The 40515-nt window shown below is 63.1% G+C and carries 38 protein-coding genes and 2 pseudogenes (1 of these 40 only partly in view); 18 read left to right on the top strand and 22 right to left on the bottom strand.

Features of this window, described 5'->3' with window-relative positions; genetic code table 11:
• The 7 genes and pseudogenes from I8N66_RS01410 to I8N66_RS01380 all read left to right on the top strand — a co-directional run.
• Positions 1–527: pseudogene (locus I8N66_RS01410) on the top strand (acyl-CoA thioesterase domain-containing protein); the annotation flags it as partial.
• A 234-nt stretch (positions 528–761) separates the two neighbouring features.
• A complete protein-coding gene (locus I8N66_RS01405) occupies positions 762–1100 on the top strand; it encodes a P-II family nitrogen regulator (RefSeq protein WP_113535326.1) in 339 nt (112 codons plus the stop codon).
• Positions 1101–1127: 27 nt separating this feature from the next.
• Positions 1128–2483 (top strand): ammonium transporter, encoded by a 1356-nt coding sequence (locus I8N66_RS01400; RefSeq protein WP_113535327.1) that lies wholly within the window; start codon positions 1128–1130, stop codon positions 2481–2483.
• A gap of 233 nt (positions 2484–2716) precedes the next feature.
• Positions 2717–5386 (top strand): DNA translocase FtsK, encoded by a 2670-nt coding sequence (locus I8N66_RS01395; RefSeq protein WP_291148782.1) that lies wholly within the window; start codon positions 2717–2719, stop codon positions 5384–5386.
• A gap of 204 nt (positions 5387–5590) precedes the next feature.
• Positions 5591–6253, top strand: a complete 663-nt coding sequence (locus tag I8N66_RS01390; protein ID WP_291148779.1) for an outer membrane lipoprotein carrier protein LolA — start codon at positions 5591–5593, stop codon at positions 6251–6253.
• Positions 6254–6419: 166 nt separating this feature from the next.
• The gene (locus tag I8N66_RS01385; RefSeq protein ID WP_291148776.1) at positions 6420–7226 is read left to right on the top strand and encodes an exodeoxyribonuclease III; all 807 of its coding nucleotides are present in this window, start codon (positions 6420–6422) and stop codon (positions 7224–7226) included.
• 232 nt (positions 7227–7458) lie between these two features.
• Positions 7459–9642 (top strand): TonB-dependent siderophore receptor, encoded by a 2184-nt coding sequence (locus I8N66_RS01380; protein ID WP_291148773.1) that lies wholly within the window; start codon positions 7459–7461, stop codon positions 9640–9642.
• A 22-nt stretch (positions 9643–9664) separates the two neighbouring features.
• Here the strand turns inward: I8N66_RS01380 and I8N66_RS01375 are convergent, their stop codons facing one another.
• Both I8N66_RS01375 and I8N66_RS01370 read right to left on the bottom strand, forming a co-directional pair.
• The gene (locus I8N66_RS01375) at positions 9665–10120 is read right to left on the bottom strand and encodes a cyclic nucleotide-binding domain-containing protein (RefSeq protein ID WP_223725847.1); all 456 of its coding nucleotides are present in this window, start codon (positions 10118–10120) and stop codon (positions 9665–9667) included.
• 93 nt (positions 10121–10213) lie between these two features.
• The gene (locus tag I8N66_RS01370; RefSeq protein ID WP_291148768.1) at positions 10214–10897 is read right to left on the bottom strand and encodes a response regulator transcription factor; all 684 of its coding nucleotides are present in this window, start codon (positions 10895–10897) and stop codon (positions 10214–10216) included.
• 143 nt (positions 10898–11040) lie between these two features.
• On the opposite strand from I8N66_RS01370, the pseudogene I8N66_RS01365 reads away from it, so the two are divergent.
• Positions 11041–11564, top strand: a pseudogene (locus I8N66_RS01365) (hypothetical protein).
• Between the two features lie 22 nt (positions 11565–11586).
• Here the strand turns inward: I8N66_RS01365 and I8N66_RS01360 are convergent.
• The 5 genes from I8N66_RS01360 to rplS all read right to left on the bottom strand — a co-directional run bounded on the left by I8N66_RS01360 (position 11587) and on the right by rplS (position 16195).
• Entirely contained in the window at positions 11587–12123 is a 537-nt protein-coding gene (locus I8N66_RS01360) for a histidine phosphatase family protein (protein ID WP_291148765.1), read from the bottom strand.
• 134 nt (positions 12124–12257) lie between these two features.
• Positions 12258–13667, bottom strand: a complete 1410-nt coding sequence (gene leuC, locus I8N66_RS01355; protein WP_291148762.1) for a 3-isopropylmalate dehydratase large subunit — start codon at positions 13665–13667, stop codon at positions 12258–12260.
• Positions 13668–13910: 243 nt separating this feature from the next.
• Positions 13911–14732 carry an amino acid ABC transporter permease gene (locus I8N66_RS01350; protein ID WP_291148760.1) on the bottom strand — a complete coding sequence of 274 codons (822 nt, stop codon included), beginning with the start codon at positions 14730–14732 and terminating at the stop codon, positions 13911–13913.
• A gap of 9 nt (positions 14733–14741) precedes the next feature.
• Positions 14742–15551, bottom strand: a complete 810-nt coding sequence (locus tag I8N66_RS01345; protein WP_113535336.1) for a transporter substrate-binding domain-containing protein — start codon at positions 15549–15551, stop codon at positions 14742–14744.
• A 125-nt stretch (positions 15552–15676) separates the two neighbouring features.
• On the bottom strand, positions 15677–16195 hold the full coding sequence (gene rplS, locus I8N66_RS01340; protein ID WP_043625625.1) for a 50S ribosomal protein L19: 519 nt from the start codon (positions 16193–16195) through the stop codon (positions 15677–15679).
• A gap of 328 nt (positions 16196–16523) precedes the next feature.
• Between rplS and I8N66_RS01335 the strand changes: the two genes are divergently transcribed.
• Entirely contained in the window at positions 16524–17270 is a 747-nt protein-coding gene (locus I8N66_RS01335; protein ID WP_291148744.1) for a sulfite exporter TauE/SafE family protein, read from the top strand.
• Here I8N66_RS01335 and trmD read toward each other — a convergent pair.
• From trmD to I8N66_RS01305, 6 genes are all read right to left on the bottom strand, one after another.
• On the bottom strand, positions 17252–17944 hold the full coding sequence (gene trmD, locus I8N66_RS01330; RefSeq protein ID WP_291148794.1) for a tRNA (guanosine(37)-N1)-methyltransferase TrmD: 693 nt from the start codon (positions 17942–17944) through the stop codon (positions 17252–17254). The two genes, I8N66_RS01335 and trmD, sit on opposite strands and share 19 nt — an antisense overlap.
• 11 nt (positions 17945–17955) lie before the next feature.
• The gene (rimM, locus tag I8N66_RS01325; protein WP_113535339.1) at positions 17956–18519 is read right to left on the bottom strand and encodes a ribosome maturation factor RimM; all 564 of its coding nucleotides are present in this window, start codon (positions 18517–18519) and stop codon (positions 17956–17958) included.
• 145 nt (positions 18520–18664) lie between these two features.
• Complete coding sequence (rpsP, locus tag I8N66_RS01320; protein WP_113535340.1) at positions 18665–19039, bottom strand: 30S ribosomal protein S16; 375 nt, start codon at positions 19037–19039, stop codon at positions 18665–18667.
• A gap of 37 nt (positions 19040–19076) precedes the next feature.
• Entirely contained in the window at positions 19077–19412 is a 336-nt protein-coding gene (locus tag I8N66_RS01315) for a chorismate mutase (RefSeq protein WP_043625611.1), read from the bottom strand.
• A 13-nt stretch (positions 19413–19425) separates the two neighbouring features.
• On the bottom strand, positions 19426–20991 hold the full coding sequence (ffh, locus tag I8N66_RS01310; RefSeq protein ID WP_291148737.1) for a signal recognition particle protein: 1566 nt from the start codon (positions 20989–20991) through the stop codon (positions 19426–19428).
• Between the two features lie 249 nt (positions 20992–21240).
• Positions 21241–21729 (bottom strand): MarR family transcriptional regulator, encoded by a 489-nt coding sequence (locus I8N66_RS01305; RefSeq protein ID WP_291148734.1) that lies wholly within the window; start codon positions 21727–21729, stop codon positions 21241–21243.
• A gap of 79 nt (positions 21730–21808) precedes the next feature.
• Between I8N66_RS01305 and I8N66_RS01300 the strand changes: the two genes are divergently transcribed.
• From I8N66_RS01300 to I8N66_RS01275, 6 genes are all read left to right on the top strand, one after another.
• Positions 21809–22822 (top strand): MBL fold metallo-hydrolase, encoded by a 1014-nt coding sequence (locus tag I8N66_RS01300; protein WP_113535344.1) that lies wholly within the window; start codon positions 21809–21811, stop codon positions 22820–22822.
• A gap of 92 nt (positions 22823–22914) precedes the next feature.
• Positions 22915–23814 carry a diaminopimelate epimerase gene (dapF, locus tag I8N66_RS01295; protein WP_162768586.1) on the top strand — a complete coding sequence of 300 codons (900 nt, stop codon included), beginning with the start codon at positions 22915–22917 and terminating at the stop codon, positions 23812–23814.
• Positions 23811–25085: a tRNA (N(6)-L-threonylcarbamoyladenosine(37)-C(2))-methylthiotransferase MtaB gene (gene mtaB, locus I8N66_RS01290; protein WP_291148731.1), complete on the top strand. Its 1275-nt coding sequence runs from the start codon at positions 23811–23813 to the stop codon at positions 25083–25085. Before dapF ends, mtaB begins: the two co-directional genes overlap by 4 nt.
• 18 nt (positions 25086–25103) lie before the next feature.
• A complete protein-coding gene (gene ftsY, locus I8N66_RS01285; protein ID WP_291148729.1) occupies positions 25104–26882 on the top strand; it encodes a signal recognition particle-docking protein FtsY in 1779 nt (592 codons plus the stop codon).
• A 108-nt stretch (positions 26883–26990) separates the two neighbouring features.
• Positions 26991–27623, top strand: a complete 633-nt coding sequence (locus I8N66_RS01280) for a septation protein A (protein ID WP_291148726.1) — start codon at positions 26991–26993, stop codon at positions 27621–27623.
• The gene (locus I8N66_RS01275; protein WP_113535349.1) at positions 27620–28213 is read left to right on the top strand and encodes a DUF2585 domain-containing protein; all 594 of its coding nucleotides are present in this window, start codon (positions 27620–27622) and stop codon (positions 28211–28213) included. The genes I8N66_RS01280 and I8N66_RS01275 overlap by 4 nt, the downstream gene beginning before the upstream one ends.
• Positions 28214–28268: 55 nt before the next feature.
• Here I8N66_RS01275 and I8N66_RS01270 read toward each other — a convergent pair whose 3' ends face one another.
• The 5 genes from I8N66_RS01270 to ccmA all read right to left on the bottom strand — a co-directional run bounded on the left by I8N66_RS01270 (position 28269) and on the right by ccmA (position 31343).
• Positions 28269–28877 carry a DsbE family thiol:disulfide interchange protein gene (locus tag I8N66_RS01270; RefSeq protein WP_113535350.1) on the bottom strand — a complete coding sequence of 203 codons (609 nt, stop codon included), beginning with the start codon at positions 28875–28877 and terminating at the stop codon, positions 28269–28271.
• Positions 28874–29050 carry a heme exporter protein CcmD gene (gene ccmD / locus I8N66_RS01265; protein ID WP_162768588.1) on the bottom strand — a complete coding sequence of 59 codons (177 nt, stop codon included), beginning with the start codon at positions 29048–29050 and terminating at the stop codon, positions 28874–28876. The genes I8N66_RS01270 and ccmD overlap by 4 nt, the downstream gene beginning before the upstream one ends.
• Entirely contained in the window at positions 29047–29817 is a 771-nt protein-coding gene (locus tag I8N66_RS01260; protein ID WP_113535351.1) for a heme ABC transporter permease, read from the bottom strand. Before I8N66_RS01260 ends, ccmD begins: the two co-directional genes overlap by 4 nt.
• 164 nt (positions 29818–29981) lie before the next feature.
• Positions 29982–30641 (bottom strand): heme exporter protein CcmB, encoded by a 660-nt coding sequence (gene ccmB, locus I8N66_RS01255; RefSeq protein WP_113535352.1) that lies wholly within the window; start codon positions 30639–30641, stop codon positions 29982–29984.
• Positions 30642–30692: 51 nt separating this feature from the next.
• Positions 30693–31343, bottom strand: coding sequence for a heme ABC exporter ATP-binding protein CcmA (ccmA, locus tag I8N66_RS01250; RefSeq protein ID WP_113535353.1), 651 nt, complete (start codon positions 31341–31343; stop codon positions 30693–30695).
• Positions 31344–31612: 269 nt separating this feature from the next.
• On the opposite strand from ccmA, the gene acnA reads away from it, so the two are divergent.
• The 3 genes from acnA (at position 31613) to I8N66_RS01235 (ending at position 36051) form a co-directional block, all read left to right on the top strand.
• A complete protein-coding gene (gene acnA, locus I8N66_RS01245) occupies positions 31613–34303 on the top strand; it encodes an aconitate hydratase AcnA (protein ID WP_113535354.1) in 2691 nt (896 codons plus the stop codon).
• Between the two features lie 255 nt (positions 34304–34558).
• A complete protein-coding gene (locus I8N66_RS01240; protein WP_291148715.1) occupies positions 34559–35332 on the top strand; it encodes a thioredoxin family protein in 774 nt (257 codons plus the stop codon).
• A 314-nt stretch (positions 35333–35646) separates the two neighbouring features.
• Positions 35647–36051, top strand: a complete 405-nt coding sequence (locus tag I8N66_RS01235) for a DUF2794 domain-containing protein (protein ID WP_291148712.1) — start codon at positions 35647–35649, stop codon at positions 36049–36051.
• Positions 36052–36174: 123 nt separating this feature from the next.
• Here the strand turns inward: I8N66_RS01235 and I8N66_RS01230 are convergent, their stop codons facing one another.
• The 4 genes from I8N66_RS01230 to I8N66_RS01215 form a co-directional block, all read right to left on the bottom strand.
• The gene (locus tag I8N66_RS01230) at positions 36175–36729 is read right to left on the bottom strand and encodes a GNAT family N-acetyltransferase (RefSeq protein WP_291148709.1); all 555 of its coding nucleotides are present in this window, start codon (positions 36727–36729) and stop codon (positions 36175–36177) included.
• Between the two features lie 122 nt (positions 36730–36851).
• A complete protein-coding gene (locus I8N66_RS01225; protein WP_113535358.1) occupies positions 36852–37589 on the bottom strand; it encodes a Bax inhibitor-1/YccA family protein in 738 nt (245 codons plus the stop codon).
• 224 nt (positions 37590–37813) lie between these two features.
• Entirely contained in the window at positions 37814–40366 is a 2553-nt protein-coding gene (locus I8N66_RS01220) for an ABC transporter permease (protein ID WP_291148704.1), read from the bottom strand.
• Positions 40363–40515: the 3' portion of an ABC transporter ATP-binding protein gene (locus I8N66_RS01215; protein WP_291148701.1), read on the bottom strand. 573 nt of this gene lie beyond the right edge of the window; only the last 153 of its 726 coding nucleotides appear in the window; its start codon lies off the right edge, out of view; the stop codon is at positions 40363–40365. The genes I8N66_RS01220 and I8N66_RS01215 overlap by 4 nt, the downstream gene beginning before the upstream one ends.

Raw genomic sequence — 40515 nt, 5'->3', positions numbered from 1 at the left:
GTTTCGACCACCAGATCGAGATGCCGAAGCTTCCGCTGCCCGAGACCTTGCCGGGCGAGCAGGAGCTGAAAGAGAAATTCCTCGTGCATGCGCCGGAAGCGATCCGCCGTTACTGGGAGCGGCCGCGTCCGATCGAGATCCGCCCCGCCTCACTGCACCATTATTTCACCCGCGATGACGGCAAACCGATCCAGGATGTCTGGGTCAAGGCGGTCGGCACCGTCCCGCAGGAACGCCACATCCAGGCAGCCATCCTTGCTTACCTGTCCGACATGACCCTGCTCGACACATCGCTCTATGCACACGGCACTTCGGTCTTCGATCGGAACCTGCAGGTCGCGAGCCTCGATCACGCCATGTGGTTCCATCGGCCCTGCAAGATGGACGACTGGTTGCTGTATACCCAGGACAGTCCGAGTGCACACGGTGCCCGCGGGATGACCAGAGGCAGCCTTTTTACGCGTTCCGGCGTACTGATCGCGTCCGTCGCCCAGGAGGGGCTGATCCGGAAAAAGGCATCTGAATAGGAAATAAGCAGAAGCTTCATTCTGCCTATTTTTTAATCTCCTAAAGTGCCGATTTTTTGATGCGCCGCAGCATTCGTGCTGCGGCTTTCTTTTTTTCTGTTTTTTTTCATCAACTTAAGACGATCGCCAGAATCTGGCACGCCCCTTGAATGTCATGGTTCGGTTGCACGGCGCTCCGGCGCTCCGCAGCAAGGAGAGACGGCCTCCGCCGGAGGCGAACAAGGATGAAACCAGATGAAAATTGTGATGGCCATTATCAAGCCGTTCAAGCTCGATGAGGTTCGCGAAGCCCTCACTGCTGTCGGCATCCAGGGCCTGACCGTGACCGAAGTCAAAGGCTACGGCCGCCAGAAGGGACATACCGAAATCTACCGCGGCACCGAATATGCCGTGAGCTTCCTGCCGAAACTGAAGGTCGAGATCGCCGTCCCCTCAGAGCTCGTCGAAAAGGCCGTGGAAGCGATCGCTGCAGCCGCCAAGACCGGCCAGATCGGCGACGGCAAGATCTTCGTCTACGCCATTGACCATGCCGTGCGCATCCGCACCGGCGAAACCGATTCAGAAGCGTTGTAAATCACGCCGTTCAGGGAGCACTACTCGATGTCATCCAGCAAACTTACCACCTCTCTTGGACGCCTCGGCGCGCTCAGCGCCGCCTTGCTTGCGCCGGCCGTAGCCTTCGCACAGGAAGCAGCGCCGGCCGCAGCCGCCGCAGCGCCGGTCCCAGACAAGGCGGATACCGCCTTCATGTTCTTCTCCACGCTTCTCGTCTTCTTCATGCTCATTCCCGGCCTCGCACTCTTCTACGGTGGCCTTGTCCGCGCCAAGAACATGCTCTCGGTGCTGATGCAGTGCACCGTGATCGGCGCGGCGATGATGATCGTCTGGGTCGTCTACGGCTACTCCTTCGCTTTCGGTGGCTCGACCAGCCCCTATTTCGGCGGCTTCGCCAAGATGTTCCTCGCCGGTGTCACCGGTGAAAGCACATCGGCCACGTTCTCGGAAGGCGTCGTCATTCCGGAATACATCTTCATGCTGTTCCAGATGACCTTCGCCGCGCTGACGCCGGCCCTGATCGTCGGTGCCTTCGCCGAGCGCATCAAGTTCTCGGCCGCGGTCCTCTTCGCGATCCTCTGGGCAACCTTCGTCTACTTCCCGATCGCTCACATGGTCTGGGACGGCAACGGCCTGCTCTTCGGCATGGGCGCGCTCGACTTTGCCGGCGGCACTGTCGTTCACATCAATGCCGGCGTCGCGGGCCTCATCGGCGCGATCATGGTCGGCAAGCGCACCGGTTACGGCCGTGACATGATGGCACCGCATTCGATGACGCTGACGCTGGTTGGTGCTGCCATGCTCTGGTTCGGCTGGTTCGGCTTCAATGCCGGCTCGAACCTCGAAGCTTCGGGCGGCGCGGTTCTCGCAACCGTCAACACCTTCCTCGCAACGGCAGCCGCCATTCTCTCCTGGTCGGTCGTCGAAACCATCACGCGTGGCAAGGCTTCGATGCTGGGTGCAGCCTCGGGCATGATCGCTGGCCTCGTCGCCATCACGCCGGCCGCCGGCATTGCCGGCCCGATGGGTGCGATCGTCATGGGCGTGCTCGTCTCGCCGCTCTGCTACTTCTTCGTCTCGGTCGTGAAGAACAAGTTCCACTATGACGACACGGCGGACGTCTTCGGCGTCCACGGCGTCGGCGGCTTCTTCGGCGCGCTTGCCACCGGCATCTTCGCCTCCTCGTCGCTTGGCGGCATCGGCTATGCCGACGGCGTCACCATGGGCGGCCAGTTCGTCACGCAGCTCACCGCCGTTGCCATCACCATCGTCTGGTGCGGCGTCGTCTCGGTGATCCTCTACAAGGTAGTGGACTCGATCGTCGGCCTGCGCGTCTCCGTCGAAGCCGAACGCGAAGGTCTCGACCTCTCGTCCCACGGCGAAGCCGCCTACCACAGCTAAGCGGTTCCCGGCGCCGCAGCTGGCGCCGCTCACAGTCCCGTCGCGATCCGTCTGATGCGGATCGCCTTTGGCCCGGATCGGAAGCTCCGGGCCTTTTTCATGCCGATCTTGCGGACACCCACCGCTATTTTAGCGGCAACTACGCATGGTTAATGTCGCATTAACCGTACTCCGCTTAGGTTGATTCCATGGCGCGCAATGTGCCTTAGAGATCGAGACGGGCAGCAGGCAATATGAGCAGAAGCAATCCGGCAACGCTTGACAGCCGTTCCAACCGGTTCGTGCTAACCACCTTCGTTTGGCGGCAGATCGCGTCGCTGGCGGGCTTTGCGCTGTTTGGCGCATTGGCGCTGGCTGTCGCGGCGCTATCGACATGGAACGTCGCCGACCCGAGCTTCTCCTACGCGACATCGGAAGCGCCGACCAACGTGCTGGGTTACCCAGGCGCGGCCTTTGCCGATATCTTCATGCAATTCTTCGGCCTTGCCAGCGTCGTCGCCCTTTTGCCGGCCGTTGCCTGGGCGCTGGTGCTCATCAGCGGCAAGCGTTTCGACAAGGTCTTCAAGCGCCTTGGCGTCTGGTTCATCGGCTCCGTGCTTGCCGGCGCGGCGCTGAGCTGCGTTCCCGCCCCCATCACCTGGCCGCTGCCCAACGGTCTCGGCGGCGTCTTCGGCGACATGATTCTCCGCTTCCCGGCGCTCTTCACCGGCGCATTCCCGACCGGCACATTCGCCACCGTGCTCGCCTGCATCTTCGCCGCGCCGGCGGCCTGGTGCCTGATCTACAGCGCCGGCCTCATCGGCGTCAGTGACGAAGAGGAAGAGGACGAGGTCGTCGAACCGACACCGAGCAAGGCGCGCACCGTTCGCGACGAACTGGACGAAGACGACAGCGAGGGCCCCTTCACCCTGCTGATGGGCTCCTTCGCCCATATGCGCTACACCATGCACGCACGCGTCCGTCGCATTTTCGGCATGAGCGGCACGCGCAGTGCACCCAAGCGCCAGTATGACGAACCCTACGACTTCAACAATGACGAGTTCGGCACGCTGAACGAGCCGGTCCGGCCGAAGCCGATGGTCGCCGGGGACCGCATCGAACCCTCGCTCGATCGCTCGGAACGCCGCATCGTCACGCCGCCGCCCATCATGGCCGATGACGAAGACGATGACCTGCCCTTCGATATCGACGAACGTCGCCCGGCCGGCATCCTGCCCGACGACGAAGACGACGATCCGGCATCCGACTGGGCGCCGCGCGCAGCACCACCGAAGCAGGGCCTGCCGAAGTCGGGCTCGCGCGTGGCAACGCCTGCTCCCCGCCCGAAGAGCGGCCAGCGGATCGAGCGTGAAGCCCAGCGCTCCTTCGTCGAGGACGACGGCGACTTCACGCTGCCGCCCATGCATTTCCTTGCCGAGCCGAAGAATGTCGGCCGCGACGCCTCGCTTTCGCCCGACGCACTCGAACAGAATGCCCGCATGCTCGAAGGCGTGCTCGAGGATTTCGGCGTCAAGGGCGAGATCATTCACGTGCGCCCCGGCCCGGTCGTCACTCTCTACGAGCTGGAACCGGCGCCCGGCATCAAATCATCCCGCGTCATCGGCCTCGCCGATGACATCGCACGCTCGATGAGCGCGATCGCCGCCCGCGTCGCCGTCGTTCCCGGCCGCAACGCTATCGGCATCGAACTGCCGAACCAGCGGCGCGAGACCGTCTACTTGCGCGAACTCATCGGCTCGCGTGATTTCGAGACCTCCAAGGCCCGTCTTGCCATGGCGCTCGGCAAGACCATCGGTGGCGAGCCCGTCGTCGCCGATCTCGCCAAGATGCCGCATCTGCTCGTCGCCGGTACCACCGGCTCGGGCAAGTCCGTCGCGATCAACACCATGATCCTGTCGCTGCTTTACCGCCTGCGTCCGGATCAGTGCCGCCTGATCATGATCGACCCGAAGATGCTCGAACTCTCCGTCTATGACGGCATCCCGCACCTGCTTTCGCCCGTCGTGACCGACCCCAAGAAGGCAGTCGTGGCTCTCAAGTGGACCGTCCGCGAGATGGAAGAGCGCTACAAGAAGATGTCGAAGATCGGCGTGCGCAACATCGACGGCTTCAACAGCCGCGTCGAGCAGGCGCTTGCCAAGGGCGAGCAGATCACCCGCACGGTGCAGACCGGCTTCGACCGCCAGACCGGCGAAGCCATGTACGAGACGGAAGAGTTCGATCTGTCGCCGATGCCCTATATCGTCGTCATCATCGACGAAATGGCCGACCTGATGATGGTTGCCGGCAAGGACATCGAAGGCGCCGTGCAGCGCCTCGCGCAGATGGCGCGCGCCGCCGGCATCCACGTCATCATGGCGACGCAGCGCCCCTCGGTCGACGTCATCACCGGCACGATCAAGGCCAACTTCCCGACCCGCATCTCGTTCCAGGTCACCTCCAAGATCGACAGCCGCACGATCCTGGGCGAACAGGGCGCCGAACAGCTGCTCGGCATGGGCGACATGCTCTACATGGCCGGTGGCGGCCGCATCCAGCGCGTCCACGGCCCCTTCGTCTCCGACACCGAGGTCGAGGAAGTCGTCGCCTATCTGAAGACGCAAGGCGTACCGCAGTATCTCGATGCCATCACCGAGGATGACGACGAGGACGGCGATGGCGGTGGTCCCGCCGGCACGTCGAACCTCTCCGACTCCGACGATCCCTATGATCAGGCAGTCGCAATCGTCCTGCGCGACGGCAAGGCTTCCACCTCCTACGTGCAGCGCCGGCTCGGGATCGGCTACAATCGTGCCGCATCGCTGATCGAGCGCATGGAGCAGGAAGGCATTATCGGCCCGGCGAACCATGCGGGAAAACGCGAGATCCTGGTCCCGACCGAAGCGGAAATCACCGGCCGGTAAAGCAGTTCCGGCAGAAGTGCCGCGCGATTCTGCGTCCGCAATCGCGCAGCTGAGAGACACGGCCATCAAGATATGGCCATGCACCCCGCTCAAGGGGCCGAACCGGTAACGGTCATGTGAGAGCACGAGCCAAAAAGCTCGAAAGAGGCGCCTTGAAGGCGCCGCACTTGCGCTCCAGATGATCCGTAAATGAAGGAGACTGAGATGACAGAGACGAAGAACGGCGAGCGCAGCCATCCGGTAGTTTCGCGCCGCCTTTTCATGTGCGGGCTTGCGGCGCTTGCCGGCATCGGCGGCACCGGTCTCGACCTCACCCAGGCCTTCGCGCAGGCGCCGAGCGCTGCCCAGAAGATCGCCGATCACTTCTCCTCGGTGAAGACGATGTCCGGCGAATTCGTACAGTTCGGCCCGCGCGGCGAACAGACCGGTGGAAAGTTCTACATCCGCCGCCCCGGCCGCATCCGCTTCAACTACGAGGCCCCCTCGCCGATGCGCGTGATTGCCGATGGCAAGTCGGTGGTCATCGGCAACATGAAGCTCAAGACCTGGGACATCTATCCGCTGTCGAAGACGCCGCTCAACCTGTTGCTCAGCGAGAAGATCGACCTGACCGGCAAGATGGTGCGCGGCGTCAAGGAAGAGTCCGACCTCATCACCATCGTGCTTGGCGACCGCTCGATCTTCGGCGATTCGACGATCACCATGATGTTCGACCCGAAGACCTATGATCTGCGCCAGTGGACGATCACCGACGCGCAGAAGAAGGATACCTCGGTCATGATCTTCAATGTCCAGACCGGCATGGCGCTGGACGACAAGGTCTTCCAGATCCCCTATGACGAGGTCCGCAACAAGAAGGGCGGCTGAGCGAGTTCTCAGGCTCTGGCATTGTGGACATAAGGCCGCCAACGGCGGCCTTTTTCATGCATTCCTTGTCCCGGCGCGCCGGACCTGCTTAAAGCTCAGGTCAACATCCATCCTCAGCCGGCCTTCCCCTCGCGAGCGTCCGGCCCAGCCGATCAGGGAATGACGTATGGCCCTTTCCGTCGCCACTTGGAACATCAACTCCGTTCGCCTGCGCATGCCGCTGGTCGAGCATCTCCTGAAGACCTGGCAGCCCGATGTCCTCTGCCTGCAGGAAACCAAGTGCCCGAACGACCAGTTCCCGTCCAAGCCGCTGAAAGCGCTTGGTTACAATCATATCGAGATGCATGGTCAGAAGGGCTATCACGGCGTGGCGACGATCTCGCGCCTGCCGCTGCATGAGCTCAGCGACCGCCGCGACTATTGCGGCGTCGGCGACGCCCGCCACCTCTCCGTCGTCTTCGAGGCCGGTGGCAAGAAGATCCGGCTGCACAATTTCTACGTCCCGGCGGGCGGCGACGAGCCGGACCGCAGCATCAACCCGAAGTTCGGCCACAAGCTCGATTTCGTCGAAGAGATGAAGCTGCTGCATGCCGAAGCCGAGGCCGGCATTTCCTCTATCCTCGTCGGCGACCTCAACATCGCGCCGCTGGAGGACGACGTCTGGTCGCACAAGCAACTTCTGAAGATCGTCAGCCATACGCCGATCGAAACAGAGGGGCTGAACACGGTCATGAACGGCGGTGGCTGGGTCGACCTGATGCGCCAACACACGCCGACCCCGACCAAGCTCTACACCTGGTGGAGCTACCGGGCGAAGGACTGGGAAGCCGCGGACCGTGGCCGCCGCCTCGACCATATCTGGTCCTCCGCCGATCTGGCGCCGGCGCTCACGAATGTCGACATCCTGCGTGAAGCCCGCGGCTGGGAACGCCCCTCCGACCACGTGCCCGTCATCGCGCATTTTGATATCTAACGCTTTTTTCTGAGCGGCGGCACGCGCCTTTGGTGCTCGCCGCTCCATCAAGAAAAACATGACTAAAAGAATCATATTTTTCTTGATGCGCATTTCCAAACGGACTATCCCTCTTGTCAGGCGGCGGGGACATCGCCTCCGGCAGCCGCCGGGCTGCCATTTTCACTGATATTCGGGTGCTCTGCCCTGGCTGTTGCCGGAGGGCTTTCGTGCGCCCGCAGGAGGGCCAGACATGCCAAAAACCCTGCCGATCGACTTCATGCGGGCATCGCGCCGCACACTCTCCGCGACCACTGTCCTGGCCGCAAGCGCTGCCGCCGCGTTCCTTTCGCCGAATGCGGCCTACGCGCAATCGGCCGAAAGCCAGAAGACGACGCGGCTGGAAAAGATCGAGGTGACGGCGGGCAAGGCAGCCGCGACGATCGCGGAGGACAACGACACGATCGTGCCGACGCGCAACGTCTCGGCACTCAAAACCGACACACCGCTGATCGAAACGCCCCGCTCCGTATCGGTCGTCACGCGCAAGGAGCTCGAAGAGCGCGGCGTGCAGGACATGATCCAGGCGACACGCTATGCCGCCGGCGTCACGACCGGCGCCTTCGGCTTCGATCCGCGCTTCGACCAGATCTACATCCGTGGCTTCGAAACGACGACGACCGGCGACTTCCGTGACGGCCTGCGCCAGCCCTACATGAACTACGGCACCTTCCCGACCGAGGTCTACGGCCTCGAGCGGATAGAGATCCTCAAGGGTCCAGTCTCCGTCATGTATGGTGCTGCCGGCGTTGGCGGCATCGTCAACCGCATCTCCAAGATGCCTGAGGAGGACACACACCGCGAGGTCGAGCTGCAATATGGCACGATCGGCCGCGCTCAGGCCGCCTTCGACATCGGCGGGCCGGCAACGGCCGAGGGCGACGTCCTCTATCGCATCGTCGGACTTCTGCGAAACGGTGAGACCAGTTACGACGTTGCCGACGACCGCTACCTGCTGCAACCCTCCTTCACCTGGAAGCCGGACGAGGGTACGTCGCTGACCGTGTACGGCCTCGGCCAGAAGGGCGAGAGCGACGCCAGCCCGCGTGTGCTCGAACATGACGGCCGGCTACTGCGCTATAGCGACCCGGACTACGACCACCAGAAGGTTGGGCAGATTCAGGCCGGGTACAAATTCGAGCACGAGTTCGACAACGGCCTGACCTTCCGACAGCACGGCCGCGTCAGCGATCTCGACCTGAAGGCCCGTTACCTGCAGTTCGGGACGGAGGTCACGCCCGGCGTATTTGACCGCTCGCCCGTTGCCATCAAGGACGACCAGCGCGCCTACCAGATCGACAATCAGCTCCAGGCGACCTTTGACACCGGCGCGGTCTCGCACACGCTCCTGACCGGCCTCGATTACACCTGGATCACCTCCGACTTCGGCCTCGGTTTCGGCGGCGTCGACCCGGCCTATCGCTTCGATCTCAACAATCCCACCTTCGGCGTCGGCGGCCCGACGCCAGCGCTTACCAGCTTCAGCGGGCGGGATCTCAGGCAGACGGGTATCTATGTCCAGGACCAGCTGGAGGTCGGCAACTGGCGCGCCGTCGGCGGCCTTCGCTACGACTGGGTCGACCAGTCCAACATCGACAAGAACACCGGTGCCGTCGATCGCAAGGACGATGGCGAACTCACCGGACAGGCGGGCCTGCTCTACCTCTTCGACAACGGCATCGCACCCTATGCCAGCTACAGCACCTCCTTCGTACCGCGCACCGAACTTTCGGCCGACGGCCGCGTGCTCGACCCGACGACCGGTGAACAGATCGAACTGGGCGTGAAGTACCAGCCGGAAGGCGAAGCCTATTCGCTGACTGCGGCCTATTACCGGATCGTCGAAAGCGGCGCGCCGCAATATGTGTCCGACCCGTCCCTTCCCGTCGGCTACTACTACAAATCGGCCGGCGAAGTGACGACCAACGGTTTCGAGGTGGAAGGGCGCCGGGAGTTCGACAACGGGCTCAGCTTCATCGCCGCTTACAACTACAACGACGCCGAAATCACCGGAAACGTCGACCCGTCGCTGATCGGCAACGTCCCGTCAACAAAGCCGCGCCATGTCGCGTCGCTCTGGGTGAACTATCTGCTGCCGGACGACACGCAGCTTGCGGGCTTGAGCCTCGGCGGCGGCGCGCGTCTGGCATCAAGCTCCTACACATCCGATGCCAACACGACAAAGAACGGCGGCGCCGTCTATTTCGACGCCTCGATCGCCTACGACTTCGGCGTCAAGAACCCCGACCTCGACGGCCTGTCGCTCGCCGTCAGCGTCACCAATCTCGGCGACCGCCGCGAAGAGGTCTGCACCGATGGCTATTGCTATTTCGGCCAGGGCCGTACGGTGCTCGGCTCGCTGAAATACCGGTGGTAACGACCAGAAGCCGCTACTCGGCTCAGGCGAAACGGCCGGCGAGCGCGCCGGCCCGGCGGATCATCGCCTGCAGGTTCTCGCGGATGCGCGCTTCGACGAGCTCCGCCACTTCCGGGTACTCTTCCAGCATGCGGCGGAAGAGCGGCCGGTTGATGCGGATGACCTCGCTGTCCTCCTCGGCGGTCGCCGTGAACTTGCGTTCGACCATCGAGATCAGCGCCAGTTCCGACAGCAGCGCCCCGCGGCCGACCGTCGAGACCGTCGTCTCGGAACCATCGACGCCAGCCTTCGACAAGGACAGGCTGCCGCTCGCAATCGCATAGGCGCAATCGGCGGGCGCCCCTTCGCGAAACAGCTCCTGCCCCTTGAATATGCGGCGCCGCTCCGCGCCGAAGGCGATCAGCCGCAGCTTGTCCTCGCTGATATCGGCAAACAGCGGCACGTTGGAGAGAAGGACGATATCGTCGTTGAGCGCCAAGCGGCTAACCTCCCGAAATCACCACGCTGCCGGCCGGAGAGCCGGTGACAGGAAACGAAGCATAGGCATGGTTTTGCACCATGCACACTCCAGCTACGGAACGATCTTGTAGCCGCCGTTCTCTGTCACCAAAATCTCGGCATTGGAAGGGTCCCGCTCGATTTTCTGGCGGAGGCGATAGACGTGGGTTTCCAGCGTGTGGGTTGTCACGCCGGAATTGTAGCCCCAGACCTCCTCCAGGAGCACGTCGCGCGTCACCACTTTCTGGTCGGCGCGGTAGAGGTAGCGGATAATCGCCGCTTCCTTCTCGGTGAGCCGGATCTTCTGACCGTTTTCCAGCGTCAGCAGCTTCTGGCTGGGCTTGAACGTATAGGGCCCGACGCTGAAGGGCGCGTCCTCGCTCTGCTCATGCTGGCGCAGCTGTGCGCGGATACGGGCAAGCAGCACGGCGAAGCGGAACGGCTTCGTCACGTAGTCGTTGGCGCCGGCCTCGAGGCCGAGGATCGTGTCCGAATCGGTATCGTGGCCGGTCAGCATGATGATCGGCGCCTTGAAGCCGCCCTTGCGCAGGAGCTTCACCGCCTCGCGGCCATCCATGTCGGGCAGGCCGACATCCATGATCAGCAGGTCCACCTGCTGCGCCCGTGCGGTCTGGATACCCTTGCCGGCGGTGGCTTCCTGGATGAGATCGAATTCTTCGTAGAGCGAGAGCTGCTCGACCAGTGTCTCGCGCAGGTCATTGTCGTCATCGACAAGAAGAATGGTGCGGGTCGCCATGGGACAATTCCTGTTTGCTTCCGTTTTCAAACTAGCTCAAATGCCTGTGTTGGCAAGCGAACCAGCATTGGTAAGTCGTTATAGCTGCAACCGTGCTTATGGTGCCCCCCAATTCACGGGCAAAGCAAAAATCCGTGAGAATGATGCGCAAGAAAACGTCGGGAAAAAGACCGGCCAGATCCATCATCGTCCGCGCGGTGCCGCGCGATCGACGGCGGGCGCTGGCCTGCTTCGACGGCCGCATCGAGCCGGCGGCGATCGGGGCAAAGCGGCATCACCAGCCTGAAGCGTGAGGGCGACGGCGCCACGCCGCGTGCGGCAATGATGCTGATCGGTGGCTATGTCCGGCACGACCGCCCTTCCCTGCCGCCGGCGCCGCTGCCGACGCGCAAGACCCGCAAGGACATGCTCTGGTGCGACGCTTCGGGCCACGCCCAATACAATCGTCCGGTCACGGCACCCTTCACGCCGAGCCATGAGGAGATGATGCGCGAGGACGGGCTTTACGATATCTGCCTGGTGATGGACTGGAACCTCCGTTCCCGGAGGAGAAACGCCGGCTCGGCGATCTTCTTCCACCTGATCCGGCCGGGTTATGAGCCGACACAGGGCCATGCGTCGGCCGATGCCGCATATGCGCCGCGGCACCGTCGTGCAGGTTCTCTGACGTCAGCGGACTGCGGTGCAGCTCAGCGAAGCGAGCGTGGTGTCACGAAGCGCGTGAGTTTCGCCCCGCCGGGGATCAGCCCCCGCCATCCCGGGGCTTCGAATTCGAGCACGGCAAGGGCGGCGGTCGGAAACTTGTCCGCCATCCGCATGCGCAAGTCCGCATCGCCGGAACCGACCAGTTGCAGTGCCAGATCTTCCATGCCCGGATTGTGACCGACGATGAGCAGGGTCCTGACGGCCGGATCGGTCGCGCGCAGGACGCTGAGGATCTGCGGGGCACCCACCTCGTAGATCGCCCGGGTATTCTCGACCGCAACCTCGGACGGCAGGGTGGCTGCCACCAATTGCCAGGTCTCTTGCGCACGCTTGGCGGTCGAGACGAGTGCGAGATCGGGCACGAGCTTATGGCCGGCCATGTACATTCCCGTCAGCGGCGCAGCCTTGCGGCCGCGTTCTCCGAGCGGGCGATTGATGTCGGTGACGCCGTCCGGCCAGGCGGACTTGGCATGGCGTAACAGCAGCAGGCGATAGCTTTGCACAGGTACGTCGTCGCTCATCCCATCGTCCTCCCAAACATGCATCGGCTGGCACAGCTTAACGCATTTTCAAGCATGCGCGGGCAGCAACCAGGCCAAATAAAAAAGGCCGCCCCGAAGGGCGGCCATTGACGCCGGAAAAGCTCAAATCCGGCTTATTTCCATTCGCGGATGTCGACGAAGTGACCCGCCACCGCCGCGGCTGCCGCCATTGCCGGCGAGACCAGATGCGTACGGCCCTTGAAGCCCTGGCGGCCCTCGAAGTTGCGGTTCGACGTGGACGCGCAACGCTCGCCCGGCTTCAGCCGGTCGTCGTTCATCGCCAGGCACATGGAGCAGCCCGGCTCGCGCCAGTCGAAGCCGGCTTCCCTGAAGATCTTGTCGAGGCCTTCGGCCTCGGCCTGTTCCTTCACGAGGCCCGAGCCCGGAACGATCATGGCCGAAACCGTCGAGGCGACCTTGCGGCCTTCGACGACCTCAGCCACAGCCCGCAGGTCCTCGATGCGGCCGTTGGTGCAGGATCCGATGAAGACGCGGTCGACGGCGATGTCGGTGATCTTCGTGCCCGGCTTCAGGCCCATGTAGTCGAGCGCGCGCCACTTGGAGGCCCGCTTGTTCTCTTCCTGGATCTCATCCGGGTTGGGAACGATGCCCTGCACCGAAATGACGTCTTCGGGAGAGGAACCCCAGGAAACGATCGGCGGCAGGTTGGCAGCGTCGAGCACGACGACGCGATCGTAATGGGCGCCTTCGTCCGTGTGCAGCGTCTTCCAGTAGTCGAGCGCCATGTCCCAGGCCTTGCCCTTCGGAGCGCGCGGCTTGTCCTTGATATAGGCGAACGTCGTCTCGTCCGGCGCGATCAGGCCGGCGCGGGCGCCACCTTCGATCGTCATGTTGCAGATGGTCATGCGGCCTTCCATCGACAACGAACGGATCGCTTCGCCGGCAAACTCGATGACGTGGCCGGTACCGCCGGCAGTGCCGATCTCTCCGATGATGGCGAGGATGATGTCCTTGGCGGTGACGCCTGATGGCAGCTGGCCGTCGACGCGCACCAGCATGTTCTTCGCCTTCTTCTGGATCAGCGTCTGGGTGGCGAGCACGTGCTCGACCTCGGACGTGCCGATGCCATGCGCCAGCGAACCGAAGGCGCCGTGCGTCGAGGTGTGGCTGTCGCCGCAGACGATGGTCATGCCCGGCAGGGTGAAGCCCTGCTCTGGGCCGACGATGTGCACGATGCCCTGACGCTTGTCGTTCTCGGAGTAGTATTCGACGCCGAAGTCGGCGGCGTTCTTGGCGAGCGCCTCGACCTGAATGCGGCTTTCCTCGTTCTTGATGCCGAGGTGACGATCGGCCGAAGTCGGGACGTTGTGGTCGACGACGGCGAGCGTCTTTTCAGGCGCGCGGACCTGGCGGCCAGCCATGCGCAGGCCCTCGAAGGCCTGTGGGCTCGTCACTTCGTGAACGAGGTGACGATCGATGTAGAGAAGACAGGTGCCATCGTCCTGGCTGTTGACCAGATGGTCGTCCCAGATCTTGTCATAGAGAGTACGCGGTGCGCTCATGGCGGTATATCCATCGAGTTTTCAAAGAGGTAGGGATAGCCGGCGGCAAAGCAGCCGGAAACGCTGATCAAGGGATCAGGATAGGCGGCTTGTAAGCGCCCCGTGAACGCGCGCAAAGAAGCGTGCCGGCAGACGCTTGTGATCCTGCAGCACGACGATCTTCTGTTCGCGACATCCGAATTTGGATTCCATGGGCGCGTTCATATCAATTTTTTGACAGGTCGGCAATTGGCGTGATCGCGCTCAACGCTGCTCCGCGCGCCTCAGCCGCCGCTCCAGGCCTCGCAATGCCAGAGACAGGCCGATGGTCAGCACCAGATAGACATAGGCGACGATCGAGTAGGTCTCGAAGAAGCGAAAGGAACCGGAAGCATAGACCTTGCCCATCTGCGTGATGTCGGCGACGCCGAGCACAGAAACAAGCGAAGAGTCCTTGACCATGGCGACGAAGTCGTTGCCGAGCGGCGGCAGGATCACACGGATCGCCTGCGGAAAGATGACGAGACGAAAGCGCTGGTAGCGCGTGAGCCCGAGCGCCTTGGCAGCCTCCACCTGTCCCTTGTCGACCGAGAGAATGCCGGCCCGGAACACCTCGGCGATGAAGGCGGAGTAGCCGATCATCAGAGCGATGATGGCACGCCACATCAGCGAGATATCGCGCACGACGACAGGCTCCATCCAGCCGGCTGCGATCAGCGGCGCGCAGACGAAATTGGCAGCGACGACGAGCGCCGGCGCACCGACGAAGGCGATATAGAACAGAAGCACGAGGATCGGCACGCCACGGATGATCTCCGTGTAGAAGCGCGCGATCTGCCGGAGCGCCGAATGCTCGGAAAGCGCCATCAGCGCGATGCCGAGGCCGAGCGTTGTTGCCAGTACGAAGCCCATGAGGGTCACGAAGACGGTGACGCCGAGCCCCTTGAAGACGACGGTGAAGACTTCGGAGAAGATGTCGTTGCTGACGATCACGGCGGCGAGGGCCACCGCGATCGCAAGAAGGGCGACCAACCACCAGGGATAGTCGCCCTTACCGGACATATCAGGAGATTGCGGAGCGGCCATAGCCTCGGATCAGCCGCCCATCTTGTATTCGAGGAACCACTTCTTATCGAGGGCGTCGAATGTGCCGTCTGCCTTCAGCGCCTTGATCGCGGCGTTGACCGGAGCGACGAGGTCCGAGCCCTTCGGGAAGATGAAGCCGAAATCTTCGGTACCGAGCGGGCCGCCGACGACCTTGAGCTTGCCCTCGGACGAATCGACATAACCCTTGGCGGCGACACTGTCGGTCAGCACCACGTCGACGTCGCCGGCCTTCAGTGCCTGGACGGTTGCGCCGAAAGTCTCGAACAGCTTGATGCGCGGGTTCTGCTCGTTGCCGTCAAGCATTTCGTAGACGGCGGTGTAGAACGGCGAGGTGCCCGGCTGGGCGCCAACGAGACCGTCGGCAAAGGCGCCGAAGCTCTTGCCGTCGTTGAAGCGGTTTTCCTCGCTGCGAACCAGCATGAACTGCTGCGAACGCATGTAGGGGTCGGAGAAGTCGACCTTCTCCTTGCGATCGTCCTTGATGGTGATGCCGGTCATGCCGATCTGGTACTGGCCGTCATGCACCGCCTGGATCATCGCGTCCCAGCTGGTGTTCTGATATTCGACCTTGAAATTCAACCGCTTGGCGATCTCGTTCATGGCGTCGTATTCCCAGCCCTTGGCTTCGCCGGACTTCGGATCGACAAACTGCAGCGGCGGGTAGGCGTTCTCCGTGACGACGACAACCGTCTTGCCTCCCAGGTCGGGCAGGTCGCTGGCAAGCGCCGGTGCAGAAAATGCGAAAGGAACGGCAAGTGCAGCTGCGATGCCCGCAAGCACGTGGCGACGGATTGTCATTGGAGGGCTCCCGAAAATTGTGGCAGCGGAAAATGTCACAAATTCCATCGGAAAGACAAGCGGATAGTACCAAAAAAGAAAGGCGGCCGAGGCCGCCTTTCCAACAATCCCAGAGGATTGAAAACTTATTCTGCTGCGGCTTCCGCTGCTGCCTTTGCTTCGGCGGCTTCGGCTGCTGCCTTTTCGGCGGCGAGCGCCTGAGCTGCTGCAACCTTTTCAGCCTCGATGCGTGCCTTTTCCTCGGCAATCGCCTGACGCTCGGCTTCGTTCAGCTTGCGGGCGCGCGTGCCGGTGTTCTCGACGATACGAGCCGACTTGCCGCGACGATCGCGCAGGTAGTAGAGCTTGGCGCGACGGACCTTACCGCGGCGAACCACTTCGACGCTCTCGACGAGCGGAGAGTAAACCGGGAATACGCGCTCGACGCCTTCGCCGTAGGAGATCTTGCGAACGGTGAAGCTTTCGTTGATGCCGCCGCCCGAACGAGCGATGCAGACGCCTTCATAGGCCTGGACGCGAGTACGGTTGCCTTCGACAACGCGGACGTTGACGCGCAGGGTGTCGCCGGCGGAAAATTCCGGAAGCGTGCGCTTGGCGGCGATCTTGGCGGCCTGTTCGGCTTCCAGCTGCTGGATGATGTTCATCGGTCTAACCTTTCAAGTTCTTCTGAAACAGCCAGAGCGCTCACGATGAACCTGTCGGGCTTTGCCTTCAGGTCTTGCTGGGAACCAACAGGAGCGGGTACGCCATTCTTTGTTTTGGTCGACGGGCGTAGAACCCGAACCGGGGCGGCACTTACACCAATCTGCCCTGCTTGTCATCCCCGGAAGCCATATTTTCTCGGCGATCCGCATCAGCGGCGGCGATTCCATCAGAAAATCAGCTTAGACGGTCCACTCGATTGTCCGATGGCGCGGACTTGCGGTCGCCACCGCCACCGGCTATCCCGAGCATGGTGGTCCGGGGAATACCATGCATATCTTCGAAGTGCTCATGCTTTTTGCGGCCGGCTTCCTGTCCGGCGTCGTCAATGCCATCGCCGGGGGCGGAACGTTCCTGACCTTCGGGGCGATGACGCTTGGCGGCCTCTCGCCGATCGTCGCCAACGCGACCTCGTCGATCATCCAGTTCCCGGGCTATATCACCTCGGCGCTCGCCTATGCCAAGGAGATCCGGGCCGACAAACGCTATGCGATCCTGCTCGGGGTGATCTCGGCGCTCGGCGGTCTTGCCGGTGCGCTGCTGCTCGTCTCGCTCTCCAACGCCTCCTTCCGTGCGCTGGTCCCCTGGCTACTGCTTGCCGCGACGGCGATCTTCGCCGCCGGGCCGCTGCTCAAGCCCAAGGCGCGCGTTGACGAGCATGCGATCAATCCGGCCGGCATCGGCGCCCAGTTCGTCACCTCCATCTATGGCGGCTTCTTCGGCGCCGGCATGGGCATCATGATGCTGGCGGTGCTGGGGCTCGCGACCGGTGGTGGCTATCACCGGCTGAACGCGCTCAAGAACTTCATCTCGATCGTGATTGCCGCGATCGCCATCGTCGTCTTCGCCGCCGGTGGCGTCGTCTCCTGGCTGCATGCGGCCATCATGGTGCCGGGCGCAGCCCTTGGCGGCTACTCCGGGGTCTGGGCGGCCCGGCGCGTGCCGCAGGCGGTCATCCGTGCGCTCGTCGTCGCCGTCGGCCTGCTGCTTGCCGCCTATTATTTCTTCACGGGCTGATCGAGAAGATCGGGCCTGCGCTCGGCGGTAAGGCGCCGCGCCTCCGCTTCACGCCACTTGGCAATCGCACCGTGGTTGCCCGAGGTCAGTACCGGCGGGATCTCACGGCCTTCGAAGAGCTGCGGCCGGGTGTAGTGCGGGTGCTCGAGCAGGCCACCCTCGAAGCTCTCGTGCACGCCCGAAAGCTCGTTACCCATAACGCCCGGCAGGATGCGCACCACGGCATCGAGCAGCGTCAGCGCGGCCGGCTCGCCGCCGGAGAGAATGTAGTCGCCGATGGAAACCTCTTCGAGGCCGCGGGCATCGATCACCCGCTGATCGACGCCTTCAAAACGTCCGCAGACGATGACGACGCCGGGTCCGGCAGCAAGTTCGCGCACCCGCTCTTGTGTCAGCGGTCGGCCGCGCGGGCTCATCAGCAGCCGAGGACGATCGTCAGCCGCGGAGACTTGATCGATCGCCCGGGCAAGCACGTCGGGCTTCAGCACCATGCCTGCACCGCCGCCGGCCGGCGTGTCGTCGACGGTGCGATGCTTGTCTTCGGCGAAGTCGCGGATCTGCACCGCCTCGATCGACCATTGGCCGCGCTCCAGCGCCTTACCCGAAAGGGAGGCGCCGAGATGGCCCGGAAACATTTCGGGATAAAGCGTCAGAACAGTCGCGCGAAAATTCATTGCCGCATCGCTCACTTGCGCTTTGCGGAAAACGGATTGCCCGAATCCTGATCCTTGTCCTCGGAAAGACCCGCCGCCACGGGATCGACCAGCAACCGGCCCGCTTCCAGATCGATCTCCAGCACCGACCATTCGGTAAAGGGGATCAGCACCGGGCGTCGGCCCGGCCCCTTCAGCTCGAGGAGATCGCCGGCACCGAAGTCGAAAACGCCGCTGACCTTGCCATAGCTGGTGCCATTGCCGTCGATCGCTTCCAGGCCCTCGAGATCGGCATAGAAGAATTCGTCCTCGTCGAGATCCTCGTCCGGCAGGTTGTCCCGCTCGATGAACAGCTCGAGACCATTGAGCGCTTCGGCGGCGTTGCGATCGTTGACACCACGGAAGCGCACGACCACGACGTTCTTCGCCTCGCGGATTTCGAGCACCTCGAAGACACGGCCGTCATCGCTGTGCAGATTGCCATAGTCGCCGAGCGCCGTCGGATCGTCGGTAAAGGATTTGACCCTGACCTCGCCGCGCAAGCCTTGCGCCGCGCCGATAGTCGCCATCAGAACCGGGTTTTCGAGTTTGCTCATCGTCCGCGTCCGTTTCGGTATATCTCGCTGCACATAACGGAAAACGGGCGGCATGGAAATGCCACCCGTTTCCTTAAGTCACGGCAAGCTGGAACAGAGTGCTGCCGGAGGGCCGACAATCCCGTTCCAGACCGTTTGCCGGCAATTATTCTGCGGCAGCTTCTGCAGCGGCAGCAGCGGCTTCTTCAGCCTTCTGCTTGGCTTCAGCAGCGCGCTCCTGAGCCTTCTTGCCCGGAACAGCCTTGGTCGGGTTGCTGCGAGCCGGACGCTTTGCGAGGCCAGCCTGGTCGAGGAAGCGCAGAACGCGGTCGGTCGGCTGTGCGCCCTGGGCGATCCAGTGAGCGACGCGCTCGGCGTCGAGCTCAACGCGCTTTTCGTCGTCCTTGCCGAGCATCGGGTTCCAGGAGCCGATCTTCTCGAGGAAGCGGCCATCGCGCGGGCTGCGGGCGTCGGCAACGACGATCTGGTAGTACGGACGCTTCTTGGAACCGCCACGGGCGAGACGAATTTTCAGTGCCATTTGAGTAACTCCTTGCAGGCTTTCTTGACCGCTTCGTTCAAGCGGAATGGTTTGTGCCGGCGCTGCCCGCGGAATGCGAGCGATCGGCGGCGATGGCTTCATGATGCCGGATGACTTCCTTGATGATGAAGTTCAGGAACTTCTCGGCGAAATCCGGGTCCAGATTGGCATCCTTGGCCAGACGGCGCAGGCGTTCGATCTGGTATTCTTCGCGCGCCGGGTCGGCCGGCGGCAAGTCGTGCTTGGCCTTGAGAACGCCGACTGCCTGAGTGCAGCGGAAGCGTTCGGCCAGCATGTGGACGAGTGCGGCATCGATGTTGTCGATCGACTGCCGGTAACCCGCCAATTCCTTTTTGATTTCGGGATCAATCATCTCTCACCGATCCTCACTTCTTCTTCGGCAGGCCGGGAAGGCCGGCGAAACCGCCACCGAGGCCCGGAAGCTTGGCTCCACCCAGACCCGGCAGGCCACCGCCGCCGAGACCCGGCATGCCGCCCGGCTTTAGGCCGGCGGCTTCGGCCTGCTTCTGCAGCGCTTCGAGCTGCTTCGGGTCGAGCTTCGACAGGTCAGGCATGCCGCCGCCACCGAGGCCACCAAGCCCCATCTTGTTGGCAAGGCCGCCCATCATCTGCTTCATCATGCCGCCCTTGCCCTTGCCACCCATCATCTTCATCATGTCCGCCATCTGGCGGTGCATCTTCAGAAGCTTGTTGATGTCGGCGGCATCGGTGCCGGAACCGGCGGCGATGCGCTTCTTGCGCGAATGCTTGAGCAGGTCGGGGTTGGCGCGCTCGGCCTTGGTCATCGACGAGATGATGGCGAGCTGGCGCTTGAACAGGCTGTCGTCGAGGCCGGCGGCCGCCATCTTGTCCTTCATGCCGGCCATGCCGGGCATCAGGCCCATGATACCGCCCATGCCGCCCATCTTCTGCATCTGGCCAAGCTGGTCGGCGAGATCGTTCAGGTCGAACTTGCCCTTGGCCATCTTGGCGGCCATGGCGGCCGCCTTCTCGGCGTCGATGTTTTCGGCAGCCTTCTCGACCAGCGAAACGATGTCGCCCATTCCGAGAATACGGTCGGCGACGCGGCGGGGATGGAACTCTTCGAGCTCGCCCATCTTTTCGCCGACACCGATGAGCTTGATCGGCTTGCCGGTGACGGCACGCATCGAAAGCGCCGCACCACCACGGCCGTCGCCGTCCATGCGGGTGAGCACCAGGCCGGTGATGCCGACGCGTTCGTCGAAGTTGCGGGCAAGGTTGACGGCGTCCTGACCGGTCAGCGCATCGGCGACGAGCAGGATTTCATGCGGATTGGATTTCCGCTTGATCTCCGCCATCTCGATCATCAGCGGCTCATCGATATGGGTACGGCCGGCGGTGTCGAGGATGACGACGTCATGGCCGCCGAGCTTGGCAGCCTGGACGGCGCGCGCAGCAATGTCGGTCGGCGACTGGCCGGCAATGATCGGCAGCGTATCGACACCGGTCTGCACGCCGAGCTGGCGCAGCTGCTCCTGGGCTGCCGGGCGACGCGTGTCGAGCGAAGCCATCAGGACCTTTTTCTTGTCCCGCGACTTCATCCGGTTGGCGATCTTGCCGGTGGTGGTCGTCTTACCCGAGCCCTGCAGACCCACCATCATGATGACGACGGGTGCCGGCGCGTTGAGGTCGATGGTGACGCCCTCGGAGCCGAGCATCTCGATCAGCTCGTCATGGACGATCTTGACGACCATCTGGCCGGGCTTGATCGACTTCAGGATCTCGGCGCCAACGGCCTTTTCGCGAACTTTTTCAGTGAAGGAGCGCACGACATCGAGCGCGACGTCGGCTTCGAGCAGCGCACGGCGAACCTCGCGAAGCGCAGCGGAAACATCGGCTTCCGACAATGCGCCGCGGCCGGTCAGTCCATTCAATATGGAACCAAGGCGGTCCTGGAGGCTCTCGAACATTCTCACTTCCTTCTGGTTTCCGGTGGCGATCAACTCGCCGGAAACGTGGGTTCCTTCGCGCAGAAAACAAGGCGCAAAGCCAAAAACCACCCGAGGGCGCAACGCGCTGTCGGATGTTGACCTCCGGGTTCTCTTTATACCTTTACGGGACCCGGTCGGTGGCTTCGAAGACTTGAGCTTGCGAAGGAATTGGGGCGGATAAACAGGAAAGCGCGGCAAAAGTCAAGGACGACAGGCCAATGCGGCGTTTTAGGCTTCGAACGTCTCTTCCTCGACAGCCTCATCCAGTTCACCGGCCAGCCGTTCGAAGGCGGTCGCCACCCGCGTCATCACCCGTAGCGCTGCCACCGCGTCCGTCTGGTTGATGTCACCAAGCAGGACGTGCAGCATCTCGATTTCACGGCGATGGATCTCCTCGAACAGATCGCGTCCGGCGGCAGTCGGCGCGCAAAGGTAGGCGCGGCGATGTTCCGGATTCGGCTGCCGTTCCAGCAATTGCTTGTCCATCAGTCCTGTGACGATGCGCAGAACGAACTGCCGCTTCATCGACAGACGCCGCGCCGCCTCCGGTACCGTCAGCGGAATTTCGCAAAAAAGTTCCAGAACTGCGCGCTCCGCCACTGATATGCCCGCACCATCGAGCATATGTTCTGCCGAGCGCTGCATGTTGAGATGGATGGAACGGACCAGCTTCAGGGTCTTGTAGAGGCGTTCATGCGGATCGAATCGAACGAGCATGCGAACACGATAGCAATTCAGTTGCTGTCTTCAAGAACTTCTTAAACCTTGGCCATTCAGCGATGGGTGAACGACTCGGATGAACAAGCGCAATTCGTATTACCAAGGGCCGCCCTCCGACCACTTCGACGGAACGCACTTCTTCAATCCCGGCGGAAAGGAGCCGCGCGGGCTCCCCGACCTGCTGCGCTGGCAGTTCGGCGGGGGCAAGGTCCGCTGGCCGACGCGCAATCCGAGCCCCTACGCACAGGTGAAGCCGGAAGTCAGCGTCGAAGGCGAACATCTGCGCGTCACCATGGTCGGCCACGCGACGCTGCTCATCCAGGTGCACGGCGTCAACATCCTCACCGATCCCGTCTGGGCACAGCGCGCCAGCCCCTTCGCCTTTGCCGGTCCGCACCGCTACAACGCCCCCGGCATCGAGCTTGACGACCTGCCGCCGATCGACATCGTGCTCGTCACCCACAATCACTACGACCACCTCGACACCGAGACGCTGAGCGCCCTGCAGCAGGAACACGGGCCACGGATCATCACGCCGCTCGGCAACGACACGATCATCCGACGTGCCGTTCCCGATGCCGAGATCGACGCGGTCGACTGGGGCGACAGGCTCGATTGCGGCGACGATATCGTCATCCATGCGGAGCCTTGCCATCACTGGTCGGCGCGCGGCTCGCGCGATCGGCGCATGGCGCTGTGGGCCGCCTTCGTGCTGGAGACACCGGCGGGCAAGATCTACCATGTCGGCGACACCGGCTTTCACGAGGGCATCAACTACCGCGCCGCCCGGGAAAAACATGGTGCCTTCCGCCTCGCCAACCTGCCCTTCGGCGCCTACGAGCCTCGCTGGTTCATGCAGGACCAGCACCAGAACCCGGAAGAGGCGGTGCGCGGCATGGTCGATTGCGCCGCCGCCCACGTCGCCGGTCATCACTGGGGCACGTTTCGCCTGACCGACGAAGGCGTCGACGAGCCACGGCAGGCGCTGGAACGGGCACTCGACGCGGCCGGCGTCGCCCGTGCCCGCTTCCGTCCGCTTCACCCCGGCGAAGTCTTCAACGTGCCAGCATCGGCACCCGCCGCAGAATGAATGCAGCACTGGTAATTTCCGGGCTTTTCGGCCATATACAGCCCGAATGAAGGATGGCCCGCTTGGCGCGAGCCCGTTTGGACAATCGCGACATGACCGACTACGTGCAATTTGCCAGGATGAACGGGCTTGGAAACAAGATCCTCGTCGTCGACATGCGCGGTCGGAAGGATCGGGTGACGCCGGCGGCGGCCATTGCGCTCAATGCCGACCCGGCAACTGCCTTCGACCAGATCATGGCGATCCACGACCCCAAGGCCGCCGGGACCGATGCCTGGATCGACATCGTCAATTCCGATGGCTCGATGGCCCAGGCCTGCGGCAATGGCACCCGTTGCGTCGTTCAGGCGCTCGCCGCCGAAACCGGCAAGAAGGCCTTTCTCTTCCACACCGTCGCCGGCCTGCTGGAAGCCAAGGAGCATGACGACGGCACGATATCCGTCGACATGGGCAAGCCGCGCTTCGCCTGGAACGAGATCCCGCTCGCCGAAGAGTTCCACGACACCCGCCGCATCGAACTGCAGATCGGCCCGATCGACAATCCCGTGCTGCATTCGCCCTCGGTCGCCTCCATGGGCAATCCGCACGCGATCTTCTGGGTCGAGAACGACGTCTGGTCCTACGACCTCGAACGTTTCGGCCCGTTGCTCGAGAACCATCCGATCTTCCCCGAACGTGCCAACATCTCGATCGCCCGCGTGCTTTCGCGTGGTGAACTGGATCTGAGAACCTGGGAGCGCGGCGCCGGCCTGACATTGGCCTGCGGCTCGGCTGCCTGTGCCGCCGCCGTCAGCGCCGCCCGCACCGAACGCACCGACCGCAATGTCGTCGTCAACGTGCCCGGCGGACCGCTGACGATCGAATGGCGCGGGCGCGACGATCATGTGATCATGACCGGTCCGGCCGAATGGGAATGGTCGGGCACGGTAAACCCCACCACCGGCGCCTGGCAGCGCGATGAAGCCGAGGCCAGCGGGGCGCGGGCGCTTTGAGCGGCGTCGAGGTCATAACTTTCGGCTGCCGTCTCAATACCTACGAATCCGAAGTGATGCGGGCGGAAGCCGAGAAGGCGGGGCTGAACAACGCCATTCTCATCAACACCTGCGCCGTCACCGGCGAGGCGGTGCGCCAGGCACGTCAGGCGATCCGCCGCGCCCGCCGCGACAACCCGCATGCCCGCATCATCGTCACCGGCTGCGCCGCCCAGACGGAGAAGGAAGCCTTTGCCGAGATGGCCGAGGTCGACGCCGTGCTCGGCAACGAGGAAAAGCTGAAAAGCGCTTCCTATCGTTCGCTGCCGGATTTCGGCGTCTCGGCGGAAGAGAAGCTGCGCGTCAACGACATCATGAGCGTTCGCGCCACGGCACCGCAGATGGTCAAGCATATCGACGGCCACGTGCGCGCTTTCATCCAGGTGCAAAACGGCTGCGACCATCGCTGCACCTTCTGCATCATCCCCTATGGCCGCGGCAATTCCCGCTCCGTACCGATGGGCGCCGTCGTCGATCAGGCGCGCAGGCTCGTCGAAACCGGCTATTGCGAGATCGTCCTGACCGGTGTCGATGCCACCAGCTACGGCGGCGACCTGCCGGGCACGCCGACCCTCGGCCTGCTGGCGAAAACGCTGTTGAAGCAGGTTCCGGAAATCCGCCGCCTGCGTCTCTCCTCGATCGACGGCATCGAGGCCGACAGGCACCTCTTCGACCTGATCGCCGACGAGACGCGCTTCATGCCGCATCTGCACCTGTCGCTGCAGCATGGCGACGATATGATCCTGAAGCGCATGAAACGCCGCCATTCGAGCGCCGATGCCCGCGCCTTTGCCGATCAGGTCCGCCGCCTTCGCCCGGAGATCAGCCTCGGCGCCGACATGATTGCCGGTTTCCCGACCGAGACCGAGGAAATGTTCGAGAACGCCGCAAAACTCGCCGAGGAATGTGACATTGCGCATCTGCATGTCTTCCCCTACAGCCCACGCCCCGGCACGCCGGCAGCACGGATGCCGCAACTCGACCGGCCACTCGTCAAGGATCGCGCCGCGCGTCTACGCGCGGTCGGCGCGACGCTCTACGCGCGCCACCTCGAAGGCATGATCGGCAGCAAGCAGACGATCCTGGTCGAGAACAACGGGCTCGCACACACTGAAAACTTCACGCTCGTCGACGCCGCCGGCCTCAAACCGCGTGCGCTTGTCCCGGTCTCAATCACCGGCCACAATGGCAAGCATCTGACGATGCAGGTAAAACAGATGGCTGCGGCCTGATTTATGCGGAATTCCTGAATGGCAATGGGTTTCATCAAGAGGATCTTCACCTTCGGCAAGGGCGCGGAGGAAACGAAGCCGCCGGAAGGCGTGCCTGAGGAGGCGGTTGTCGTCTCGCCCGAAGTTGAGGCGCAACCGGAGCCGAGCGCAGAAGCGGCCGAACCGCCCGCACCCGTCGCCGAGCTAGAGATCGTCGAAGAGCCTCCGGAAGCTGCTTTCGAGCCGCCGGCTGATATCGAGACCTTGCCGCTGTCCGACAACGATCCGGTGCTCGAAGCCGAGATCGAGACCGCTGGCGGACCTGCGTCGGACGATGCCGAAGAACTGGCGCGTGATGAAGCAGAAGCTGTACCAGTCGAGGCTGAGGTCGCGATCCCCCCCTCCGTCCCCTCGGGACAGCTCCTCCACAAGGGGGGAGAGCAGACGGAGGTCGAGGCTCCGGCAGAAGACAAATCCGCAACTTCCGAGACTGCGGAACCAATCGCCAGCCAACACCCGGCGATCGGGAAAGAGACGCTCGAGCCCCCCCACGCCGCAGCCGTCGAAAACCCGGCGGAAACATTGCCAACGGTCGACGGCGACGAAACCGAAGTAGAAGAGACTGCGGCAGCCGAAACACTCGCTTCTGGGCTCGAGAGCGAGCCCAGCGCAATCTCCCCCCCTGTGGGAGATATGCCCGCCAGGGCAGAAGGGGGTGAAGCCGCAGCCCTTCGCCAACCCGCCGAGACCACAGAAGCCAACGCAGTAGAAGCAGCGAATGACGTCGCGCCGACAGAAACAGTCGAGCCCGAGCCCGCTGCCGCCCCCGCTTTGCCCAAGGGCTTCTCCGCCACCGAGCGCAAGCCCAAGGAAGAACCCGTCGCCGCGCCGAAGGAAAAGCTCACCTGGTACCAGCGCCTGCGCCGCGGCCTTGCGCGCACCTCGTCGCAGCTGACCGGCCAGATCGCCAGCCTCTTCACCAAGCGCAAGCTCGACGAAGCGACGCTGCAGGATCTCGAAGACCTGTTGATCCAGGCCGACCTTGGCGTCGAGACGGCGATGCGCATCACCGACACGCTCGCCTCCGAGCGCTACGGCAAGGATGTCTCGGGCGAGGACGTCTCGCGCATCATGGCCGGCGAGATCACCAAGGTGCTCTCGCCCGTCGCCAAGCCGCTGGAACTCGACCTCAGCCACAAGCCGCACGTGATCCTGGTGGTCGGCGTCAACGGCACCGGCAAGACCACGACGATCGGAAAGCTCGCCGCCAAGCTTTCGGGCGCGGGCCTCAAGGTCATGCTCGCCGCCGGCGACACCTTCCGTGCCGCGGCGATCGAGCAGCTGAAGATCTGGGCGGAGCGCACCAAGTCCGACATCGTCTCTTCCAAGCTCGGCGCCGATGCCGCCGGCCTTGCCTATGAGGCGTTCCAGCAGGCGCGAGAGAAGAAATCCGACGTGCTGATCATCGACACCGCCGGCCGCCTGCAGAACAAGGCGGAACTGATGGCAGAACTCGAAAAGATCGTGCGCGTGCTCGGCAAGCTCGATCCGGATGCGCCGCACACCGTGCTACAGACGCTCGACGCCACCACCGGCCAGAACGCCCTGCAGCAGGTCGAGATTTTCCGCAACGTCGCCGGCGTCAGCGGCCTGATCATGACCAAGCTCGACGGCACGGCGCGCGGCGGCATTCTCGTCGCCATCTCGGCCAAGCACAAGCTGCCGGTCTATTTCATCGGCGTCGGTGAAGGCATCGACGATCTGGAGCCGTTCGAAGCCAAGGATTTTGCCGAGGCGATCGCCGGCGTTGCCGCCTGACGAGGCCATCGGGCATGCGCGCATTTGCGCCGGCCCGTTGCCTTGATATGGTTTTGCCGCAAAGCTGGTGTTATGAGCAGCAGGCACATGCGAAAACAGGACCCCCAGATGTCGTCGATCGAGGCTACCAAGCCGCAGAAGGAAGTCAGCCCCTTGCTCAAGATGGTGCTGGAGCTAGGACCGTTGATGGTCTTCTTCTTCGCCAATTCGCGCGGCGAATGGCTGGCCGGGCATTTTCCGGCACTTGCCGAACTCGGCGGGCCGATCTTCATCGCCACCGGCCTGTTCATGGCCGCAACCGCGATCGCGCTCGCCGTTTCCTGGATGCTGACCCGCACCCTGCCGATGATGCCGCTGATATCAGGCATCGTCGTCTTCGTGTTCGGCGCGCTGACGCTCTGGCTGCAGAACGACACCTTCATCAAGATGAAGCCGACCATCGTCAACACGCTCTTCGGCGCGATCCTGCTCGGGGGTCTGCTGTTCGGCAAGTCGCTGCTCGGCTACGTCTTCCACTCCGCCTTCAAGCTGGACGAGGCCGGCTGGCGCAAGCTCACGCTGCGCTGGGGTGTGTTCTTCCTGTTCCTCGCCGTCCTCAACGAAGTGGTCTGGCGGTCGTTCACCACCGATTTCTGGGTCGCCTTCAAGGTCTGGGGCACGATGCCGATCACCATCCTGTTCACGCTCGCCCAGATGCCCCTGATCATGAAGCACTCGCTTGACCAGGAGAACGCCGAGTGAGTACCGCCCTTGAGGAGAATGACAGCCGCAACCGGCATGCACTCCTCTGGCTCGCGGCCTGTTTCACGGTTCTAATCATCCAGATCGTCACCCAGCATCTGATGGGTCGCCTCTGGATCTGCGAATGCGGCTACGTCAAACTTTTCGAGCCGGTCGTCAAATCCAGCGGCAACTCGCAGCACATCGCCGACTGGTACACGCCCTCCCACATCATCCACGGTTTCCTGTTCTACGGCCTTGGCCATCTGCTCCTGCGCGGCAAGCCGCTGACGGCCAAGCTCTTCCTCGGGACGGTGATCGAATCCGCCTGGGAGATCGCTGAAAACACGCCCATGGTGATCAACCGCTACCGCTCGGCGACGATCTCGCTCGACTATTTCGGCGACAGCATCCTGAATTCGACGATGGACACCCTGGCCATGGCCGCCGGCTTCCTGTTTGCCGCCCGCATGCCCATCTGGCTGACCGTGACGGTCGCCATCGTCTTCGAGATCTTCACCGGCTGGCTGATCCGCGACAATCTCACGCTCAACGTGCTGATGCTGGCCTGGCCGCTGGATGCAGTCCGGGACTGGCAGGCGGGCATTTAGTCAGGCTTCGGCGTCGCAGCCCCTCATCCGAATGAAAAGCTAATGCCGAGAGCAGTTACGAGCCTGCAGTCGCCTTCTCGATCGCCGGCAGCAGGCCGGTCTTCACGCTGTTTTCGTCGAAGGGTCCGACCCGTTTGTAGAGGATCGTACCGTCAGGACCGACGAGATAGGATTCCGGGATTCCGTAGACGCCCCAGTCGATCGCTGCCTTGCCGCGCGGGTCTGTGCCGATCGCCGAGAACGGATTGCCGAGCTCGCCGAGGAAGCGCAGAGCGTTTTCGTTCTGGTCCTTGTAATTGATGCCGACGACGGTGAGCCGCGGGTCCTTAGACAGTTCCAGGATGAAGGGATGCTCCTGACGGCAGGGCACGCACCAGGAGGCCCAGACGTTGACGAGCGTCAGCTTGCCCTTGATCGCTGCATCCGTCAGTGCCGGCATCGGCTGGCCATCGCGGGTCGCACCCTCGAGCGCCGGTAGATCGAGCTTCGGCGCCTTGGTGCCGATCAGCGCCGACGGGATTTCGCTCACATCCTTGCCGGAATTGAGCTGGCTCCAGAAGATCGCCGCGAGCCCGGCGAAAATGATGAGCGGCAGCGCCGCCAAGACGAACCGCAAGGGGCCCGGCTTGCGCTCTTCGCTGCCCGGCGCAGGAGTGCTGGTCATCGTGTCTCTCCTGCCGCAGTTTCGGCCGAGCGCCTGCGAATGCCCGAGGCTTCGAGTTCGGCAAGTTCCCGCCGGCGGGCGCGCCCATCCAGGACGACCCAGCCGATCAGGCCGAGGACCGTCAGCGTTGCTATTCCATAGCTCGTGAAAACATAGGCGGCGTGGCTCATCATTTCGTGCGGGCTCCCCGGCCGGCGCTACGTGCCGCCAGTCGGCGCAGCGCAGTGACGCGCCGGCGCAGGATTTCGTTGCGCATGGCGGCGATGTGCAGCGTGAAGAACAGCAGCGTGAAGGCGATCGCCATCACGATCAGCGGCCACAGGAACTCCGGATCGATCGTCGGCCCGTTGAGCCGCATGACGCTCGCCGGTTGATGCAGCGTGTTCCACCATTCGACCGAGAACTTGATGATCGGGATATTGACGAAACCGACCAGCACCAGCACCGCGGAAACCTTGGAGGACCGTGCCGGGTCGTCGATCGCGCGGTTGAGCGCCATCAGCCCCAGATACATGAGGAAGAGCACGAAGACCGAAGTGAGCCGCGCGTCCCAGACCCACCAGGTGCCCCACATCGGCTTGCCCCAGAGTGAGCCGGTGACGAGCGCCAGGAAGGTGAAACAGGCGCCAATCGGCGCTGCGGCGCGCGAGGAGACGTCAGCCAGCGGATGGCGCCAGACGAGCGTGCCGAGGGCGGCCAATGCCATCACCGAGTAACACATCATCGACAGCCAGGCGGCCGGCACGTGCACATACATGATGCGCACCGTCTCGCCTTGCTGGTAGTCGCCTTCCGTCGTGAAGGAGAGCCACAGGCCGGCAACGAAGAACAGCGCGGTCAGGCCTGCAAGCCACGGCAGCAGACGGTCGGCCAGCGCCAGGAACCGTGTCGGATTGGCGAGGTCGCTAAATTTGCGGATGGCCAGGCTGTTTTCGCTCATAATGGCTCTTTAGCGCTTAAGTCCCCCTGCTGCAATTGATCCCCGTCAATCGACCGATCACGATCAGTTTGGTCCGCTCGTCGTAAACGTCATCGATCTGAAGGACTTAGCGCCGGCTGCGGCGGAAAACCGCAAACAGTTTCAGCCGCTGCGACCCGATTGCGTCAATCGGACGCGTGCCGAAGCGCTGCGGCGGCGGCAACCGGACCGATGACGGCAAAGAACAGGGTGATCGCGGTAAGGATCATCAGGGGCGGCAGGAACGGCGCCGGGTCCTCGATCGCCGCATAGACCGCGCTGACACCGAAGATCAGCACCGGGATTGCAAGCGGCAGCACGAGGATCGAAACCAGCAGCCCGCCGCGCGGCAGCGACACGGCGACGGCAGCGCCCACCGCACCGATGAAGGTGATCGCCGGCGTGCCGATCAGAAGCGTGAGCATCGTGGCGCCGATCGCAATCTCGCTCATGTTCATGAAGAGGCCGAGCAGCGGCGAAGCAATCACCAGCGGCAGACCGGTCGCCGCCCAATGGGCCGCACATTTGATGAAGACGGTGACAAGAAGCGGCGTCTCCTGCATCAGCATCAGGTCGAGCGAGCCGTCATCCCGCTCCGCCTGGAACAGGCGATCGAGACCAAGCAGCGAGGCGAGCAGAGCGCCGATCCACAGGATCGCCGGGCCGATACGTGAAAGCAGGTTCAGATCCGGGCCGACGCCGAAGGGTATGACCGCGACCACCGTCATGAAGAAGAGCACGCCGATCATCGCGCCGCCGCCGGCGCGGATCGACAGTTTCAAATCGCGGAAGAAGAGTGCGATCATGCCGGCATTCTCCCGCCCGCGACCACGGGCAGGCTTCTGCGCATCGTGCCCTTACGCATCATGCCAGAACCCTTCCGCCAAATGCTCGAAGCCCTTCATGTGCAATTCCTTCGTCTGATCGAGCCCGAGCGGCTGGTGCGTCGCTGCGATCACGATGCCGCCCTTGCCGAGATGTGCCTTGACCAGATCCGCAAACAGCCGGTCGGCGCTGACATCGAGCGCCGCTGTCGGCTCGTCGAGAATCCAGATCGGGCGATAGGCGACGAGCAGTTTCGCCATCGCCATGCGGCGCTGCTGGCCGGCGGAGAGATAGCCGAAGGGCAGATGTGCGATATCAGGCAGGCCGACGGCCTCCACGGCGTCATCGAGTGCGGCACCGTGGCCACCGGGCGAATCGCCCATGAAACGCTGCCAGAAGGAAAGATTTTCCGCGACGGTCAGTTCGCGCTTCATCGCGTTGCGGTGGCCGAGATAGTGGCTGACCTCTGCTGGACGGGCTATTTCCGGGGGGCCATTCTCAAGTTTCAGCTGCCCGCTTTCGGGGGCCAGCAACCCGGCCAGAACCCGCAGCAAGGTGGACTTGCCGGAACCGTTCGGACCCGTCACCACAAGGGCTTCGCCGGTATCAAGAGCAAAGGAAATATCGTTAAAAATCAGATCCTCGCCGCGCTTCGCACTCAAACCTTCAGCCAGCAGGCGCATGAATATTAGACTTCCCTTCGCGTGTCTTCCGCAGAGCAAAAAAAGTTCCGATTGGACCTTCGTTGCTCTGGCACGTTTTGGAGAAATTATCTATAAGGCGGCCAACACGCCAGCGGTCGGCGTGAATTTCATCCTAGCGCCGAACATGGAATGAATTTCCACGTACGGACAGCGGAAATGGCCGCACCCGCATCCCAATTCGCGCTTCACAGGCGCTCGGGCGTTCGTACGTCAGTTTTTGGCGATCAGACGGAACGGGGTATTATCCAGTGTCCAAGTCCCTAGACAGCTTCAATTGTCGCTCCACGCTCACCGTCAACGGTGTGGACTACGTCTATTACAGCCTACCCAAGGCTGAGGCGAACGGTCTCGCCGGCGTATCCAAGCTTCCCTACTCGATGAAGGTTCTGCTCGAGAACCTGCTGCGCAACGAAGATGGCCGTTCTGTCACCAAGAAGGACATCGAGAACATTGCCGCCTGGCTCAACGACAAGGGCACGGCTGAAAACGAAATCGCCTACCGTCCCGCCCGTGTGCTGATGCAGGACTTCACCGGCGTTCCCGCCGTCGTCGACCTCGCCGCGATGCGTGATGCCATGGTCTCGCTCGGCGGCGACCCGGAGAAGATCAACCCGCTGGTTCCCGTCGACCTCGTCATCGACCACTCGGTCATCGTCGACGAATTCGGCACGCCGAACGCCTTTGCCCGCAACGTCGAACTGGAATACCAGCGCAACGGCGAGCGCTACCGCTTCCTGAAGTGGGGTCAGCAGGCATTCAAGAACTTCCGCGTCGTTCCCCCCGGCACCGGCATCTGTCACCAGGTCAATCTGGAATATCTGGGCCAGACGGTCTGGACCCGTGAAGAAGACGGCGAAATCACCGCCTACCCGGACACCTGTGTCGGCACCGACAGCCACACCACCATGATCAACGGTCTCGGCGTTCTCGGCTGGGGCGTTGGCGGTATCGAGGCGGAAGCCGCGATGCTCGGCCAGCCGGTCTCGATGCTTCTGCCCGAAGTCATCGGCTTCAAGCTCACCGGCAAGCTCAAGGAAGGCGTCACCGCGACCGACCTCGTGCTGATGGTCGTGCAGATGCTGCGCAAGAAGGGCGTTGTCTCGAAGTTCGTCGAATTCTTCGGCCCGGGCCTCGACAACATGACGCTCGCCGACCGCGCCACCATCGGCAACATGGGCCCGGAATACGGCGCGACCTGCGGCTTCTTCCCGGTCGACAGCGAAACCATCAACTACCTCACCATGTCCGGCCGTGAAGAGCAACGCATCGCACTCGTCGAAGCCTACTCCAAGGCGCAGGGCATGTGGCGCGACGGCGACGGCTCCGAGCTCGTCTTCACCGACACGCTCGAACTCGACCTCGGCGACGTCGTTCCGGCCATGGCCGGTCCGAAGCGTCCGGAAGGCCGCATCGCGCTCGAAAACATCGCGTCCGGTTTCGCCACCGCACTCGAAAACGACTACAAGAAGCCCGGCCAGCTTTCGAACCGCTATGCCGTCGAAGGCACGGATTTCGACCTCGGCCATGGCGACGTCGCCATCGCTGCGATCACCTCCTGCACCAACACCTCCAACCCGTCGGTGCTGATCGCTGCCGGTCTGCTCGCCCGCAACGCGGTCGCCAAGGGCCTGAAGTCCAAGCCGTGGGTCAAGACCTCGCTTGCACCGGGATCGCAGGTCGTCGGCGAATACCTCGCCAAGTCCGGCCTGCAGAAGGACCTTGACGCGCTCGGCTTCAACCTCGTCGGCTTCGGCTGCACGACCTGCATCGGCAACTCCGGCCCTCTGCCGGGCCCGATCTCGAAGACGATCAACGACAAGGGCCTGATCGCCGCCGGCGTTCTCTCGGGCAACCGCAATTTCGAAGGCCGCATTTCGCCGGACGTCCAGGCGAACTACCTCGCTTCGCCGCCGCTCGTCGTCGCCTACGCGCTTGCAGGTTCCGTCCAGAAGGACCTGACCAACGAGCCGATCGGCGAGGACAAGGACGGCAAGCCCGTCTTCCTCAAGGACATCTGGCCGACCTCCAAGGAAATCCAGGAGTTCATCTTCAAGTACGTCACCCGCGAGCTCTACGCGACCAAGTACGCGGACGTCTTCAAGGGCGACGAAAACTGGCAGGCCGTTCAGGTTCCTCCGGGCCAGACCTATGCCTGGGACGATGGTTCGACCTATGTGCAGAACCCGCCCTACTTCGTCGGCATGGGCAAGACCGGTTCGGGCATCTCCGACATCAAGGGCGCCCGCGTCCTCGGCCTCTTCGGCGACAAGATCACGACCGACCACATCTCTCCGGCCGGCTCGATCAAGGCTGCTTCGCCGGCTGGTGCCTACCTCATCGGTCATGGCGTCGGCGTTGCCGACTTCAACCAGTACGGTACGCGCCGTGGCAACCATGAAGTGATGATGCGCGGCACGTTTGCCAACATCCGCATCCGCAACCACATGCTCGGCCCGAACGGCAAGGAAGGTGGCTACACCATCCACTATCCGTCGAAGGAAGAGATGTCGATCTACGACGCCGCCATGCAGTACAAGGAAGAGGGCGTTCCGCTCGTCATCTTCGCCGGTGTCGAATACGGCAACGGTTCGTCGCGCGACTGGGCTGCGAAGGGCACCAACCTGCTGGGCGTCAAGGCTGTCGTCGCGCAGTCCTTCGAGCGTATCCACCGCTCGAACCTCGTCGGCATGGGCGTCATCCCCTTCGTCTTCGAAGAGGGCACGACCTGGGAATCGCTGGGTCTCAAGGGCGACGAAGTCGTCACCATCGACAACCTCGCCAATGTCCAGCCGCGCGAAAAGCGTGTCGCCAAGGTCACCTATGGCGACGGCAGCGTGAAGGAAATTCCGCTGATCTGCCGCATCGATACGCTGGACGAAGTGACCTACGTCAACAACGGCGGCATCCTGCAGACCGTTCTGCGGGACCTCGCGGCCTGATCGGCGGAGGTCGTCTACGCGCCGCGCAACGCCTTTAGTCGGCTATGATTGAAGGAAGCATGCGGTAAAACATTCGAGCCGGGGCGCCGAAAAGCGCCCCGGCTCTTTCTTTGGGCGCCCAATGCCAGCGCGTCCAACACAAGGTCGTGCTCACTCGTCACCTCACTCCAACGTGACTTCCCGTTGATGCGTGGCCGGCGTATGTAAAGAACTCCCCCATAAGGAGTAGGCCGACGGCCCCAACGAAGTGACGCCATGACATCCGCAGACCGTTCTTTCATTCGTCCTCTTGCACTGGCTTTCGGGCTGTTCGCAGCCGCCGGTGCACCGGCCGGGGCGCAGGACGGACAGGTGATCAAGGGCGTCGTGGAATTGTTCACCAGCCAGGGCTGTTCCTCCTGCCCGCCAGCCGACGCCGCGCTGAAGGCACTGGTCGATGACGGCGATGTCGTGGCGCTCGCCTATCACGTCGACTACTGGAATTATCTCGGCTGGGCCGACACGCTCGCCTCCAAGGAAAATACCGAGCGGCAATACGCCTATGCCCGGATGCTTGGCCGCAACGGCGTCTATACGCCCCAGGCGATCCTCAACGGCCGTGATCATCTCAACGGCGGCAACCTCGAGGCGATCAAGACCCGACTGGAAACCATGAAGGCGGAAGGCAAGGGACTTGCCGTTCCCGTCGAGGCAAAGATCCAGGGCGAGGAGATCCAGATCAACATTGGCAGCGGCATCGGCAAGGCAAACGTCGTCGTCGTCTATTTCGACCGTGCGAAAATCGTCAAGATGGAGAAGGGCGAGAACAGCGGCAAGGAAGTCCCCTATTGGCATGCCGTGCGTGACATCCAGACGATCGGCATGTGGGACGGAACGCCGGCAAGCTTCACACTCCCCGCGACAGTCCTGACCGAACGGTCCGGCAACAGCGGCTGTGCCGTTCTCCTGCAGACGATGAAGGACAAGGAAACGCCGGGCGCGATCGTCGGCGCAACGGCCGTGCTCGCCGGCCCGCAGGGCAAGTTATAGCCCGGCGAGGCGCGCAAGGGGTGGTTCGGCCCGGCAGCATCGAGGGGCTGGGGCTGAGGGTTCGAAGTTACCGGACCGAACCGGCCATGGCTGCGTTCGGTGAACTCCCGCAGCATGACGACCTGACCGGACATACGGTGGCAACGACTCTGTCCGTCAGCGCCCGCGAGTTTTGCGGTGAATTGGGGCGGCGATTTGACTGAATTGGGGCAGACGTAAGAAATGCCCTCATCGTCCAACGGCTTCCGGCTTGCTTTTCGGCTCATGTCAGGCACACTGTTATCGTTCTGTCACAACAGAAGGCCGGATTGCCGATGACCGATGAGCCGGATTTGCCGCAAGGCGAGGCGCGCCATCAGCGCGAGACCACTTCCGAAGTGGTCGTCGATCTTCACGAATACAAGAACGCCAAGAACCCTCCCCCCATCACTTTCCATCGTCGCGAATTGGACCAGATCCTCTGGGTCTACGGTCGCATGGTCGGCGAAGGCGAATGGCGGGACTACGCCATCGATCACCTGAGGGACCGGGCGGTTTTCTCGGTGTTCAAGCGTTCGGGCGAAATGCCGCTCTACCGGATCGAGAAGAACCCGAAACTGGCGGCGAAGCAGGGTGCTTACAGCGTGCTGAACATTCACGGCACGATCCTGAAGCGCGGGCACGAGCTCGCCCAGGTGCTCAAAGTGTTCGACAAGGTTCTGAAGCTGGTGGAAACCTGAGGCCTGTTTCACACCGACGTTGCGGTGAGATGCGCGGCGATGTCTCCGGCGCAGCGGGTTGATCTGTCCCGGGACGGCTGACCACAAGCGGCGCATGTCGAGCGTCCGCCGAACGTTCGACGATCACTGATAGAGCGTGTCCGGATAGACGTCTTCCGGCGGATCGCTCGTCTGCCCCTCTCCGAGTGCAAGCTGCATGATCGCCGTATCGAGCCAGCGGCCATGCTTGAAACCGGTCGCATTCATCGTGCCCTGATATTCGAAGCCGAGGGAGCGGTGCACCGCGATCGAAGCCGGATGGGCGCCGCCGATCACCGCCACCATCTGCCGAAAGCCAAGCTCCGTGCAACGCCGGATCAGTTCGGCGAGCAACGCCTTGCCGGCTCCCTTGCCGCGCGCTTCCGGCGCCAGATAGATGGAATCCTCGACCAGGAAGCGATAGGCCGTGCGCGTGCGAAAACCGGAAGCATAGGCATAGCCGACGATCGTTCCGCCATCGTCGACGGCAACCATGTAGGGATATCCATTGCCGATGATCGTCTCGAACCGCGCCCGCATCTCCGTTTCGGAAGGCGGGTTGATCTCGTAGGTCGCGACGCCATTCAACACGGATTCGCGATAGATCGCGGTGATGACGGGAAGGTCGGCCAAGGTGGCGTCACGCAGGCTCAGGGACATAGCGGTAGACTGTAGCTCGAGGTTTCGGTGTCCTTCACTCCCACGGAGCCCGGACGCGATCAACATTTCTCCGGCAACAAAAAAGGCGGCCGAGGCCGCCTTTTCCGTCATTCGTTCCAACCTTAGTTGTTCCGGTTGCCCATGAACTGGAGCAGGAACATGAACAGGTTGATGAAGTCGAGGTAGAGCGTCAGCGCGCCCATGATCGCCTTGCGGCCGGCAACGGTGCTGTCATCGGCTTCGTAGTACATTTCCTTGATCTTCTGCGTGTCGTAGGCGGTGAGGCCAGCGAAGACCAGAACACCGATCACGGAGATCGCAAAGCCGAGGGCCGACGAAGCAAGGAAGATGTTGACGATCGACGCGATGATCAGGCCGAAGAGGCCCATGATCAGGAACGTGCCGAAGCCGGACAGGTCCTTCTTGGTCGTGTAGCCGTAAAGCGACAGAGCGCCGAACGAAGCGGCCGTTACGAAGAACGTCTGCACGATGCTCTGGCCGGTGAAGACCAGGAAGATCGACGACAGGGACAGGCCCATCAAGGCCGCGTAGATCCAGAACGTCGTCTGCGCTGCGGAGACGCTCATCGAGTTAATGCGGAAGCTCATGAAGAAGACCATCGCCAGCGGCGCCAGCATCACGACCCACTTCAGGGGCGAAGCGTAGATGAGCTGGGCGAATGCCGGATTGGAGGCGGCAAGCGCATAGGTTCCGTAAGCTGCCACGCCAGTGATCGCGAGGCCAAAAGCCATCAGGTTGTAGACCTTCAGCATGTACGCGCGAAGGCCCTCATCGATCACGGCACCCGCCTGAGCGCCGGCGGGCGACATTCGGGTTTGGTAGTTTCTCAGATCAGCCATTGTTTCCTCATTTAAGCTCCGGTGGAAGTTACGGTGTCGGGCGGCGAACGGTCTCGCTTTGGAAGGCAAGCTTCCACGCCCAGGCGCCGCTGCGGAGCTCCAGCATGCCTGTGGATAAATATGATGCCGAAACCTTTTCCGTACAAGACCCGCACCCCCTGGATTCGAACGCATCCGGCCGTTTCCGGCAAGGGCGACAGGGATTTACGGTTAACTTGACCGCCTCAGAGCTCCCGCAGCACCGGCGCCGCCTTCTGTCCGAGAATACGCCACGTGCCGGCAAGACCGATGCCGACGGTCATCACCAGTGCCCCGACAACCGTCAGGATGGCGACATCCGGCAGGAAACTTGACGGCAGCTTCATGATACGGCTGACCACGAACCAGGCGGCAACGCCACCGGCGAACAGCGCGAAAACCGCGGTTGCGAGGCCGAGAACGGCATATTCGTAGCTGAACGCCCGAATGAGCGTCGCGCGCGTCGCACCCAGCGTTTTGAGCACGACGGCGTCGTGAACACGGGCCCGGTTGCCGGCGGCAAGCGCACCGGCAAGCACCAGGACGGACGCAACGAGCGCCACCGCGGCCGCAGCCCGGATGGCGGTTGCCAACTGCCCAAGCAGGCCGTTCACGATGTCGAGAGCATCCTTCACACGCACACTGGTGATCGTCGGATAGGCGTTGGTGACGGCTTTCAGCACCGCCGCCTCTTCTTCCGGCGTCGCTGCCGGATCGATGACCGTCGCCAGCCACGCATGCGGCGCACCGGCAAAGGTGTTCGGCGAAAACACCATGACGAAGTTGATCGAAAGCGATTCCCACTCGACGTTGCGGAAATTGGCGATCTTGGCGGTGATGTTTCGGCCAAGCACGTTGACGGTCACGGTGTCGCCGATCTTCAGGCCGAGCTCGCCCGCCTCTTCTGCCGAGAACGAGACGAGCGGCTCGCCACTATAGTCGGCCGGCCACCACGTGCCTTCGGAAAGCGTCGAGTTCTCCGGCTTGTTCTTGGCATAGGTGATGCCGCGGTCACCGCGCAGCACCCATTGGCCGCCAGGCGGCACGTTGCGACTGTTCACGTCCTCGCCATTGAAAGCGACGATCCGGCCGCGCAGCATCGGTACCTCGATGACCTTGCCCTTCGGGATCGCCTGGTTCAGCACCGAGCGGAAACCTTCGATCTCGCTACCCTGGATATCGACGAAGAAGAAGTTCGGCGCTCGCTCGGCCATGCTTCCGGTGAGTTCGCGGCGCAGATTGCCGTCGATCAGCGCCAGCGTCACAAGCAGGGCGAGCCCCAGGCCGAGCGACAGCACGACCGAGGACGTCAGCGCACCGGGACGATGGATGTTGCCGATCGCCAGCCTGAGAGCCGGCGAGCTGACCCGCGGGCTGCGGCGCGCAAGCCAGGCTATCGCGAGCGCGACGACACGCAGGACAATGAAGGCAAAGGCGATCGCCCCCAGGAACACAAGCGAAATATAGCGGTCATAGGCCGCCCAGATCGCCAGCCCCGCCAGTGCGGCAAGGCAGGCAACGGCACCGAGCAGATAGGGCCATGCCGGAAAGCCGGCGGGATCGAAGCCCTGCTGGCGGAAGAGTGCGGTTGCCGGAATGGCCCGCGCCCGGCCGAGCGGCAGGATGGCGAAGGTCAGCGCCGTCAGCACGCCGAAGAGCGCTGCGAGGCCGAGCGCGCCCGGATAGAGATGGAATTCGGTCGAGATTGGCAGCAGGTCGGCGAGGAACTGCGCCGCGATGAAGGGGATCAGCATGCCGAGGGTCAGGCCGATGACGATACCGATGAGGGCGATCATCAGGATCTGTGCCAGATAGATCATCGCGACCAGCGACGCCGGCGCCCCCAGGCATTTGAAGGTCGCAATCACGCTGCGCTTCTGATCGAGATAGGAGCGCACCGCGTTGGCGACACCGACACCGCCGACGATCAGCGCCGTCAGGCCGACAAGCGTCAGGAATTGCGAGAAGCGGGTGATGTTGGCCGTCAGCGACGGCGCGGCGTTGGCGCTGGTGCGGATCGACCAGCCGGCCGACGGAAAGCGCTTCTCCGCATCGGTGCTAATGGTCGCAAGCTGCGCCGGGTCGGCGACCTTAACCTTGTAACTATGCTCGACCAGGCTTCCGGTCTGCACCAGGCCACTGGCGGCCAGCGCCTCGGCCGAAACCATCAGGCGCGGTGCAAAGCCGAAGCCGTCGGACAAGGCGTCCGGCTCGCGTACGATCGTGCCCGCGATCCGGATCCTGGCGTTACCGAGCAGAACTTCAGCGCCGATCTGCACGCCCAGGCGGTCGAGCAGCAGCGGCGCCACGACGGCGCCGAAGGTCTCGCCATCGCGCGCCAGCAACTCATGCAGTGGGCGGTTCGGTTCGCTTTCGAGTGCACCATAAAGCGGGTAGGCGGCATCGACCGCCTTCAGCTCCACCAGCGCCTGGTTGGAACCGTCGGGCAGCCGCGCCATCGAGCGCAGGCCGGCGGACTCTGCAACGGTCCCGAGACTGTCGAGATAGGCTCGCTCCTCGGTCGTCGCCACGCGATTGTTGAGCTCGAAGCGGATATCGCCGGCGAGCAGTTCCTGCCCCTGCGTGGCGATCGTCACAGTGATCGATTGCGACAGCGAATTGACGCCGGCAATCGCTGCTGTACCGAGCGCGATACAGGCGAGAAAAATATAGAAGCCCCTGAGCCCGCCGCGCATTTCGCGCAGCGCCAGGCGAAGGGCAAGCAGCGGCCGCAGCCGAACCGATGAAGCGCCGCTCATGCCGAGGCCGCCTCCTGGCGCTGCGCCACCGCAACCGGCCCTGCCTCGCCGCCAGCGACGATCTCGCCGGAGCGCACCCGCACTTGCCGCACGCAACGTGCGGCAAGGGCAGAATCATGCGTCACGAGAACGAGTGTCATGCCGCGGTC

The organism is Ensifer sp. SSB1 (assembly GCF_016652895.1).
Classification (GTDB): Bacteria; Pseudomonadota; Alphaproteobacteria; order Rhizobiales; family Rhizobiaceae; genus Ensifer.
Note: the sequence above shows the minus strand (reverse complement) of the source record. Positions and strands in the feature narration are given on the sequence as shown.

Excerpts from the sequence above, each read along its gene's own strand:
- I8N66_RS01370 (WP_291148768.1), bottom strand. The coding sequence starts at position 10,897 with ATGGCGACCCGCACCATTCTTCTTGTCGATGACGACAATGACCTGCGC.
- I8N66_RS01400 (WP_113535327.1), top strand. The coding sequence starts at position 1,128 with ATGTCATCCAGCAAACTTACCACCTCTCTTGGACGCCTCGGCGCGCTC.
- I8N66_RS01405 (WP_113535326.1), top strand. The coding sequence starts at position 762 with ATGAAAATTGTGATGGCCATTATCAAGCCGTTCAAGCTCGATGAGGTT.
- I8N66_RS01270 (WP_113535350.1), bottom strand. The coding sequence starts at position 28,877 with ATGACCAGCACTCCTGCGCCGGGCAGCGAAGAGCGCAAGCCGGGCCCC.
- ccmD (WP_162768588.1), bottom strand. The coding sequence starts at position 29,050 with ATGATGAGCCACGCCGCCTATGTTTTCACGAGCTATGGAATAGCAACG.
- I8N66_RS01385 (WP_291148776.1), top strand. The coding sequence starts at position 6,420 with ATGGCCCTTTCCGTCGCCACTTGGAACATCAACTCCGTTCGCCTGCGC.
- I8N66_RS01315 (WP_043625611.1), bottom strand. The coding sequence starts at position 19,412 with ATGATTGATCCCGAAATCAAAAAGGAATTGGCGGGTTACCGGCAGTCG.
- rplS (WP_043625625.1), bottom strand. The coding sequence starts at position 16,195 with ATGAACATCATCCAGCAGCTGGAAGCCGAACAGGCCGCCAAGATCGCC.
- I8N66_RS01380 (WP_291148773.1), top strand. The coding sequence starts at position 7,459 with ATGCCAAAAACCCTGCCGATCGACTTCATGCGGGCATCGCGCCGCACA.
- I8N66_RS01235 (WP_291148712.1), top strand. The coding sequence starts at position 35,647 with ATGACCGATGAGCCGGATTTGCCGCAAGGCGAGGCGCGCCATCAGCGC.
- I8N66_RS01260 (WP_113535351.1), bottom strand. The coding sequence starts at position 29,817 with ATGAGCGAAAACAGCCTGGCCATCCGCAAATTTAGCGACCTCGCCAAT.
- I8N66_RS01350 (WP_291148760.1), bottom strand. The coding sequence starts at position 14,732 with ATGGCCGCTCCGCAATCTCCTGATATGTCCGGTAAGGGCGACTATCCC.
- I8N66_RS01345 (WP_113535336.1), bottom strand. The coding sequence starts at position 15,551 with ATGACAATCCGTCGCCACGTGCTTGCGGGCATCGCAGCTGCACTTGCC.
- ccmB (WP_113535352.1), bottom strand. The coding sequence starts at position 30,641 with ATGATCGCACTCTTCTTCCGCGATTTGAAACTGTCGATCCGCGCCGGC.
- I8N66_RS01390 (WP_291148779.1), top strand. The coding sequence starts at position 5,591 with ATGACAGAGACGAAGAACGGCGAGCGCAGCCATCCGGTAGTTTCGCGC.
- leuC (WP_291148762.1), bottom strand. The coding sequence starts at position 13,667 with ATGAGCGCACCGCGTACTCTCTATGACAAGATCTGGGACGACCATCTG.
- I8N66_RS01230 (WP_291148709.1), bottom strand. The coding sequence starts at position 36,729 with ATGTCCCTGAGCCTGCGTGACGCCACCTTGGCCGACCTTCCCGTCATC.
- rpsP (WP_113535340.1), bottom strand. The coding sequence starts at position 19,039 with ATGGCACTGAAAATTCGTCTCGCCCGTGGCGGTTCCAAGAAGCGTCCG.
- I8N66_RS01305 (WP_291148734.1), bottom strand. The coding sequence starts at position 21,729 with ATGCTCGTTCGATTCGATCCGCATGAACGCCTCTACAAGACCCTGAAG.
- I8N66_RS01220 (WP_291148704.1), bottom strand. The coding sequence starts at position 40,366 with ATGAGCGGCGCTTCATCGGTTCGGCTGCGGCCGCTGCTTGCCCTTCGC.
- ffh (WP_291148737.1), bottom strand. The coding sequence starts at position 20,991 with ATGTTCGAGAGCCTCCAGGACCGCCTTGGTTCCATATTGAATGGACTG.
- ftsY (WP_291148729.1), top strand. The coding sequence starts at position 25,104 with ATGGCAATGGGTTTCATCAAGAGGATCTTCACCTTCGGCAAGGGCGCG.
- rimM (WP_113535339.1), bottom strand. The coding sequence starts at position 18,519 with ATGAGCAAACTCGAAAACCCGGTTCTGATGGCGACTATCGGCGCGGCG.
- ccmA (WP_113535353.1), bottom strand. The coding sequence starts at position 31,343 with ATGCGCCTGCTGGCTGAAGGTTTGAGTGCGAAGCGCGGCGAGGATCTG.
- I8N66_RS01395 (WP_291148782.1), top strand. The coding sequence starts at position 2,717 with ATGAGCAGAAGCAATCCGGCAACGCTTGACAGCCGTTCCAACCGGTTC.
- trmD (WP_291148794.1), bottom strand. The coding sequence starts at position 17,944 with ATGAATTTTCGCGCGACTGTTCTGACGCTTTATCCCGAAATGTTTCCG.
- I8N66_RS01280 (WP_291148726.1), top strand. The coding sequence starts at position 26,991 with ATGTCGTCGATCGAGGCTACCAAGCCGCAGAAGGAAGTCAGCCCCTTG.
- I8N66_RS01225 (WP_113535358.1), bottom strand. The coding sequence starts at position 37,589 with ATGGCTGATCTGAGAAACTACCAAACCCGAATGTCGCCCGCCGGCGCT.
- I8N66_RS01335 (WP_291148744.1), top strand. The coding sequence starts at position 16,524 with ATGCATATCTTCGAAGTGCTCATGCTTTTTGCGGCCGGCTTCCTGTCC.
- I8N66_RS01300 (WP_113535344.1), top strand. The coding sequence starts at position 21,809 with ATGAACAAGCGCAATTCGTATTACCAAGGGCCGCCCTCCGACCACTTC.
- I8N66_RS01240 (WP_291148715.1), top strand. The coding sequence starts at position 34,559 with ATGACATCCGCAGACCGTTCTTTCATTCGTCCTCTTGCACTGGCTTTC.
- dapF (WP_162768586.1), top strand. The coding sequence starts at position 22,915 with ATGACCGACTACGTGCAATTTGCCAGGATGAACGGGCTTGGAAACAAG.
- I8N66_RS01360 (WP_291148765.1), bottom strand. The coding sequence starts at position 12,123 with ATGAGCGACGACGTACCTGTGCAAAGCTATCGCCTGCTGCTGTTACGC.